General features: G+C 74.4%; 48 protein-coding genes (1 of these 48 running past the window's edge). 28 read left to right on the plus strand and 20 right to left on the minus strand.

Annotation, left to right across the window (positions count from 1 at the left end; all coding sequences use genetic code 11):
- Positions 1-111: 111 nt before the first annotated feature.
- The 4 genes from AB0398_RS28655 to AB0398_RS28670 all read right to left on the minus strand — a co-directional run bounded on the left by AB0398_RS28655 (position 112) and on the right by AB0398_RS28670 (position 7,205).
- Positions 112-3,999: a polymorphic toxin type 27 domain-containing protein gene (locus tag AB0398_RS28655; RefSeq protein ID WP_366378535.1), complete on the minus strand. Its 3,888-nt coding sequence runs from the start codon at positions 3,997-3,999 to the stop codon at positions 112-114.
- Between the two features lie 24 nt (positions 4,000-4,023).
- Positions 4,024-4,248: a hypothetical protein gene (locus AB0398_RS28660; protein ID WP_366378536.1), complete on the minus strand. Its 225-nt coding sequence runs from the start codon at positions 4,246-4,248 to the stop codon at positions 4,024-4,026.
- A gap of 222 nt (positions 4,249-4,470) precedes the next feature.
- On the minus strand, positions 4,471-5,610 hold the full coding sequence (locus tag AB0398_RS28665) for an ALF repeat-containing protein (RefSeq protein WP_366378537.1): 1,140 nt from the start codon (positions 5,608-5,610) through the stop codon (positions 4,471-4,473).
- Positions 5,607-7,205 carry an AbfB domain-containing protein gene (locus AB0398_RS28670; protein ID WP_366378538.1) on the minus strand — a complete coding sequence of 533 codons (1,599 nt, stop codon included), beginning with the start codon at positions 7,203-7,205 and terminating at the stop codon, positions 5,607-5,609. Before AB0398_RS28670 ends, AB0398_RS28665 begins: the two co-directional genes overlap by 4 nt.
- 616 nt (positions 7,206-7,821) lie before the next feature.
- Between AB0398_RS28670 and panD the strand changes: the two genes are divergently transcribed.
- The 3 genes from panD (at position 7,822) to AB0398_RS28685 (ending at position 10,605) form a co-directional block, all read left to right on the plus strand.
- Positions 7,822-8,247, plus strand: a complete 426-nt coding sequence (panD, locus tag AB0398_RS28675; RefSeq protein ID WP_366378539.1) for an aspartate 1-decarboxylase — start codon at positions 7,822-7,824, stop codon at positions 8,245-8,247.
- A 49-nt stretch (positions 8,248-8,296) separates the two neighbouring features.
- Positions 8,297-8,641, plus strand: a complete 345-nt coding sequence (locus AB0398_RS28680) for a GNAT family N-acetyltransferase (protein WP_366378540.1) — start codon at positions 8,297-8,299, stop codon at positions 8,639-8,641.
- A gap of 551 nt (positions 8,642-9,192) precedes the next feature.
- Positions 9,193-10,605, plus strand: coding sequence for a transglycosylase family protein (locus AB0398_RS28685; RefSeq protein WP_366378541.1), 1,413 nt, complete (start codon positions 9,193-9,195; stop codon positions 10,603-10,605).
- Here the strand turns inward: AB0398_RS28685 and AB0398_RS28690 are convergent.
- A complete protein-coding gene (locus AB0398_RS28690) occupies positions 10,486-11,487 on the minus strand; it encodes a DMT family transporter (protein WP_366378542.1) in 1,002 nt (333 codons plus the stop codon). The two genes, AB0398_RS28685 and AB0398_RS28690, sit on opposite strands and share 120 nt — an antisense overlap.
- Before the next feature lie 230 nt (positions 11,488-11,717).
- Here AB0398_RS28690 and AB0398_RS28695 point away from each other — a divergent pair, with 230 nt between their 5' ends.
- The 3 genes from AB0398_RS28695 (at position 11,718) to AB0398_RS28705 (ending at position 14,455) form a co-directional block, all read left to right on the plus strand.
- Positions 11,718-12,431, plus strand: coding sequence for a (2Fe-2S)-binding protein (locus AB0398_RS28695; protein ID WP_366378543.1), 714 nt, complete (start codon positions 11,718-11,720; stop codon positions 12,429-12,431).
- A 94-nt stretch (positions 12,432-12,525) separates the two neighbouring features.
- The gene (locus tag AB0398_RS28700) at positions 12,526-14,001 is read left to right on the plus strand and encodes an SDR family NAD(P)-dependent oxidoreductase (protein ID WP_366378544.1); all 1,476 of its coding nucleotides are present in this window, start codon (positions 12,526-12,528) and stop codon (positions 13,999-14,001) included.
- Between the two features lie 283 nt (positions 14,002-14,284).
- Positions 14,285-14,455 carry a hypothetical protein gene (locus tag AB0398_RS28705; RefSeq protein ID WP_366378545.1) on the plus strand — a complete coding sequence of 57 codons (171 nt, stop codon included), beginning with the start codon at positions 14,285-14,287 and terminating at the stop codon, positions 14,453-14,455.
- Between the two features lie 73 nt (positions 14,456-14,528).
- Here AB0398_RS28705 and AB0398_RS28710 read toward each other — a convergent pair whose 3' ends face one another.
- Genes AB0398_RS28710 through AB0398_RS28720 form a run of 3 tightly spaced genes read right to left on the minus strand, consistent with a single transcriptional unit; the run spans position 14,529 to position 17,405 of the window.
- Positions 14,529-15,953, minus strand: a complete 1,425-nt coding sequence (locus AB0398_RS28710; protein WP_366378546.1) for a lipase maturation factor family protein — start codon at positions 15,951-15,953, stop codon at positions 14,529-14,531.
- Positions 15,954-15,975: 22 nt separating this feature from the next.
- Positions 15,976-16,530 carry a DUF1990 domain-containing protein gene (locus AB0398_RS28715; protein ID WP_366378547.1) on the minus strand — a complete coding sequence of 185 codons (555 nt, stop codon included), beginning with the start codon at positions 16,528-16,530 and terminating at the stop codon, positions 15,976-15,978.
- On the minus strand, positions 16,527-17,405 hold the full coding sequence (locus AB0398_RS28720; protein WP_366378623.1) for a YndJ family protein: 879 nt from the start codon (positions 17,403-17,405) through the stop codon (positions 16,527-16,529). The genes AB0398_RS28715 and AB0398_RS28720 overlap by 4 nt, the downstream gene beginning before the upstream one ends.
- A gap of 207 nt (positions 17,406-17,612) precedes the next feature.
- On the opposite strand from AB0398_RS28720, the gene AB0398_RS28725 reads away from it, so the two are divergent.
- From AB0398_RS28725 to AB0398_RS28755, 7 genes are all read left to right on the plus strand, one after another.
- A complete protein-coding gene (locus tag AB0398_RS28725) occupies positions 17,613-18,854 on the plus strand; it encodes a DUF6777 domain-containing protein (protein ID WP_366378548.1) in 1,242 nt (413 codons plus the stop codon).
- A gap of 184 nt (positions 18,855-19,038) precedes the next feature.
- Complete coding sequence (locus AB0398_RS28730; RefSeq protein ID WP_366378624.1) at positions 19,039-21,048, plus strand: SpoIIE family protein phosphatase; 2,010 nt, start codon at positions 19,039-19,041, stop codon at positions 21,046-21,048.
- A gap of 127 nt (positions 21,049-21,175) precedes the next feature.
- Complete coding sequence (locus tag AB0398_RS28735; protein ID WP_366378549.1) at positions 21,176-22,549, plus strand: wax ester/triacylglycerol synthase family O-acyltransferase; 1,374 nt, start codon at positions 21,176-21,178, stop codon at positions 22,547-22,549.
- A 198-nt stretch (positions 22,550-22,747) separates the two neighbouring features.
- Positions 22,748-23,500, plus strand: coding sequence for a LytTR family DNA-binding domain-containing protein (locus AB0398_RS28740; RefSeq protein WP_366378550.1), 753 nt, complete (start codon positions 22,748-22,750; stop codon positions 23,498-23,500).
- A 140-nt stretch (positions 23,501-23,640) separates the two neighbouring features.
- Positions 23,641-24,027 (plus strand): hypothetical protein, encoded by a 387-nt coding sequence (locus tag AB0398_RS28745; protein WP_366378551.1) that lies wholly within the window; start codon positions 23,641-23,643, stop codon positions 24,025-24,027.
- A gap of 22 nt (positions 24,028-24,049) precedes the next feature.
- The gene (locus AB0398_RS28750; RefSeq protein ID WP_366378552.1) at positions 24,050-25,831 is read left to right on the plus strand and encodes a cation acetate symporter; all 1,782 of its coding nucleotides are present in this window, start codon (positions 24,050-24,052) and stop codon (positions 25,829-25,831) included.
- Positions 25,828-27,030 carry a histidine kinase gene (locus AB0398_RS28755; RefSeq protein ID WP_366378553.1) on the plus strand — a complete coding sequence of 401 codons (1,203 nt, stop codon included), beginning with the start codon at positions 25,828-25,830 and terminating at the stop codon, positions 27,028-27,030. Before AB0398_RS28750 ends, AB0398_RS28755 begins: the two co-directional genes overlap by 4 nt.
- A 20-nt stretch (positions 27,031-27,050) precedes the next feature.
- On the opposite strand, the gene AB0398_RS28760 is transcribed toward AB0398_RS28755, so the two are convergent.
- Together AB0398_RS28760 and AB0398_RS28765 are read right to left on the minus strand one after the other, a co-directional pair.
- Entirely contained in the window at positions 27,051-27,542 is a 492-nt protein-coding gene (locus AB0398_RS28760; RefSeq protein ID WP_366378554.1) for a hypothetical protein, read from the minus strand.
- Between the two features lie 222 nt (positions 27,543-27,764).
- Positions 27,765-28,310: a sigma-70 family RNA polymerase sigma factor gene (locus tag AB0398_RS28765; RefSeq protein WP_366378555.1), complete on the minus strand. Its 546-nt coding sequence runs from the start codon at positions 28,308-28,310 to the stop codon at positions 27,765-27,767.
- 259 nt (positions 28,311-28,569) lie between these two features.
- Between AB0398_RS28765 and AB0398_RS28770 the strand changes: the two genes are divergently transcribed.
- Together AB0398_RS28770 and AB0398_RS28775 are read left to right on the plus strand one after the other, a co-directional pair.
- Positions 28,570-29,805: a CapA family protein gene (locus AB0398_RS28770; protein ID WP_366378556.1), complete on the plus strand. Its 1,236-nt coding sequence runs from the start codon at positions 28,570-28,572 to the stop codon at positions 29,803-29,805.
- Between the two features lie 128 nt (positions 29,806-29,933).
- Positions 29,934-30,800, plus strand: coding sequence for a polysaccharide deacetylase family protein (locus tag AB0398_RS28775; protein ID WP_366378557.1), 867 nt, complete (start codon positions 29,934-29,936; stop codon positions 30,798-30,800).
- Positions 30,801-30,863: 63 nt separating this feature from the next.
- On the opposite strand, the gene AB0398_RS28780 is transcribed toward AB0398_RS28775, so the two are convergent.
- Positions 30,864-31,526 carry a class F sortase gene (locus tag AB0398_RS28780; RefSeq protein ID WP_366378558.1) on the minus strand — a complete coding sequence of 221 codons (663 nt, stop codon included), beginning with the start codon at positions 31,524-31,526 and terminating at the stop codon, positions 30,864-30,866.
- A 429-nt stretch (positions 31,527-31,955) separates the two neighbouring features.
- Between AB0398_RS28780 and AB0398_RS28785 the strand changes: the two genes are divergently transcribed.
- Positions 31,956-32,639 carry a hypothetical protein gene (locus AB0398_RS28785; protein WP_366378559.1) on the plus strand — a complete coding sequence of 228 codons (684 nt, stop codon included), beginning with the start codon at positions 31,956-31,958 and terminating at the stop codon, positions 32,637-32,639.
- Between the two features lie 133 nt (positions 32,640-32,772).
- On the opposite strand, the gene AB0398_RS28790 is transcribed toward AB0398_RS28785, so the two are convergent.
- The 3 genes from AB0398_RS28790 to AB0398_RS28800 form a co-directional block, all read right to left on the minus strand.
- Positions 32,773-33,339, minus strand: a complete 567-nt coding sequence (locus tag AB0398_RS28790; protein WP_366378560.1) for a hypothetical protein — start codon at positions 33,337-33,339, stop codon at positions 32,773-32,775.
- A gap of 166 nt (positions 33,340-33,505) precedes the next feature.
- Entirely contained in the window at positions 33,506-34,270 is a 765-nt protein-coding gene (locus AB0398_RS28795) for a hypothetical protein (protein ID WP_366378561.1), read from the minus strand.
- A gap of 61 nt (positions 34,271-34,331) precedes the next feature.
- Positions 34,332-35,045: a hypothetical protein gene (locus AB0398_RS28800; RefSeq protein ID WP_366378562.1), complete on the minus strand. Its 714-nt coding sequence runs from the start codon at positions 35,043-35,045 to the stop codon at positions 34,332-34,334.
- A 531-nt stretch (positions 35,046-35,576) separates the two neighbouring features.
- Here AB0398_RS28800 and AB0398_RS28805 point away from each other — a divergent pair.
- Positions 35,577-36,389 carry an SAM-dependent methyltransferase gene (locus AB0398_RS28805; protein ID WP_366378563.1) on the plus strand — a complete coding sequence of 271 codons (813 nt, stop codon included), beginning with the start codon at positions 35,577-35,579 and terminating at the stop codon, positions 36,387-36,389.
- Complete coding sequence (locus tag AB0398_RS28810; protein WP_366378564.1) at positions 36,386-38,551, plus strand: EAL domain-containing protein; 2,166 nt, start codon at positions 36,386-36,388, stop codon at positions 38,549-38,551. The genes AB0398_RS28805 and AB0398_RS28810 overlap by 4 nt, the downstream gene beginning before the upstream one ends.
- Positions 38,552-38,564: 13 nt before the next feature.
- Here the strand turns inward: AB0398_RS28810 and AB0398_RS28815 are convergent, their stop codons facing one another.
- Positions 38,565-39,482 carry a LysR substrate-binding domain-containing protein gene (locus tag AB0398_RS28815; RefSeq protein ID WP_366378565.1) on the minus strand — a complete coding sequence of 306 codons (918 nt, stop codon included), beginning with the start codon at positions 39,480-39,482 and terminating at the stop codon, positions 38,565-38,567.
- Between the two features lie 96 nt (positions 39,483-39,578).
- Here AB0398_RS28815 and AB0398_RS28820 point away from each other — a divergent pair, with 96 nt between their 5' ends.
- The 7 genes from AB0398_RS28820 (at position 39,579) to AB0398_RS28850 (ending at position 48,429) form a co-directional block, all read left to right on the plus strand.
- Complete coding sequence (locus AB0398_RS28820; protein WP_366378566.1) at positions 39,579-40,304, plus strand: succinate dehydrogenase; 726 nt, start codon at positions 39,579-39,581, stop codon at positions 40,302-40,304.
- Between the two features lie 2 nt (positions 40,305-40,306).
- On the plus strand, positions 40,307-42,253 hold the full coding sequence (locus tag AB0398_RS28825) for a fumarate reductase/succinate dehydrogenase flavoprotein subunit (RefSeq protein WP_366378567.1): 1,947 nt from the start codon (positions 40,307-40,309) through the stop codon (positions 42,251-42,253).
- On the plus strand, positions 42,250-42,999 hold the full coding sequence (locus AB0398_RS28830; RefSeq protein WP_366378568.1) for a succinate dehydrogenase/fumarate reductase iron-sulfur subunit: 750 nt from the start codon (positions 42,250-42,252) through the stop codon (positions 42,997-42,999). The genes AB0398_RS28825 and AB0398_RS28830 overlap by 4 nt, the downstream gene beginning before the upstream one ends.
- 292 nt (positions 43,000-43,291) lie before the next feature.
- Positions 43,292-43,681, plus strand: a complete 390-nt coding sequence (locus tag AB0398_RS28835; protein WP_366378569.1) for a tyrosinase cofactor — start codon at positions 43,292-43,294, stop codon at positions 43,679-43,681.
- Positions 43,682-43,704: 23 nt separating this feature from the next.
- A complete protein-coding gene (locus AB0398_RS28840) occupies positions 43,705-44,532 on the plus strand; it encodes a tyrosinase family protein (RefSeq protein ID WP_366378570.1) in 828 nt (275 codons plus the stop codon).
- A 198-nt stretch (positions 44,533-44,730) separates the two neighbouring features.
- Positions 44,731-46,239, plus strand: coding sequence for an MFS transporter (locus tag AB0398_RS28845; RefSeq protein WP_366378571.1), 1,509 nt, complete (start codon positions 44,731-44,733; stop codon positions 46,237-46,239).
- Positions 46,240-46,611: 372 nt separating this feature from the next.
- A complete protein-coding gene (locus tag AB0398_RS28850; protein WP_366378572.1) occupies positions 46,612-48,429 on the plus strand; it encodes a lysyl oxidase family protein in 1,818 nt (605 codons plus the stop codon).
- Between the two features lie 30 nt (positions 48,430-48,459).
- On the opposite strand, the gene AB0398_RS28855 is transcribed toward AB0398_RS28850, so the two are convergent.
- From AB0398_RS28855 to AB0398_RS28870, 4 genes are all read right to left on the minus strand, one after another.
- On the minus strand, positions 48,460-49,161 hold the full coding sequence (locus tag AB0398_RS28855) for a GNAT family N-acetyltransferase (RefSeq protein WP_366378573.1): 702 nt from the start codon (positions 49,159-49,161) through the stop codon (positions 48,460-48,462).
- A gap of 79 nt (positions 49,162-49,240) precedes the next feature.
- Positions 49,241-50,356: a M23 family metallopeptidase gene (locus tag AB0398_RS28860; RefSeq protein WP_366378574.1), complete on the minus strand. Its 1,116-nt coding sequence runs from the start codon at positions 50,354-50,356 to the stop codon at positions 49,241-49,243.
- A gap of 273 nt (positions 50,357-50,629) precedes the next feature.
- The gene (locus AB0398_RS28865) at positions 50,630-53,014 is read right to left on the minus strand and encodes an excinuclease ABC subunit UvrA (protein WP_366378575.1); all 2,385 of its coding nucleotides are present in this window, start codon (positions 53,012-53,014) and stop codon (positions 50,630-50,632) included.
- Between the two features lie 57 nt (positions 53,015-53,071).
- A complete protein-coding gene (locus AB0398_RS28870; protein WP_366378576.1) occupies positions 53,072-54,163 on the minus strand; it encodes an MsnO8 family LLM class oxidoreductase in 1,092 nt (363 codons plus the stop codon).
- Positions 54,164-54,372: 209 nt separating this feature from the next.
- On the opposite strand from AB0398_RS28870, the gene AB0398_RS28875 reads away from it, so the two are divergent.
- The gene (locus AB0398_RS28875; protein ID WP_366378577.1) at positions 54,373-54,861 is read left to right on the plus strand and encodes a hypothetical protein; all 489 of its coding nucleotides are present in this window, start codon (positions 54,373-54,375) and stop codon (positions 54,859-54,861) included.
- 98 nt (positions 54,862-54,959) lie between these two features.
- On the opposite strand, the gene AB0398_RS28880 is transcribed toward AB0398_RS28875, so the two are convergent.
- Positions 54,960-55,175: a dodecin gene (locus tag AB0398_RS28880; RefSeq protein ID WP_366378578.1), complete on the minus strand. Its 216-nt coding sequence runs from the start codon at positions 55,173-55,175 to the stop codon at positions 54,960-54,962.
- A 274-nt stretch (positions 55,176-55,449) separates the two neighbouring features.
- Between AB0398_RS28880 and AB0398_RS28885 the strand changes: the two genes are divergently transcribed.
- Positions 55,450-56,697, plus strand: coding sequence for an extracellular solute-binding protein (locus AB0398_RS28885; RefSeq protein WP_366378579.1), 1,248 nt, complete (start codon positions 55,450-55,452; stop codon positions 56,695-56,697).
- Positions 56,698-56,840: 143 nt separating this feature from the next.
- Positions 56,841-57,239 carry the 5' end (the start) of a GNAT family N-acyltransferase gene (locus tag AB0398_RS28890; RefSeq protein WP_366378580.1) on the plus strand. The gene runs 402 nt beyond the window's last position, so 399 of the gene's 801 nt are visible here — the first part of the coding sequence; the start codon lies at positions 56,841-56,843; its stop codon lies off the right edge, out of view.

Genomic DNA, 57,239 nt, shown 5'->3' on the forward strand with positions numbered 1-57,239 from the left:
GTGGGGGGGGGCTGGGGGGGCGGGGGGGGGGGGGGGGGCGGTCGGGGCGGGGCCCCCCCGGGGGGGGGCCCGGCCCCACCCCGCCCCGGCGGGAAGCGTGCCGGACGCCTCCTAGTCGATGCTGAAGGTCTCCCTCCAGTCGAACCGGGGAGGCGTGTCCATCTTCTTGCCGTTCCAGTACCAGGCGATGTCCTTGAGCTCGCGCGTCTCGTTCAGCACCACGCCCTTGACGACGGTCGCCAGTTCCCACGCGGTCTGGTTCCCCGGCTGCCGGACCGTCTTCGGGTCGGTGTAGGTCCTGCCTCGCGCCACCGTGTACCGCAGGGCCTCCTCGGCGGTCTCGAACTCGGTCCCGTCCGCCTTCCGCAGACCGTCCAGCGAGAACGTGACCTTCACCCCGGGCCTGCCCGCGGCCTCTTCCACCGCCACCATCCACAGCGGCTTGTTGGGGTCGGCCGTGCTCATCTGGCCCCACACGCCGCCGTTGAGGGTGAAGTACGGCTTGCCGTTCTCCTTCTTGAGGGCCTCGGCCAGGACGTCCCCGCTCATCAGGTCGCCCCCCTTGAGACCGTTGACGCCCAGGACGAGTTCGTCGCCGTCGGCGAGGAGACATCCCTCCTTCTTGCCGTCACGGGTCGCCGCCGCCGACACACCGGCGGGCACGGTGTACGCGCGCGGGTTGGTGACGGCGCGGGTGACGGCCTGCGGGGCCTTCCAGCCGCGGGCCTCGCCCGGTGCGGCGACGGCCCCGGCGCGCGAGGCTCCGGACCGCTGCGGCAGGACGAGCGAGACGCAGGAGGCGACGGTCTTGATCTTCTCCAGCGCGTCCTGGTACTTCTTCAGGTTCTTGCGGGCCGCCGCCGTCTTGTCGAGGAAGCCGTTGATCCCGGCGATGGCCTTCGCGATCCGCGGGATCTTGCCGGCGATCTTCAGCGCCTTGGCCGGACCGAGGTTCTGGACGATCGCCCACAGGCAGGTCGGGATGTCGGGGTCGTCGATGCAGGCCTTGATGTCCTCCAGGAACAGCTCGACGAGGATCTCGCCGCCGTTCTCCAGGAGGTAGTCGATGAGGTCCTTCCCGGCGAGCTCCAGCGCCTGCTGGTACTCCTCGGAGGAGAGCCCGGCCGCGGCGAGGGCCTTCTTCATCCGGTCGTCCAGGTCCGGGGTGGGCTGCCGGCTCCCGGCGGCTTCCTTCCGGTCCTCGCGTTGCAGCTCGCGCCGGTACTCCTCGGCCCGCTTGGCGGCGGCCTCGGCCTCGCGTGCGTGGCCCTGGGCGTTCGCGGCCGCCGCCTCCGCGGACTTGGCGTGCCGTTCCGCGGATTCGGCGAGCCTGGCGGCCTCGGCGGCGTCCTTCTCGGCCGAGGCGGCGGCCTGGGCGGTGCTCGCCTCCTTCTCCGCCCGGGTGGCGGCGGCCAGGGCGGCCGTCGCGTGGTTCTCCGCCTCGGTGGCGGCGGTACGGGCGCGCTGCGCCTCGCCCTCGGCCCGGGTGGCGGCGCTGCGGGCGGCCGCCGCGTCGGCGAACGCGGCGTTCGCGGCCTGGCGGGCCAGCCCGGCGTCGGCCTTGGCCTGGGCGTCCGCCTGGTTCGCGCGGGACGCGGCGGTGCGGGCCTTGGCCCCGTCCTGGGCGGCCTCGGCGGCCGAGACCATCGCGGCGGCCGAGGAATGCGCGGCGTCCGCGCTGGAACGGGCGGCGGCGGCCGCCTCCTTGAAGGCCGGGGCGACCTGGGCGTTGGCGCGCTTGGCGGCGGCCTCCGCCGCTTCGGCGGCCTTGAGGGCGTCCGCCGCCCTGGCCTGCGCCGAGGTGACCTGTTCCTGGCCCGTCTTCAGCGCGGCTTCGGCCACGGCGAGCGCGAAGTCCGCGCCGACGTCCGTTCCGGCGAACGGGGCGACCAGCGCGATGGCGGTGTTCGCGGGGTCGGCGATGCCCGCGGCCGTGGTACGGGCCGCGGCCGCGGCCTGGACCGCCGTGGTGGCCTGCAACTGGGCCATGGCGGCCTCACGGACGGCGCCGTCCGCTTCGTCACGGGTCCGGCCGGCGGCCTGGAAGGCCTGGTTGGCCCGGATCGCGGCGAGTCCGGCGAGCCGGGTGGCCTCGTGGGCGGCGATGCCCGCCCGGCCTTCCTGCGCGGTGGCCTCGGCGGCCTCGGTGTGGGCCCGCTGCGTGGCGGCCCGGGTCAGGGCGGCCTCGCGCTCGGCCTTGTTCGCCGCGGCGTTCGCCGCGTGAGCCGCGGCCTCCGCCTTGTTCGCGGCCGCGTCCGCCCGTGCGGCGTGCGCGGTGGCCTCGCCGGCCGCGGCCCTGGCGCGCGAAGCGGCGCCCGTGGCCTCGATGGCCGCGGACCGCGACCGCTGGGCGGCGGCCGACGACGCGTCGGCGGCGCTGCGGGAGGTCGCCGCGGCCCTGCCGGAGGCGTTCGCGTCCGACCTGGCCTGGTCGGCGGCCTGGCGGGCGAGCTGGGCGTCGGAGGCGCTGCCGGCCGCGGCGGCCAGGGCCTCGGTGGCCTTGGCCCGGGCCTCGTCGGCCCTGTGCTGACGCTCGGCCTCGGCCGCGGCGTCACGGGCCTGGCGGGCCTTGGCCTCCTCGCCCCGGGCGAGTCCGGCGAGCCGGGAGGACTCGCCTTCCTGGGCGGTGGCGCGGGCGCGCATCTCGGCCGCCGTGGCGGCGGCGGCCTGCGCGTCGGCCCGCCTGGCCGCAGCGGTACGCGCCTCCGCGTCGGCCCGGGCCCGGGCCTGGGCGGCCGCCTGGCTCTCCCGTTCGGCACGTTCACGGGCGGCGGCGGCCAGCTCGCGCTCGCGCTGGGCGACGGCCCGCTGCTCCGCCGCGACGCCCGCCTGGCGCTCGGCCTCCAGCCGGGCGTCGCGGGTCTTCTTCGCGTGCTCCCAGGCCGACTTCTCGGCCTGCTCGGCCTCGATGCGGGCCTGCCGGGTCTTCGCCGCGGCGTTCGCCGCGGTCTTCGCCTGCTTGTCGGCCTGGCGGGCCAGCTCGGCGGCGGCCTTGGCGTGCTCGGCGGCGTTGGCACGCCACGCCTTGGCCTGCTTCTCGTGCAGTTCCGCCTTGTTCTGGGCGTTGAGACCGGCCGCGTTCGCGGCGGTGGCGTCCACGGCGTGCCGGGCGGTCTGCGCGGCCCGGGAGGCGGCGTCGGCGGCGGCGGCGATGCCGGCGGCGACCTCGGCCCACTGGACTCCATGGGTCAGACCGGTCTCCACCAGCACCTCGGCCTGCACCTTGGCCTGCCCCGCGGCCACCTGCGCCTGCTTGGCGGCGGTGTCGGCGAAGCCCACCTGGAGGGCGACGGCCTTCTTCACCTCGGTGTAGTCCGACAGCCGCTTGCCCGCACGGTCCCCGGCCAGCATGCGGTCGGCGTCCCGCGCGGCGGCGGCCGCCAGGCTCATGGCGTTCGAAGAGTTCTTGAGGGCGCGGACCGCGTCGCCGTGTACGGCGATCAGCTTGGTACGGGCCTGGGCGGCACGGGCGGTGTTCTCGGCGAGCTTGCGCAGCCGCTCCGCCTCGGCCAGGGCCTCCTTCTGCGCCTTCTCGTGGGCGGCCCGGTCGTCGGCGTCCTGCTGGGCGGCGACCTGGTAGCCCTTCTCCAGGAACTCCGCGATCACCTTGTCGTCCTGGCTGGCCAGGGCGGCCTGCGCGGCCCGCTTGACCTCCGGACCGCCGACGGCCGCGAGCATCTCTACGCGCTTGCGGTTCTCGGCCGCGCGCTGCCGCTCGTTCTGCTCCGCGGCCTTGTCGCGCTGGCGGGCGATGTCCGCGCCGAAGGCCAGGAAGTCCGCCCGGTCCTGCGCGGTGCCGGCGAGCACCCGGACGACCTCGGCGTTGAAGAACGGTCCGCCGGTGCCCCGCAGGGCCTCGACGGTGCGCCGGTTCTCGGTGTCGGCCGCGTTCCGCTTGTCCTTCGCCCGCTTGCGGGCCTCGGCCTCGCCGCGCTCCAGGAACTCCCGGATCGCGTTCGGGTCGGTGCTCTCCAGAGCCTTGCGGGCGGCCTCGCGCACCTCCTCCTCGTCGTCGAACTCCGCTTAGTCCTCGACGAGTTGCCGGTCGCGCTCATCGCTGATCCGGTCCAGCTCGGTCCGGAGGGCCGGGGGCGGGGCGGGGTTGGCGCTCCCGCGCCGAACCAGCTCCGAAGTCCGGAGATCGAGGGCCGCGGGCCGCTCGGCTCCGGTGGCGGAGCCCTGTCCGACCAGGCCGGTCAGCAGGGCCACGGCCAGCGCCGTGGACACCGCCCGGGCGGCCGTTCGCACGCGGCGGGGCCGCCACCTTCCGGCCGGAGGCCGGAATGGGTCGTTCATCGTCAAGTCCCCCTGAGGAATCGAGTGTCGTCGGTTCGGGCTCGCCGTCGGGCGCGTGCCGAGCCGACGGTCGGCCCGCGCCTCACGGACGCGGCCGACCGTTGCTGTCGTCGGGTGCCGTCGGGGACCCGCCGACGCGGCGGGTCCCACGGCGGGCGAGGTGCCCCGGGGTGGTCAGTCCCCGGAGCGGGCCTCGCCCTGGAGGGCCTGGCGCAGGATCTCCTGCCAGAAGGCGGCGGCGTCGGCCGCCTCCTGTCCCTCCTTGCTCCAGGACTGCTCGTTGTCCCCGGCCGGAGCGGCGAGGCGCTTCCACATCTCCTCCGGAGCCGCCGAGGCGAGGACCCGGACGCCCTTCCAGGTGTCGGCCTGGCGGACGGCGTGGTCCCGCTCGGCCTGCCAGGCCGCGTCCGCCGCACGGGCCTGACCGGCCACGTCCTGCCAGGCGCGCCGGACCTCGGCCCGGGCGGCCGTGGGATCGGACGCGGTACGCAGCTCTTCCTCGGCCTCCGCCGCCGCCCCGACCAGCAGCGTCAGGCTCCGGTGGCGCAGCACTTCGGAGTCCGCGTTCCGCATCCGGTGGCCCTCCAGGTCGACGGCGGCGCCGGTCACCCAGCCGAAGCCGTAGAACTCCCGGACGTCCGCGTCGGTCGCCGCGGGCCGCAGGGCCCACTGCGCCGAGGCCCGGACCTGTTCCCCCGGATCCCGCTCGGCGACGGTGCGCACGAACTCCCGGTCCCGCTCCCGTACGGCCTGCTGCTCGGTGGCCGCCGTCTCACGCGCCGTCCGGTCGGCCAGCTGCGCCTGCGCGTAGCCGGTCTTGACGAAGGCCGCGCGGTCGGCGTCGGAGCCCTTGAGGGCCCGCTCGGCCGCGGCACGCGTGGCCGGCGCGAAGGACACGGGGTGGGTGCGTGCGACGCGTTCGCAGAACAGCCGGTTGCGGGTACGCGTGTCCCGCAGCCGCTGCTTGGCCGCTTCGTAGCCGCCGCCCGGGCCCATCCAGGTGGTGATCACCTCGTCGCCGCCGACCTGGCGCAGCGCGTGCCAGGCCGAGGTGCGCAGCTCCGCCGGGAGGCCCGACAGGGCGATCCGCCGTACCTCCTCCCTGGCCCGGGCCGCGGCGGCGGTGAGCACCGCCTCGGCCTCCCCGGTTCCGGCGGGTGCCGCGGGTGCGGCCGCGACCGGCCCCGGGGTGGCCTGGGCGTGGGCGGTGCCCGCGGCCAGGCCGCCGGGGGCCACCGCGGCGAGGACCGCGCACACGGCCAGTGCCCTCAGGCCCGCCCTTCCCGTCCGGGGCCGGGCCCCGTGGGCCCTCACGGCGCGAGGGGAGGGGTGACCTCCCAGGCCGGGTGGGCGTTCAGGAGGTCGCGCCACTCGCCGTACGCACCGCTGGTGAACAGTTCGTTCCGCTGGTTCACGTCGACCTGGAAGATGTTCGACTTGCCCCGCCACAGGAACCACGCGGCCGCCGGCTTCCCCGGGACGTAACCCTTCAGGTCGGGGCACCAGGTGGCGCTGTTCTTGAACGCCTGGGTGTTGTCGTTGGCGCCCAGGACGATCAGGCCCTGGTCGCCGGTGTTCTTCAGATAGTGGCCGGGCTTGCTCGCCGCCTCGAAGGAGAAGCAGCCGGCCGTGCCCGCCAGCGAGGGGAGCACGAGCCAGGTGGCGTTGTGTCGCAGCGGGACGGCCTGGGGAGAGATCGGGCCGACGGTGACGGCGGCCCCGTTCGCTCCGGAGTGACTGAGCGGCAGCCACTGGTCCGGGTTCTTCTTCACCCGCAGGGTCAGGGTCTGCTTGCGGGCCCGCTGCTGCCCCTTCTCCGAGAGGAACTCCGCGACGGCCGCGTCACCGGTCGCCAGGGCCTTCTCGGCGCTCGCGACCATGTTCGGGTTGAACCCGGTGGCCTTGGCGGCGGCCAGGATCTCCCGGGCCAGGAGCCGGTTGGCGGCCGCCAGCTTCTCCTGGCGCGCCGCGTCGTCCCGCTTGTAGGCCGCGTCGGCGCCGGTGTACAGGAAGTCGAGCCAGTCCGACGGCCTGCCGCTCAGCAGTGCGTTCTGGGCGGCCCGGAACAGCTCGGAGCCCTTGAGGTCCGAGGGCGCCAGGCGCAGCATCTCGCGGATGAAGTTGTCGTCGCCGACGTCCAGGAGCCCCGGGGACATCGGGACGCGGAAAAGCGCGGCGACGTTCTTGCGGGCGGCCTGGTTCCTGCGGAGTTCGGCCTCCTTGCGGTTCTTCTCCTCGAGCTCGGCCAGCTCCCGTGCGACGTCCCGCTTGTGGGCCTCGCGGGCGCCGTTGACGATGAACTCCCGCCAGGCCACGGCGTCTCCGGCCAGGGCCTGCGCGGCGGCGGTACGCACTTCGGGGCCCGAGGCGGGGTGCCGCATGACGGCCCGGACGAAGTTGTCGTCGCTCAGCTCCAGCATCTCGGGAGCGCCGATGATGCCGATGACCGTCATGGCCTGCTGCCGGGCCAGGCGCGCCACCCGCTCGGCCTCCGCCCTGTCCCGCTCGCGCTGCTGGTCCAGGCGGTACGCCTCGTGGACGCCGGTGGCGATGTACGCCACGTGGTCGGCGGCCAGGGTACTGGCCATGGCCTTCTCGGCGGCCGTGCGAACCGCCTCGTACTCCTCGCTGCCGTCCCGGGCCTTCTGCCACAGGGCGTGGACGAAGTCGTGGTCGCTGAGCAGCATCACGTCGGGCGTCGGGTCCAGCCGGACGACGGAGGCGGCGTCGACGCGCTGGGTCTCGGTGGTCCCGATGCCCACGGCCCGCACCAGCTGGTGCGGCGGCTCCGGCGCGGCGTGCGCCGCCGTGCCGGCGCCGAGTCCGAGGACGGCGGCGGTGGCGGTGGTGCCGATGACCGCGCGCCGGACTGCCCGACGGACGGCCGTCGGCTGGTTCGTCTCGTGCATGAAGGTGTGGATCCCCCGTGAGAAATGTTCCTGATGGTGGACCGCTGCGCAGCCCTGGAGGGACTGCCGGGGTCGGCGGGGGAAGGCACCGCGAGGCCGCCGTGCGCGGTGCGCACACGGCGGAACGGCCCCGTCCGCGCGACGCGGAGTCACGGAGAGGACGGGTGCGGCAAGGGACGCGCGAAGGACGTCCCTCCCTGGTGCGGGCTCCCCCGGAACCCGTGATCAACGGTGTGTTCGACGGTGTGACGTCGGATAACGCCCCACTGCGGATGGGCGGTTGGTCAGACCCCCCACCCGGACCATATCAACGCTCAGCGGGAACCGATGATCGATTTTCGGGCGCGGACCGCTTCCCGCGATCGTGGCCCGCGGCACGAAGCCCGTCACCCCCACCGAACCGACGAAGAGACCAGTGGCTCACGTGGCCCGCACACGCTTGACGTCGCGTCAGGCGAGTCGGCGTCGTCGGCGCGGAAGTCCACGGGGGAAGCGCTCTCTTTGGAGGGGAGCGATGTTCCTCACAGTCCTCGAGCCGGGTGCGTGCCGGTTGTAGAGTGAAGACCGCCCTTGACCTGCACAAAGCAGGCAGGGAGCTGTCTCAGAGGAGTCCACAGTGCTGCGCACTCTGTTCAAGTCCAAGATCCACCGCGCCACCGTCACCCAGGCCGACCTGCACTACGTCGGTTCGGTCACCGTCGACGCGGAGTTGATGGAGGCGGCCGACCTGCTTCCCGGCGAGTTGGTGCACATCGTCGACATCGACAACGGCGCCCGTCTGGAGACGTACGTCATCGAGGGCGAGCGGGGGTCCGGCGTCATCGGGATCAACGGCGCCGCCGCGCACCTCGTGCACCCCGGGGACCTCGTCATCCTCATCAGCTACGCGCAGATGGAGGACGCGGAGGCGCGGGCCTTCGTGCCGCGTGTCGTGCACGTCGACGGGGGCAACCGCATCGTGGAGCTGGGGAACGACGCGTCCGCGCCCGTCCCCGGCAGCGACACGGTGCGCCCCCCGCACGCCGTGCCCGCCCACGGCTGAGCACGGGCTCCCGCCGGGGCGGAGACGATCCGAGGAAGGACGACGGCGCATGACCGAACCGCTGATCCGCGACGACCGGGCGAACGGACGCCTGGAGGCGTTCGAGGAGGACGTCCCCGTCGGCGTCGTCGTCCACTTCGCCCTCGACGCCGAGCCCCACGCCCTGGTGGCGGTGCACACCGTCGTCGAGGAGGAGCACGAGGGGAAGGGGATCGCGGGGGCGCTCGTGCGCGAGCTCTACGCGATCGCCGCCCGCGAGGGCGTGCCCGTCGTGCCCCTCTGCTCGTACGCCGCGAAGTGGGCCGAGCGCCACCCGGACGAGGCCCCCGTGCCGCCGGACGAGGTGGTCCGCGCGGCGAAGGAGCAGCTCAGGGCCACACCGGAACTGTGGTGACCCCCGCCGGTGCCTTGGCCCCGCCGCACACCCCGCCGGTCCATGCCCCCGTCTTCGACGCCCTGCGCGACCGGCACCACCCCGGACTCGTCCCGCGCCACCCCGTCGGCGGGTAACCGCTCGTACGGGCCCGGGAGGCGGGCCCCGGGGCCGACCCGAAGGGCCGGTCCGACGGGCGCCGGGCGCCCCGTCGCGCCACCCTGGGAAGCGACGAAGCGACCGACCCGACGAGCGAAGAGGTCCGTGATGACCCACCCCCACCCCGACCCGCTGCCCCCATCGCCCATCCCTCCCCCCACGCCCGTCCCGAACCCCGTGCCCCCGCCGAACCCCAGCCCGGTCCCGGCCCCTCCGGACCCCGGTCCGAGCCCGGCCCCGCAGCCCGGCGGGCCCGTACCGGAACCCGAGCCCCAGCCCCAGCCGGGCCCCGCCGGACAAGGACCCGTGCCCGCGCGGAGGTGACGGAAGAGGGCCCGGATTCCGTGAACCGCTTGTCACGGAGCGTGCGCCACCCCTAACTTGGCGGCTGTCGCTGTGTTCTAGGGGGGCCCATGGCCGTACGCGGACGTCACCGCCGTCACCAGCCGAGCCGCGTCAACCGCGCCTCGCTCACCATCACGGCCGGAGGCGCCGGCATGGCGCTGCCGCTGATGGGCGCGGGCACGGTCCAGGCCGCCTCGCTGAACGTCTGGGAGAAGGTCGCGGCCTGCGAATCCTCCTCCAACTGGCACATCAACACGGGGAACGGCTACTTCGGCGGCCTCCAGTTCACCCAGTCCACCTGGGAGGAGTACGGCGGCACGCACTACGCGCCGCGCGCCGACCTCGCCTCCAAGGACCAGCAGGTCCTGATCGCCGAGCGCGTCCTGAAGGGGCAGGGCCCCGGCGCCTGGCCGTCCTGCGGGTCCCGCGCGGGCCTCGCCCGGGGCGGCGCGGCGCCCGAGGCCTCCACCCGGTCCGCCGGGGCGAAGGCGTCCGGCGGGAACCAGGTGCGCACGGCCTCCCTGCCCGGACAGCGCGCCTTACCGGAGCGTCCGGCGCGGAAGGCCGATCCGACCACCGTGCCTACCGTGCGCGAGATGTACACGGTGACGCCCGGCGACTCCCTTTCGAAGATCGCCGGCGAGAAGAACGTCCGCGGCGGCTGGCAGCGGCTGTACGAGGCGAACCGGCCCGTCGTCGGCGACGATCCCGACCTCATCCTCCCCGGCCAGCGCCTCACCCTGCGCATCACCGCGCCCAAGAAGCCCGGGCAGCCGAGCGCCGCCGGGCAGCCGGGCGGGGCGGGGCAGGGCGGAGGAAAGACGGGGGTGGCCGGGAAGGCGCCCGCTCCTGTCAGGACCGCCCCGCCGACGGCGACGCCTCCTCGGGCCACCGCCCCCCGGCCCGCCGTCAGGCCGACGACCGCACCCGTCGCGAAGCCCGTGGCCAAGACCGCCGTCAAGCCGGTCACCCGGCCGACCGCGAAACCGGCGGCCAAGCCGGCCGCCAAGCCCGCCGTCGCGAAGCCCGCGACCAGGCCCGCCGCCGTCAAGCCCCGTCCGGCCCCCGCGGCCGAGGTCCCCTACTCCGCCCCCGTCTCCGCGGGCATCGGCACCCGCTACGGCAAGCCCGGCTCCTCCTGGTCCAGCGGCTACCACACCGGCGTCGACTTCCCCGTCCCCACCGGCACCTCGGTCAAGGCCGTGGCCGGCGGCCGGATCGTCTCGGCCGGCTGGGCGGGCGCGTACGGCTACCAGATCGTGCTCCGCCACGACGACGGCCGCTACAGCCAGTACGCGCACCTCTCGGCGCTCACCGTCCGCGAGGGCCAGCGGGTGACCGCCGGGCAGCGCATCGCCCGCTCAGGGTCGACCGGCAACAGCTCGGGACCGCACCTGCACTTCGAGGTCCGCACGGGCCCCGGATACGGCTCCGACATCGACCCCCTGGCCTATCTCAGGGCCCGCGGCGTCTCCGTCTGACCCCCTCGGCCCCTTCCCGCGAACCGGCGCGGCGGGAGGGGCCGGGGCCTTCGGCGCGGGCGCCATCCGGTCGAGCGTCAGCTCCACCAGACCGCCCGCGGCGACCACGCCGCACAGCAGCGCGGCCACGGCTCCCGCCGCGCCGTAGCGGAAGCCCTCGCCGAACAGCGTCACGCCCACCGCCGCGGCGACCACCGGATTGACCACCGTGAGGGTGGCGAGCGGGGCGGCGAGCCCCGCGCCCCGGTACGAGGCCTGGGAGAGCAGCAGCCCGCCCACGGCGAACGCCGACAGGACCAGGAGCGCCGTCCACTCGGCCAGCGGCGCCTCCGGCGTCCACTCCTCGGACACCGCCTTGGTGAACACCGACGCGGCCCCGAAGGAGACGCCCGCCGCCGTCGCCAGGAGGACGCTCCGCAGCGCCGACCGGCCCACCAGGTGCGCGCACGCGAAGAGCAGGCCCACCGCGCCGAAGGCGGCGCCCGTGAGCAGCCACCGGTCCCCGTCGCCCAGGGACCGCGCGTCGGCGCCGGTCGTCAGGCTCAGCAGGCCCGCGAGGCCCGCCGTGGCCATGAGGGCGCCGTGCCAGGCCCGCCGCCCGGCCCCGCGGCCGACGAAGAGGGCCGCCATGGGCAGCGCGAACACGATCGTGAGCGCGCCCAGCGGCTGGACCAGGCTGAGCGGCCCGTACGCGAGGGCGGCGACGTGCAGCGCCGCCCCGACGCCGTTGAGCACCACGGCCCCCCACCAGGCCGGACGGCGCAGCGGTGCGTAGCGCGGGCCGGCGGCGGAGGCCGCGACCCGCTCCTGGACGATCGCCGCGGCCGCGTAGGCCACCGCGGAGACCAGGGCCAGGACGACGGACAGCGCGAGTGGACTCATGCCTTCCACGATCCTCCTTCCCGGCCGTTCGCGTCGTCGTACCGGAGGCCCTCTTCGCGCGTACCCCTTCCGCGGTACGGAGGGCCCGCGTACGTCCCGGGTTGTACGCCCACGGAGGTCGGAACCGGTGCGAAGCGGTCTTCCGGCCCCCGCCCGGGGCGCTACCGTGGGCGCCGGCCCGGAACCGGGCCCGGGGCGGACGACGGCACGGGACGGGAGCGTGGGGCCGGATGGACCTCGTCGAGAGCGGATCGGTGGGCGGGTTCTTCGCCCTGCGGACCGCCCCGCCGGAGACCGGCGGCGCCCATCTGCCGCTCGCCCGGATCTACGCGGGGGAGGACGGCCCCCTCACCGCGCGCGTGGACCGGGTCGCCGCCCGGCTCGGGGCCCCCGAGCGGCGGGTCGGCGCCTCCGTGGCCCACCTGGGGCTCGCGGCCCGGCTCTGGTCCACCGCCCTCGGCCCCGCCGCGCTGTACGGCCGCTTCCCGGACCTCGACCCCGCCGAGCTGTCCTGGGACGGGGCCCTGACCTCGCCCGACGACCTGTGGTGGGCCGGTTCCGCGACCCGCCCCGCCACCGCCGCCGACCTCCGCGCGGCCGTCCAGGAGACCCACCTCGTGCCGCTCCACGCGGCCCTGCGCCGCGACGGCCGCATATCGCCCCGGCTGCTCTGGGGCAACGCCGGCTCCGCCCTCGCCGGAGCCCTGCGCGAACTGACCCGCTGGGCCCGCGCCCACGGCAGGCCCGACGCGGCCGACCGGGCCGCCGCCCTGGTCGCGGAGCTCCTCGACCACCCCGACCTCGCCGGCACGGTCAGCGGCCCCCGGCTGCGCCGCGCGAGCTGCTGCCTCTACTACCGCTGCCCCGGCGGCGGACTGTGCGGCGACTGTGTCTTCGACCACGCCCCCCGAACGGGTTTGGAGGCGCGGCCCCCCGCTCCGTAAACTCGCCCTTTCGAAGGCCCGACGACGGCGAGAGCCCGAGCGCGGCGAAACTCCGAGAGCGGCGACGCATGAGCGAACGAGGAACCCGAAGGCCATGACGGTGACCGAAGAAACCCAGGACCACGGGCCGGGCATCGACCCCGAGCGCCTGGCCGTCTGCCTCGGCGTCCTCGACGAGCTCGACGAGCTGGAGATAGACCACCCGGACGCGATCCGCGTCCGGCGCGCCACCGCCGGGATCTACCGGACCGTGAAGCAGCGCCGCCGCCAGGAGCGCCGGGCCTCCAAGACCGCCAACGACAAGGCGGTCACCGAGGCCACGGCCACCGGCTCCGCGCAGCGCATCGACGACGAGACCGAAGGCATCCTGCCCACCTCCGTCACCGAGGAGGGCCGGATCGCGGGCATCCTCCAGCGCCCCCGCTCCTGCTACGTCTGCAAGACGCGGTTCGTCGAGGTCGACTACTTCTACCACCAGCTCTGCCAGCCGTGCGCCGCCCGGAACCGCGCCAAGCGGGAGGCCCGCGCGGACCTCACCGGCAAGCGCGCGCTGCTCACCGGCGGCCGGGCCAAGATCGGCATGTACATCGCGCTGCGGCTGCTGCGCGACGGCGCCCACACCACGATCACCACCCGCTTCCCCAAGGACGCCATCCGCCGCTTCAAGGCGATGGAGGACTCCGCGGACTGGCTGCACCGCCTGGAGGTCGTCGGCATCGACCTGCGCGACCCGGCCCAGGTCGTGGCCCTGGCCGACCGGATGACCGAGGCCGGTCGGCTGGACGTCCTCATCAACAACGCGACCCAGACCGTGCGCCGGCTGCCCTCCGCGTACGCCGCCCTGGTCGAGGGCGAGGGCGCCCCGCTGCCCGCCGGCGAGCTGCCCGCCCACGACGTCATCGGCGCCTTCAACTCGGGCGCGGTGGACGGCCTGGCCGCGCTGCCCGTCGGCACGAGCGGCCTGGAGGCCCAGAAGGTCGCGGACCTCGCCCTGGTCGCGGGCAACGCCAGCATCGCCCGGCACCTCGACGGCACCGCCATCGACGCGGGCGGCCTCCTGCCGGACGTCGTCGAGACCAACACCTGGGTGCAGAGCATCGAGCAGATCTCCCCGGTGGAGCTCCTGGAGACGCAGCTCTGCAACTACACGGCGCCGTTCATCCTGATCAGCAAGTTGCGGCCGGTGATGGCCGAGGCCGCGCGCGAGGCGGCCAGCGGGCGCGCCTACGTCGTGAACGTCTCCGCGATGGAGGGCGTCTTCAGCCGGGGCTACAAGGGCGCCGGGCACCCGAACACCAACGCGGCGAAGGCCGCGATGAACATGGTGACGCGGACCAGCGGCCAGGAGATGTTCCAGACCGACGGCATCCTCATGACCTCGGTCGACACCGGCTGGATCACCGACGAGCGTCCGCACTTCGACAAGCTGCGCCTCGCGGAGGAGGGCTTCCACGCCCCGCTCGACCTGGTCGACGGCGCGGCCCGGGTCTACGACCCGGTCGTGCGCGGCGAGGCGGGCGAGGACCTGTACGGCGTCTTCCTCAAGGACTACGCCCCCGCCAACTGGTAGTCACCACCCCTTTTCCGGCTTTTCGGCAAGAGCGCCCCACCGGCCAGGTGGGGCGCTCTTTCGGCTCGTTTCACCCGAACGCGTCACACTTCCGAGCCCGGTAGAGCGCGGACGCGCTCATTTGGTTAGTCTGATGTCCACGGTCGGCCACCGAGGAGACACACCTTCCCCACGGCCGGCCCGGGACTGGCCCGCCACCAAGGCCGCGGTCCCGCCCGACGAACGGCGCCACCGCGACCGCACGGCACTTGTCCCACAGGTACGCGACACGAAGGAGTGCGCGGTGACACCCGAACTGACCAAGCAGGAACCGCGACCGAACGAACCCACCGAGCGGCCGCGCCGGAAGGGCGAGCTGGGAAGCCTGGAAGTCTGGGCCCGCTCGGCCCCGATCCGGCTCGCGGGCTACGAGGAAGACCTCGCCGAGCCCCACATCCTGCCGGGCATCGACTGAGTCGGCGCCCCGGGACGATCCATCCGCCGCCCCGGCCGGACCCCCGGCCGGGGCGGCGGCACGTCCCGGAACCTCAGGAGCCGCCCGCGGGCTTCCGCAGCCGGGTCGGCGGCAGGTACTCCCGCAGCGGCGTCCGGTGCCACCACGCCCCGGTCGCGCGCAGTTCGCGCCAGGTCGTGTAGCGGTAGCGGTACAGCCGGGCCCGGACGTGGACCGGGGGCTCGTCCGGGAACGGGTTGTGGGCGAGCAGCCGCAGGGTGTCCCGGTCTCCGTCGAGCAGCCGCTCGACGAAGGGCCCGAACCACGCGCGCGCGTATCCGGGGGAGAGCGCCGCGAACCACATCAGCCAGTCGAGCCGCAGGTGGTACGGGGCGAACTGGCGCGGCAGCCGGCGCGGGTCGCCCGGCTTGCCCCGGAAGCCGTACTCCCGCCAGACGGTGCCCTCGTGCGGCGCCGGGTCGTCGGTGCCCTCGACCACGATCTCGTCCCGGACCCGGCCGACGGTGCCGAACGCGCCGTAGCTGTTGACCAGGTGGAACGGGTCGTACGAGCGGTTCATCGCCTGGTGCCGGGAGAGCAGGTTGCGCACCGGACGGTAGCTGCGGACCAGGACGAGGACGGTCAGCGCGACGACCAGGACGGCGTACCAGAGCGGCGGGTCCGGCCGCGGGTGGTCGCCGGTGAGCGGGGAGGCGTCCACGGCCGCGAGGGCCAGCACGATGGTGATCCAGTTCAGCCAGGCGAAGTTGCCCGAGAGCACCAGCCAGAGCTGGGTGACCACCATCAGACCGGCCGCCACCGTGGCCACCGGCTGCGGGGCGAAGAGGAAGAACGGCACGACGAGCTGGACGGCGTGGTTGGCCGCCGCCTCCGCCTTGTGCAGCGGGCGGGGGAGGTGGTGGAAGAACCAGCTCAGCGGGCCGGGCATCGGCTGGGTCTCGTGGTGGTGGCAGAGGCAGGTCAGGTCCCGCCAGCAGCGGTCGCCGCGGATCTTGATGAGCCCGGCCCCGAACTCCACCCGGAAGAGCAGCCAGCGCAGCAGCAGGAGCACCAGGAGGGGCGGGGCCGTGTCGTCGTTGCCGAGGAACACCGCCAGGAACCCGGCCTCCAGGAGCAGCGACTCCCACCCGAAGGCGTACCAGGTCTGGCCGACGTTCACGATCGACAGGTAGAGCGCCCAGAGCACCAGCCACAGGAGCATCGAGACCGGCAGCGGCACGGCGTCCCCGGCGCCCGCCACCAGCGCGAGCGCCAGGGCCGCGCCGCTCCAGGAGACCGTCGCGAACAGGCGGTCGGAGTAGCGCCAGTGGAAGAGCGAGGGCGTGTGGCGCGGCCGGGTCCGGCGCACGTACTCCGGCACCGGGAGCATGCCGCGCTCCCCGATCAGCGCCCGGAACTGGAGGGCGGCCGACAGGAACGCCACGAAGTACAGCCCGGCCAGGCCGCGCTGGAAGACGATCCGGGCCGTCCAGAGGTCGGGCGCCGTGAACCACTCCATCGCATCCAGTATCGGCCCGGGGTCACGTCCTGACGAGACGCCGCAGGGTCCGGGCGAGTCGACGGGCGTACGCGCGCTGGAGGAGGGGGACCAGGGGCCCGGCGAGCCGGGTGTACCAGACGGCGGGACGGCTGAAGGCGGTGACCGTGAACCGGACGGCGCCGTCGGGTTCGAGCGTCACGAGGAAGGACTCCTCGCCGCACTCCGGATGGCCGGCGAGGGTGCCGTACGCGAAGCCGGTGCGGTCCTTCTCGTACGCCGTCCAGATCACCGCGCAGGGGACGGCGATCCGGAGCCGGCCGACGCCCGCCGACACCTCCACGCGGACGCCGGGACCCGCGCGGTCGGCGTCGGCCACGAGGCCCGCGCCGGAGCGGCGGTGCATCCGCCAGGCGGTGACGGCGGTGCCCGCCGCCGCGAAGGCGGCCGGGCCGTGGCCGACGACCGCGCTGTAGCGCAGGTGGTGGTAGCCCTCGGGGAGCGCTTCGGGGGTGCGGGTGGCGCCGACCTCGCGGTAGGTCGGGCCGCCTTCGCGGCGGCGGTCGGGCCGGGAGAGGTCCTTCAGGAGGCGGGTCATGCCGGGGTCTCCGTTCGCGGGTGGGCGGGGGTGGCCGGTACGGCGGGGGCACGGTCGGCGTGCAGACGGCGGCGGGCGAGCAGGGCGCAGACGGCGAAGCCGAGGGCGTTGCCCAGGCCGTGGGTCGCTGCCATCCAGGTCAGGTCGAGGTGCGGCAGGCCGGTGGCCTCGCCGAGCGCCCAGTTCAGGGCGAGCAGCATGGTGGCGGCGAGGACCAGGGCCGAGACGGCGAGCAGGGCGCGGGTGGGGCCGTCGGCCGCGAGGGCGCGGCGCTCGCGCAGGGTCAGGACGGAGACCGCCGTCATGCCGGCGGTGAGGACGACGGCGCCGGCCAGCTCGGCCCAGTCGTCGACGAAGTAGCCGATCAGGACGAGCAGGGTGCCGGCGGGGACGCTGAGCGCGGCGAAGCGGGCGGTGGGGCCGTCCTCGGAGGCGCGGCAGACGAGCCCGGCGACCAGGGCGGCGGCGAAGCCCGCGAAGTGGAAGTGCGGGACGGTGAGCGCGAGGATGTCCAGGTCGAAGCCGAAGAGCGGGTACGAGGCCCGCTCCGCGACGAGCGCGAGGCCGGCGACCGAGGGCGCGGCCAGGGCGGTGAGGACGGCGACCTCCCTCGGCCGGAGCGAGCGGGTCAGCATCAGCCGGGCCAGCGCCTGGCACGCGAGGGCCAGGGTGGCGAGCGCGTAGACGGCGGCGAGGCCGGCCGAGAGGCCGGAGCGGGGCAGCCAGAGGGAGAGCGCCCCGGGGACGGCGAGCAGCGGCCAGGCGCGCCGGAGCCGGTCCCAGCCGGGCGGTCTCGGGCCGTCGAGGAGCGCGAGACCCGTCGGGACCACCCAGAACATCCCGATCATCACGACCGGGGCCACCAGGATCGACAGCGCGGTCATGTCACCACCCCCATTTGAACGCGTTCAACCTTCGTGTCGAGCCTAGGGCTTTTCTTGAACGCGTTCAAGTCCCTCTCCCCGGTGGGGTGACCCGGTCGGTCCCCCTCGGCTTGCGGGTGCCCGCGCGCTGCGACAGACATGAGGGACTGGCCGGAACCGGGCCCCGGGCCCGGGGGAGAGAAAGTCGGGAGAACCCAGGTGCGCTCACCCCTTCGCCGGACGCGGCGAACCCCCACCGCTCCCCGCGACGGCGCGACCGTTTTCCGCGGCGGCGGGGCCGCTCCTCGCGGCGGCGCGACCGTTCCGCGCGACACCACGACCCCTGCCCGCGACGCCGCGACCGCTCCCCGCGACGGCGCGCGTCTCGCCGGGACCGCGCTCGTCTCGGTCCTGCTGCTCGCCGGCTGCTCCTCCGGCGGGACCGGCGCCGGGGGCGCGGGGCTGCCCGTCGCCGCCCCCGCCCAGGACGTCCTCCTCCAGCCGGCCGCCGCCGCGGGACCCGACCCCTTCACCGCCTCCACCGTCCGCAACACCCTCCGCCCCTCCGCCCCGCCCCCGGCCATCGGGGAACGGCAGACCCGCGAGGTCACCGGCTCCACCCCCGGCCTCTACGGCGGCACCCGCGCCGTCGGCAGCTGCGACGTCGAACGGCAGGCCTCCCTCCTCACCGGGGACGCGAAGAAGGCGCGGGCCTTCGCCGATGCCGCCGGCGTCCCCGAGGCCGGCGTCGCCGACTGGCTGCGCGGCCTCACCCCGGTCGCCCTGCGCGTGGACGCCCGCGTCACCGGCCACGGCTACCGCGGCGGCCGGGCCGCCGCCCACCAGGCCGTCCTGGAGACCGGTACGGCCGTCCTCGTCGACCAGTACGGCGCCCCGCGCGTCCGCTGCGCCGGCGGCAACCCGCTCCGCGCCCCCGGCCCGGACCGGGGCGGCGTCTACGCGGGCGTCCCCTGGGACGCCTTCGACCCCGACCACGTGGTCGTCGTCCGCCCGACCGGAGCCGTCGTCACCGGCCTGGTCATCGTGAACGCCACCGACCGCACCTGGATCGAGCGCCGGACGGGCAGCGACGGCGAGGAGGACCGCAAGCCCGCCATGGAACCCTCCTGCGACCCGGACGCGTGCCTCCTGGAAGGCTCCGGCACGCCCGACCCGGACGCCTCCGGCCCGGCCACGCCCAGCTCGCCCGACCGCTCCACTTCGCCGGAGCACGTACCCCCGCCGCAGGACCCGCAGGACCCGCCGGTCCCCGACGGCCCGACGGACCCCGCCCCTGAGATCCCCGACCCGTACGCGGAACCGGACCCCAGCACCGAACCCCTCCCCGACCCGTTCGAGGAGCCGCCCGCCCCGCCGGACGGGGAGCTGCCGCCCGAGGAGATGCTCCCGCCCGAGGTGGTGCCGGACCAGCCCGAGACCTACGAGGCCTTCGAGGGGTGAGTCCGGAGGGACGGATTCGACGGATGGAGCGGATCTTCGTGGTGCGCGCGGCCGGGGCTGCGCCTAGCGTGGCCCCATGAGCGCGGGCGACGGGGGCGGGGAGGCGGGCGGCCCGGTCCGCCGTGCGCCGGAGGGGCCGCCGGACGGGACCCCGATCCTGTCCGAGTACGGCTTCGCCTTCCGGATGGGCGGCTTCGACTGGGACCTGCTCGCCGGGACGATGGAGATGGACGACGCCGCCCTCGCCGTCTTCGACATGGACCGCGAGGAGTACGACGGGCGCCCCGTGTCCCTGAACCCGCGGGTGCTCCCGGACGAGGGCAGCCGCCTCGACGCCCTGGTGGCGCAGGCGCTCAAGGACGGCAGCGACCAGTACGGCGCGTACTTCCGCATCCGCCGCCGCGACGGCGCCCACCAGTGGACCCACACCCAGGGGATCGTCCAGCGCGACGACACCGGCCGGCCCGTGCGCATCATCGGCGTCCTGCGCGACGCCACCCACGAACTCACCGAGTCCGCCGCCCGGCTCGGCCTCGACGAGGGGCGCCGCAAGCGCGCCGGCGTCGTCGAGGGCACCACCGCCGCCCTCGCCCACGCCCGGACCGTGAAGGACGTCATCGACCTCCTCAACGACTCCCACGCCCTCGAACACTTCGGCGCCGCCAGCCTCGTCATGGGCCTCCTGGAGGCGGGCCGCATCCACCTGGTCGCCGAGGGCCCCGAGGGCGCCTTCGTGCCCGGCACCCGCTTCACCCGGGTGGACGAGCCGTACCCGATGAGCGAGGTCATCCGCACCCTGCGCCCCCGGTTCATCGACTCGCCGCGCGACTTCTCCGAGTCCTACCCGGTGCTCTGGCCGCACATCAGCGGCCTCGGCGTCACCGCCGCCGCCTACCTCCCGCTCATCGCCCAGGCCCGCCCGATCGGCGCGCTCGGACTGCTCTACAGCGACCGGAGCGGCTTCAGCGAGGACGAGCGGACCCTGCTCGTCGCCCTCGGCAGCAGCATCGCCCAGAGCCTCCAGCGGGCCATGCTGTACGAGCAGGAGCACGACCTCGCCGAAGGGCTCCAGCAGGCCATGCTGCCGCGCCGGATCCCGGAGGTGCCCGGCGCCCAGACGGCCGTCCGCTACCGCTCCGCCCGGCTCGGCCGGGACATCGGCGGCGACTGGTACGACGTCATCGCGCTGCCCGGCGGGCGGGTCGGCGCCGTCATCGGCGACGTGCAGGGCCACGACACCCACGCCGCGGCCGTCATGGGGCAGCTGCGGATCGTGCTGCGCGCCTACGCCGCCGAGGGCCACACCCCGGCCACCGTGATGGCGCGGGCCTCCGTCTTCCTGCACGAGCTCGACACCGAACGCTTCGCCACCTGCACGTACGCCGAGGTCGACCTGCGCACCGGAGTCGTCCAGCTGGTCCGCGCCGGCCACGTCGACCCGCTGATCAGGGAGTCCGACGGCCGCTGCCGCAGGCTGCCGGTGGAGGGCGGCCTGCCGCTCGGGCTCTCCGCGGAGTTCGGCCGCCTCGACTACCCGGTCACCACCCTCGAACTCGACCCCGGGCAGACCCTGCTGCTCTACACCGACGGCCTCGTGGAGAAGCCGGGCGCCGACCTCGACGAGGGCCTCCAGTGGCTCTCCTCGCTCGTCCGGCGCGGCCCCGCCGACCTCCAGGAGCTCGCCGACCACCTGTGCGACGTGGTCGCCGAGCGGGGCGGCGAGGACGACGTCGCGATCCTGCTGCTGCGCCGCCACGGCACGTACGCGGCCCCCGGCGCCGGCCGGTTCCAGCAGCACGTGGCCCAGAGCGACCCGGAGGCGCTCAGCTCGGCCCGCCACATGATCAGGGCCGCGGTCCGGGCCTGGGGCGCGGGGGAGCGGGCGGACGAGATCGAGCTGGTCGCCGACGAACTGATGACCAACGCCCTGATGCACACCGACGGCGGGGCGATCGTGACCCTGCGGGTCCTGCCCGGGCCCACGCGGCGGCTGCGGGTGGAGGTCGAGGACCGCTCCAGCGCCCTGCCCCGGCGCCGCGAGGCCGGCGAGGCGGGCGTGTCCGGCCGGGGGCTGCTCCTGGTCGACCAGCTCTCCGACGCGTGGGGAGTGGAGTCGCGGGGCGGCGGCAAGTGCGTGTGGTGCGAGTTCGTCGTGGAGAACGTCTCGGCGGAGGACCTGCCCCCGGAGGGTTGAGGGCGCTCCCGTGGAGACAGTTGACCAAGGGTCTTTACGGAGCGTTAACCGACCGTACTTGACCGTAACTGTTGGTGCGCGATTGACTGCGGTCTTCCACCCCTCCGCGCAGGACGTGAGGACACCCGTGACCACCGAGCTCCTGGCCCCGCTGGACCTGGCCTTCTGGCACCTGGAATCCACCGCCCACCCCCTGCACCTCGGTGCCCTCGCCCACTTCGGCCCCGTCCCCGCGCCCCCCGGCGGCGAACCGGCCGACGTCCTGGAACTGCTCGCCCGCCGCGCCGCCGCCGTCCCCCGGCTCCGGATGCGCGTCCGCGACGTCCTGCTCCCCGTCGGCGGCGCCGCCTGGAGCGCCGACCCCGACTTCGACGTGCGCCGCCACGTCCGCGAGATCACCCTCCCCGGCGCCGACTTCGCCGCCGAGACCACCCGGCTCGCCGCCGAACTCATGGAGCGCCCCGTCGAGCGGGGCCTGCCGCCCTGGGAGATGTACCTGCTCAGCGGCGCCCCCGACGGCTCCTTCGCCGTCCTCGTCAAGCTCCACCACGCCCTCGCCGACGGCATGCGGGCCGTCGCCATCGGCGCCGGGATCTTCGACGAGATCGCCGCCGGACACCGCCCCGCGCGCCGCTCCCGCCCCGTGCCCCCGCGCCCCCCGTTCTCCGGGTTCCCCGGGCTTCCCGACCCCGGGCGCCTCCTCGGCATCGCCCGGGACCGCCTCGGCGACCTCGGCCGGGCCGTCGAGGTCGGCGCCTCCGTCGTCCGCGCCAGCCGCCTCGACGGACGCCCCACCGCCGCCCTCGCCGCCCACTCCAGCGGCACCCGCCGGATCGCCACCGCGACCCTCCCCCTCGACCGCGTCCACCGCGTCCGCCGCGCCACCGGCGGCACCGCCAACGACGTCCTCCTGGCCGTCGTCGCCGGAGCCCTGCGCCGCTGGTTCGACGAGCGGGGCCTGCCGCTGCCCGGCGCCGACCCCCGGGCCCTCGTCCCCGTCTCGCGCCGCCGCCCCGGAGCCCCGCCCGGCCCCGGCAACAGCCTCTCCGGCTACCTCCTCGACCTGCCCGTCACCGAACCCGACCCGGCCGCCCGGCTCGCCGCCGTCCGGTGCGCCATGGACCGCAACAAGGCGGCGGGCCCCTTCCGCGGCGCCGGGGCCGTCGCCCTCCTCGCCGACCGGCTCCCCCCGCTCGCCCACCGCTTCGGCGCCCCCTTCGCCTCCGGCGCCGCCCGCCTCCTCTTCGACCTCCTGGTCACCCAGGTCCCGCTGCCCCGCTCCGCGCTCTCCCTCGGCGGAGCCCCGCTGCGCGCGCTCTTCCCCATGGCGCCGCTCGCCCGGGGCCAGTCCCTCGCCGTCGCCATGTCCCCCTACGACGGCCGGGTCCACATCGGCCTCGTCGCCGACGGCGCGGCGGTCCCCGACCTCGACGCCCTCGCCGCCGCCCTCACCACCGAACTCGACCTCCTGGACCCGCCGGGGGACGAGACGAGGGCATGACGCCCCTCGCGGGACACCCCCTAGGGGGTGTCTGCCACATGCCCGCGGCGTCACGGCGGCCGGCGCGCGCCCTCGCCGCGTTGCCGAACCGCCCACGTGGCTCCGCCGCGAGGGCACTCCGGCGCCTTGCGATCGCACGCACCGGCCGCCGCTCCTTCTCCCGCGCTCATGTGCCAGACACCCCCTAGACTCCGCCGCATGCTGCGCGTACTGGCCGTCGACGACGAGGAGCCCGCCCTCGGGGAGCTGCTCTACCTGCTGCGCGCCGACCCGCGCGTCCGCACCGCCGAGGGCGCGGGCGACGCGACCGCGGCGCTGCGCAGGATCGGCCGCGCCCTGGAGTCGGGGCCCGACGGCGAGGACGCCGTCGACGTCGTCTTCCTCGACATCCACATGCCCGGCCTCACCGGCCTCGACGTCGCCCGGCTGCTCGCCGGCTTCGCCCGGCCCCCGCTCGTCGTCTTCGTCACCGCGCACGAGGGCTTCGCCCTCCAGGCCTTCGACCTGAAGGCCGTCGACTACGTCCTCAAGCCGGTGCGCCGCGAGCGCCTCGCCGAGGCCGTCCGCCGCGTCCACGAACTGGTCCACGCCACCGCGGCGCCCATCCCCGCCGCCGCGCCCGAGCAGATCCCCGTGGAACTCGGCGGCGTCACCCGGTTCGTCCCTGTCGACGACATCGCCTACGTCGAGGCCCACGGCGACTACGCCCGCCTCCACACCGACCAGGGCAGCCACCTCGTCCGCATCCCGCTCTCCGCCCTGGAGGAGCGCTGGGCGGACCGGGGCTTCGTCCGCATCCACCGCAGCCACCTCGTCGCCCTCGCCCGGATCGACGAACTGCGGCTCGACGGCGGCGCCACCTCGGTCCGGGTCGGCGACACCGACCTCGCCGTCAGCCGCCGCCACGCCCGCCCGCTCCGGGACCTGCTGATGCGCCGGGCCGGCGGCTGACCCCGTACCCCCGTACCTTCCCGCCCCGTACCTCCGTCGCCGCAGGTCTACCGCTGTCCGACCCCGCTGCGTAGACTCCACGCGTCCCGGGCCGCGCCGCCCGCACCACCCGAAGCCCAGAGATGCCGGAGCGGACGCCGATGTCCGAGCACCACCCGCCGCGCAGACCCCGGCGCGAGACCGTCACCCACGCCTCCGCCCACGGCGTCGCGGGCGCCCCCCGCCCCGCCGGACGGCGCCCCGCCCATCCGCCGGCCCGCTCCGAGATCGACGAGCAGACCACCCTCGGACACACCTACGTCCGCTCCCTGATGCGCAGCCAGCTCCGCGCCGCCCTCACCGCCCTCGGCGCGCTCGCCCTGCTCGTCGGCTCCCTCCCGCTCGTCCTCGCGCTGCCCGCCCCCGAGGCCCTGGTCTGGCTCGCCCTCGGCGTCGGCGTGTACCCGGTCGTCTGGGTCATCGCCCACTGGTACGTCCGCCGCGCCGAGCGCAACGAACGCGACTTCACCGGCCTCGTCGAACGATGAGCCCCTCCGCGCGGACGCCCGCGTGAACCAGACCCACGCGGTCGTCGCCGTCACCGCCGTCGTCCTCGCCACCGTCCTCATCGGCGCCCTCGGCCTGCGGATCTCCCGCACCACCTCCGACTTCTACGTCGCCTCCCGCACCGTCCGGCCGGGCCTCAACGCCGCCGCCATCAGCGGCGAGTACCTCTCCGCCGCCTCCTTCCTCGGCATCGCCGGACTCGTCCTCGTCCAGGGCCCCGCCATGCTCTGGTACCCGGTCGGCTACACCGCCGGCTACCTCGTCCTGCTCGTCCTCGTCGCCGCCCCGCTGCGCCGCTCCGGCGCGTACACGCTCTCCGACTTCGCCGAGGCCCGCCTCGAATCCCGGCGGGCCCGGCGGCTCGCCAGCCTCTTCGTCGTCGGCATCGGCTGGCTGTACCTGCTGCCGCAGCTCCAGGGCGCCGGGCTCACCCTGGAGATCCTCACCGGCGCCCCCGACTGGGTCGGCGGCCTGCTCGTCGCCCTCGTCGTCACCGGCACCGTCGCGGCGGGCGGCATGCGCAGCATCACCTTCGTCCAGGCCTTCCAGTACTGGCTGAAGCTGACCGCCCTGCTCGTCCCCGCCCTCTTCCTGCTCGCCGCCTGGTACGGGGACGGGGCGCCCCGCGCCCGCTTCGACGCCCCCGCCGTGCTGCGCGGCCACACCGTCGTCCGGGTCGCCGACACGGTACGGATCGGGCTCGACGCCCCGCTGACCGTCACCGTCACCGGCCGCGTCGACTCCGTCCCGTACACCGGACGGACCGTCACCCTCGGCCCCGGCACCCACCACGTCCTCGGCGGCACCACGCTCGCCTTCGCACCGGGCGCGGACCTCCCCGAGCGGGTGGCCGGCGGCGCCGACCCCCTCGGATGGTCCCAGCCGCTGGCCGGCGGACGCGACGGGCACCAGCTCTACGCCACGTACGGACTGATCCTCGCGACCTTCCTCGGCACCATGGGCCTGCCGCACGTCGCCGTCCGCTTCTACACCAGCCCGCACGGCCGCGCCGCCCGCCGCACCACCCTCGTCGTCCTCGGGCTCGTCGGCGCCTTCTACCTCCTGCCGCCGCTCTACGGCTTCCTCGGCCGGATCTACGCCCCCGAACTCGCCCTCACCGGCTCCGCCGACGCCGCCGTCCTCGTCCTGCCCGACCGGATCCTCGGCGGGCTCCCCGGCGACCTGCTCGGGGCGCTCCTCGCGGGCGGCGCCTTCGCCGCCTTCCTCTCCACCGCCTCCGGACTCACCATGTCCGTCGCCGGGGTCCTCACCCAGGACGTGCTGCCCTCCCGGGGCGTCCGGCACTTCCGGCTCGCGACCCTGCTCGCCACCGCCGTCCCGCTCGGCGTCGGGGTGGTCGCCTCCAAGGTGCCGGTCGCCGACGCCGTCGGCCTCGCCTTCGCGGTCTCCGCCTCCTCCTTCTGCCCGCTGCTCGTCCTCGGCATCTGGTGGCGGCGGCTCACCCCGCCCGGCGCCATGGCCGGGCTTCTGCTCGGCGGCGGCTCGGCCCTCGCCGCCGTCATGGCCACCCGCGCCGGACTCGCGCCCGGCGGCTGGCCGCACACCCTGATGGCCTGGCCCGCCGTCTGGTCGGTCCCGCTCGGCTTCCTCACCATGGTCCTCGTCTCCCTCGCCACCCCCCGCCGGATCCCGCCCGGCACCCCGGCGCTCCTCGCCCGCCTCCACCTCCCGGAGGAGATCGCCGCAGCCGTACCCGCCCAGGAGACCCGCCCGGACTCCCTTCCAGGGGCCCGCCCCGACTCCCGCCCCGGAGCGCGCCGATGAGCGGCATCGCCCTGGCCGCCGCGGTCGCCGTCGGGGCCGTACTGCTCGCCGCGGGCTTCGTCCTGGGCCGGTTCGCGGCCCGGCGCGAGGGTCGGGACGCCGACCTCGGCACGCCCGTCGAGCGGGCCACCTTCCACACCCTGCACACCGCCTCGCTCGCCGCGCCCCCGCTGCGCGCCGGGCTCACCGAGGAGACCGCCCGCCGGGCCGCCCGCACGCTCCGCTCGCTGCTCGGCACCGAGGCGCTCTGCCTCACCGACCGGGGCGCGGTCCTCGCCTGGGACGGACCCGGCGAGGACCACCACCGCGCGCACGTCCCCGCCCAGGCCGCCGAGACCCTGGAGACCGGCCGCAGCCGCTCCGCCGACTCCGGCTGCGCCGACCCGGCCTGCCCGCTGCGCTGGGCGGTGATCGCCCCGCTGACCGGCGAGGACGGGGTCCTCGGCGCGCTCGTCGCCTACGGCTCGCGGGAGTCGGCCGTCCTGGTGCGGGCCGCGACCGAGGTGGCCCGCTGGGTCTCCGTCCAGCTCGAACTGGCCGAGCTCGACCGCTCGCGCACCCGGATGGTGGAGGCCGAGATCAAGGCCCTGCGCGCCCAGATCTCCCCGCACTTCATCTTCAACTCCCTCGCCGCCATCGCCTCGTTCGTCCGCACCGACCCCGAGCGGGCCAGGGAACTCCTGCTGGAGTTCGCGGACTTCACCCGCTACTCCTTCCGCAGGCACGGCGAGTTCGCCCAGCTCGCCGACGAACTGCGCTCCGTCGAGCAGTACCTCGCGCTCGCCGGGGCGCGCTTCGGCGACCGGCTGAAGGTGACCCTCCGGATAGCGCCCGAGGTGCTGCCGGTGACCCTGCCGTTCCTCTGCCTCCAGCCGCTGGTGGAGAACGCGGTCAAGCACGGCCTCCAGGACCGCGAGAAGGGCTGCCGGGTCGTCATCGCCGCCCGGGACGAGGGCGCCGAGGCCGTGGTGACCGTCGAGGACGACGGCATCGGCATGGATCCGGAGCTGCTGCGCGCCGTCCTGCGCGGGGAGCACCCGGCGGGCTCCGGCATCGGCCTCTCCAACGTGGACGAGCGGCTGCGCCAGGTGTACGGGACGGAGTACGGCCTCGTCATCGAGACGGGCGTCGGCGCCGGGATGAAGGTGACGGTACGGGTCCCCAAGTACCGCCCCGGGGTGCACCCCTCGGCCCCGTGAGATCCGGCCGGGCGTCCCGGTCAGCGCAGGTGGAGCGAGAGGTGCGCGAGCGGCAGGCCCAGCTTCCAGGCGGGCAGCCAGACCTGCTCGGCCCCGTCTGCCGGACGGCCCGGATCGGCGTCCGTCCGGCCGTCGAGGTCGTCGGCCCGGATCCAGGTGTCCCGCAGCCGCCGCCACGCGGTCTCCGCGAGCGCCAGGTCGGGCCCCTCGCCGCCGCCCGCCCGCCGCCCGGCGAGCCGCTCCTCGACCCAGGGCGGCCAGGGGCGGTCGTACGCCGTGTGCCGCAGCCACTCGTCGATCCGGCCGGCGGGCGGCCGGTCCGGGTCCTCCGTGAGGTGGACGGTGAGGGCCAGGGCCTGGAGGCCGGCCCGGTACTCCAGCGAGCCGGGCGCCACGAGCGCGGCGGCCCGCAGCACCTCGTCGGCCAGGTACTCGGCGCACAGCCAGGACATCGGGACGGCGAGACCGCCGCCGCTCGTGCCGCCGGCGCCGTTCGTGCTCTCGGGCAGCAACGCTCCCACCTTCTCCCGGACATGACCGCGCGTGAGGGGCCGTGTGAGGGGCCCTGACAACGGGGCCCGGGGAGAGCCTCCTCCGTACGGGGCGCCCGCGGGTCCCGCTTTGCTCAACTCGCCCGAGTGGTTTCGGATACGTTCTCCGGCCGGATCGGTACGGGTGGGATTCCGGTCGCCGGAGGTGACGCGAGGGGCGCCGGGGGCGGACCGGGGCCCGGATCAGCGTCCCGACGCCGACGCGAGGCTCCGGCGCGGCCGGTAGCCGGGCAGCGACCGGCCGAGCTGCCGCAGGGCGTAGTGGGAGCGGGACTTGACGGTTCCGGCGGGGATGCCGAGCTCCACGGCGGCCTCGTTGACGGTGAGGCCGTGGAAGTAGAGCCGGACGAGCACCGCCCGGTGCTCGGGGCTCAGCTCCCGGACGGCCGCCCGCACGTCGAGCGCGGCGTCGGCGGACGCGGTGGCGTCGGCGGGGTCGGGCGTCACGGCCAGGACGCCGTCGCCGACCTCGGCGGGCCGGGCGAGGCGCGAGCGGCGCGCGTCGATGGCGAGGCGGCGGGCCACGGTGAAGAGCCAGGGGCGCATGGAGGCGTAGGGGCCGTCGAAGGCCTCCGGGTGCTGCCAGGCCCGTACGAGGGTCTCCTGCACGAGGTCCTCGGCCCGCTGCCGGTCCCCGTAGGTGAGGCCGAGCAGGAAGGAGAGCAGCGCGGGGCCGTGGTCCCGCTGCAACTCCTCCAGGGTCCGTTCGTCGGTCGTCGCCGTCGTCATGCTGCCCACCTCTCCCGCGGCTCGTCGTCGGCCCGTATACGAACGCATCCGGACGGCGGGGGACAGGGAACGGACAGCGGTCTGCGACGAACGGTCGCACCGAGCGGCGAATGGTACGGCGAACGGTCGTACGGAGTCGCCGCGTCCGTTTCGGTGGGGTTCGTGTCCGTGTACGGCCTCGACCCTTGACTGCGGCTTCTGCGCGATATCTGTTCATCGGAACAGATGCTTGTCATACGACCCGGGTGGAGTGCCGCACATGACCTCACGCACCAGGCCCGCGGGGGTGGCGGCGCTCGCCGCCGTCCTGCTCGCGGCGGCGACCGGCTGCACCGGCGGAATCGGCGCAGGCGGCGGGAGCGGTCCGGCCGCCGGCGACGCCACCCCGAAGGCCACCGCCCCGGGAGCCGCCGGACGGCCCACCGGCCCCTCCGCCGCCCCCGGCGCGGCCTCCGCACCCGCCGGATTCACCCTCGTGGCCTCCGGGGACGTCCTCCCGCACGACTCCGTCATCCGCAAGGCGGCCGAGGACTCCGCCGCCGGCGGCGGCTACGACTTCCCCCCCATGCTCGCCGGGGTGAAGTCCGTCGTCTCCGGCGCCGACCTCGCCATCTGCCACATGGAGACCGTGTACGGGAAGAAGGGCGGGCCCTACACCGGCTATCCCGCCTTCAAGTCCCCGCCCGAGGTCGCCGCCGGACTCAAGGCGACCGGGTACGACTCCTGCTCCACCGCCTCCAACCACACCCTCGACGACGGCGCCGCGGGCCTCGGCCGGACCCTCGACGTCCTCGACGCGGCCGGCATCCGCCACGCCGGATCTGCCCGCACCGCCGAGGAGGCGGCCCGGCCCACCCTGATGAAGGCGGGCGGCGCCACCGTCGCCCAGCTCGCCTACACCTACGACACCAACGGCTACCCGCTGCCCCAGGGACAGCCCTGGGCGGTCGCGCTGCTCGACGAGCGGCGGGTGATCACCGACGCGCGCGCGGCCCGCGCGGCCGGTGCCGACGTGGTCGTGGTCAGCGTCCACTGGGGCACCGAGTGGCAGACCGAGCCGGACGAGCGGCAGCTCTCCCTCGCCCGGACGCTGACCGCCTCGCGGACCGGCGGCCGCCCGGACGTCGACCTGATCCTCGGCACCCACGCCCACGTCCCGCAGGCCTACGAGAAGGTCAACGGCACCTGGGTGGTCTACGGGATGGGCGACCAGATCGCCGGCGACATGATCAACCACCAGGGCGTCCACGACCCGCGCGGCAACCAGGGCAGCATCGGCCGCTTCACCTTCGCCCCGCCCCGGACCCCCGGTGGGCGCTGGGAGGTCACCCGGGCCGAGTTCGTCCCCCAGTGGTTCGACACCGGGCGCGGCCGGGTGGTCAACCTCGGCGCCGACACCGGCGGGGACCCGCGCCTGGCCGCGATCCGCGACACGATCCGGCGGGTGGTCCTCGGCCGGGGCGCCGCCGGGGACGGCCTCGTGATGGGCAGGTAGGGCGGAGCAGGGGCTTCGACCACCCTTCGGAGCCATCCGCCCAACGGGTGTTTTCGGGCGGGCGGCCGGTGTCGGTGGGCCGCGCGGGACCTCATCCGTACGAACCATTGGTCATGAAAAAGGATCAGATGACTGGCGGGCGCCGAACGGTGCTGCGCCTCGCCGCCGCGCTCGGCGCCACCGCCACCGTCGGGGTCTTCGCTGCGGACCGGCTCACCGCGCCCGACCGGGCCACCGGCGCCGCGCCCCGGCACACCCCGGGGGCCGGGACCACCCCGGGGGCCGCGGGCCCGGCCGCCGGACCGGGGGCGGAGACCGCCCGGCTGAACCCGAACGCGTACCGCCTCCGGCCGATGACCGCCTACGCGCCCCCGGTGTACCGGCGCGCGCTGCCGCCCGTGCGGCAGCGGCCCTTCCTCAGCGTGGCCGGCGCCGGCCGCTCGATGGTGCTGACCTTCGACGACGGCCCCGACCCCCGCTACACCCCCGGCATCCTCGACGTCCTGCGCCGCCACGACTGCCGCGCGATGTTCTTCGTCTGCGGCGAGATGGCCGTCGAGAACCAGGACCTGCTGCGGCGGATGGCGGCGGAGGGGCACGTCGTCGGCAACCACTCCTGGTCCCACCCGCTGATCCCCAAGCTGCGGCCCTCCCGCATCCGCGACGAGCTGGGCTCCACCAGCGAGGTCGTCGAGCGGGCCCTCGGCACGGCCCCGCTCTGGTACCGCGCGCCCTACGGGGCCTGGAACCGGCACTCCTTCGAGATCGGCGCCGAACTCGGCATGGAGCCGCTCGCCTGGACCGTCGACACCCTCGACTGGAAGGAGCCCGGCACCGACTCCATCGTCCGCCGCGTCCTCGACGGAGCGGCCCCCGGCGTCGTCGTCCTCAACCACGACGCGGGCGGCGACCGCTCCCAGAGCGTGGCCGCGCTCCGCCGCTACCTGCCCGAACTCCTCGACGCCGGGTACCACATCACCGTTCCCCGGCGCTGACCGCCCGCGCGAGGAGGAGGGCCCGGCACCCCAGGTGCCGGGCCCTCCTCCGGTGACGCCGGGTCAGCGGGAGCCGACCATCCGGGCGTAGACGACGACGTTCCCGTCGTAGCCACGCGCGCGCGTGTACCCGCCGCCGCAGGTGATGACCCGCAGCTCCGGCGCGCCCGTGTCGGCGTAGACGTGCACGCCGGGGAAGTCGTCCTTCGCGTACACCTCGACGCCGTAGATCTCGAAGACCGCCACCCGGCCGTCGTACCGCTCGACCTCGACGTGCTGGCCCTTCTCCAGGGAGCCGAGGCCGTAGAAGACCGCCGGGCCCTGGGTGTTGTCGACGTGGCCGACGACGACGGCGGTCCCCCGCTGGCCGGGGGAGATGCCGTTCTGGTACCAGCCGGCGAGGTTGGCGTCCTGGGGCGGGGGCGCCGCCACCCAGCCGTCCGCGTCCAGGCCCACGTCCATGATCGGGGCCGCGACCCGGATCGCCGGGATCTTGATCCGGGAGGCCGGGGCGAAGGGCAGCGGCTCCAGACCGGTGGCCGAGGAGGGGGTCGCCGGGGCGGTCGGGAGCGCCGCCGGCCGGGCCGCCGCGGCGGGCTGCGGCGGCCCGGAGGCGGCGTCCACGCCGTTGCGCATCATCGCGAGCCCGGACAGCATGGCGAGGGCCAGGACACCCCAGGGTTGGAGTCTCCTGCGCTCGGAGACGCGGAAGTCCTTCGGGGGCATGGTTCTCCCTTCGTGGCGTCGTCAGAACGGTAAGGGCGCTTCCCCGGTCCGTCGCGCCGGACGGTCCGAACGGGTGGGGGCACGCCTCCGGGCGGGTGCCGGGGCGCGGGACGGCGGGCCCACGGCCGACGGAGGGCGCGGGACCGCCGGGCGGGCGGAGAACGGGGCCGCCGTGCGGGTGAGGGACGACCGCCCGGCGGGTGACGCCGGGCTGACCCATCCGAGTAATCGTCAGATAAGCGACCCGGAAGTCTCTGACCTGCGTGTACGACGCGTCCGACCCCTTCCGCCCCGGCGTGTCGCCTCACCGGAGTGGACCAGTGCCGACATGCGTGCTCCATCACGAATGGTGATGGTTCGTCATGGAAGGCGTACTCGTCGAAACTCCCGGAGCACCGCTTTGGGGCGTCTTCCACTGGAGGTTCAACCATGCGTGCTGCACGCACTCTGGCGGTGACCGCCACCGCGATCGCGGCGGTCGGCCTCGCGGCCCCCCTCGCCGCCGCCACCAACAGCCCGGGCAACGTCGTGCACGGTGGCTCGAACGGCCCGAACGACGGCCAGGGCGGTGGGAACGGCAACAACAACGGCGGCCAGGGCGGCGGGAACGGCAACAACGGCGGCCAAGGTGGTGGCAACGGCAACAACGGCGGCCAGGGCGGTGGCAACGGCAACCACGGCGGTCAGGGCGGTGGGAACGGCAACAACAACGGTCCCAGCAACGTCACCGTCAACCCCTTCGACGTCCACCCCGGCTCGACGCTCACCATCACCGCGCGCGGCTGCAACCGCGGCGGCACCGTGACGTCCAACGCCTTCCCGGAGACCACCCTCTCGGGCAACAACAACGGCGTCTCCACCGCCGTCGCCCGCGTCTACAACCACGCCACCCCGGGCAACTACAACCTGGCCGTCCGCTGCAACGGCAACTCCTCCGTCGTCACGCAGTCGTTCCGGGTCCTCCCGGGCCGCGGCGCACAGGGCGGCCTCGGCGGCTCGCTGGCCCCCAGCTCCACCGAGATGGCCCTCGGCGGCAGCCTCGTCGCCGCGGCCGCGCTCGGCGGCGGCCTCTTCGTCGCCCGCCGTCGCCGTGTGACCGGCGCGGGGATCTGACGGACGAACCTCCCGGCCGGCCCATCGCGCCCGTCGCCCCCGGGTCCTGACGAGGACCCGGGGGCGACGGGCGTTCGGGAGGGCGGAGAAGGGAACGCCCGCGTGTCGCCGCGATCCGCGCCACGCCGCCGCCTCAGTGGCGTCGGGACTCGGCGGTGCGGCGGCGCACCACGTAGAAGACGCCGCCCGCGGCGGCCAGGACGAGAGCCCCGCCCGCGGCCAGTTCGACGGGGCCGACCCCGTCGTCCACCGAGCCGCCGAGACCGCCCTGGACACCCCGCGGGGTGGTGAGGATCGTGGAGCGGATCGTCGGGGTGGCGGTGGCCGTGGCACCGCCGGCGATCGTCAGGTCGACGGTGTCCTGGACGCCGCCCGTGCAGTTGAACGCGACCGTGTAGACGCTGCCGGGCCGCACGTCCAGGTCCACGGTGGCGGTCGCCGTCGACCCGGGGGCGATGACGGCGGTGTCGAAGACGCCGGCCGCGGCCGTCGCCGTGCTGGCGCAGCCGGGGGCGCTCAGGGTCACCCGGCCGCCGGGGGAGACGACCGAGGGCGAGACGACGAAATCGCCCGGGGCCTTGGCGCCCCGTGCTCGCGGGTTGGGTGCCGGGGCACCCTCCGTCGCGACGGCGAAGGGGGCGGCCAGGGCGAAGGCGGCCACCCCCAGCAGGGCAGTGGATGCGGCACGTATCGCGCGCATGGTGAATCCTCCGGGTCCCGAGGGGCAGCCGCGGGAGGGGGTTCCCGCGAAGGGCCTGCGTGCACCTCGATGCCCGAAACGCTAGGAGCGCGTCACCGGGCCCGCGATCCCAGAGGTGCGAACGGGTCACGCGTGTCCCCCGTGCGGCCCACCCGGGTGGCGCTCCTCACCCGTCGAGCCGCGGGAACAGGTCGGTGAACGGCGTGGCGGTGGCCGACATGCCCCGGCCGTACGGCGCGTCGAAGTCCCAGATGAGGAACAGCAGGAAGGCGATGAGGACGCTGAAGAGCCCGGCCAGCAGCAGTTCCCGCCCGGTCCTGCGGATCTGGAGCGTGAAGATCAGGCCGACGGTCACCAGGGCGCCGACGATCAGACCGAACCACACGACCCCGGGCATGGTCTCGCCCGCGTTCTGCCCGCGCGCGTTCCGGGCGTCGTCGGCGGCGGCCACCTGGTCCACCAGCGGCTGGTACGCCTGCCCCTCGAAGTCGTTCGCCGGTTGGTAGTCGGTGACGCTCCGCCGCACCTTCTCCAGGAGCGCGGTGCCCTCGTCGCTCAGCTCCCCGGTCTCGGACATGTGCTTCCACTCGTCGTCGACCACGTGGGAGACGTACGCGTCGACGTCGGCGCGGATGCGGTCGCGGACCTCCCGCGGATACACCTCGGCGCGGGCCGAGATCTCGTGCAGCGCCTGGGCCTCCTGCCGCACGGTCTCCTGGGCGGCCCCCCGCGCCTCCCAGACGCCGGCGATGGCCAGGCCGAGGACGATGGCGTAGATCACGCCGATCATCATCGTCATGTACTCGATGACGTCCGGGGTCTCGCTGGGATCGTCGTCCTCGGGGATCCGGCGGTGGTTGATGACGACGATGGTGAGCACGACGGCGCAGGCCGCCGCCATCGCGAGGGACAGGACAAGCCATTCGGACACGGATTCCTCCGGTGGGATCGGTGGGATCGGCGGTTCGCCGAGCGGGGCGCGATCGGTGGGATCAGCGGGATCGGGAGCGCAGGATCGCGGTCGCCAGGACCGCCGGGGCGATGATCACCAGCGTCGTGGTGAGGACGGACGTGCCGCTCTTCGGCCGGGGCCGCGTGGCGGGGCGGTAGTGGGGGAGCGCGACGGGGGCGGCGGACGGGGGCTCCGGCCGCGCGGAGGGCGGGGGAGCGGCGGCGGACGTCGGCACGGGCTCCGGCGCCTCCGCGGCGGGCGGAGCGGGACGCGGTGCCGGCGGGGTGGTGCGCGGAACCGGCGTCCGTACGGGCGGTGGTGTCGTCCGTACGGGAGGCGGGGGCTGGGGCGGGGACGGGGTGGGCCGTACGGGAGGAGGCGGCGTCGGTACGGGCGGCGGCACCGTCGGGACGGGCTTCGGCGGCTTCGTGGTGGGCGGGAGCGTGGGGGTCGGCGTCGGAGTCGGGGTGGGGGTCGGAGTGGGCGTGGGCGACGGGCACGAGGGCGGCGGTGTGTGGGTGTGCGTCGGCGTGGGTGTCGGCTTGGGTTCGTGCGGGTGCGGGTGCGGGTGCGGGTGCGGGTGCGGGTGCGGGCACGCGTCCGACCCGGTGGACGCGACCGCGGTGTGCGTACCGCCGGGGCCGGTCACGGCGTGGGCGCAGGCGTCGGCGGAGGCGGGCGCGGGGGCGGCGAGCAGCCACACCAGCGCCAGGGCCGCCAGCGGCCGCGCGAGGAGTGATCCGTACAGAGACACGCCGTCGAGCTTGGTCGCGGGCGGCGTGCGCCGGGGCGGAATCCCGGCGGATTCGCCGGATGGAGGGGATCTCCCGAGGCGCGGACTTGACGTTCTATCGGACAGTAGGCGGATTCGGCGCAATGACCGGGTATCTCCGCGCACCGCGATTCACGAGGCGAACCGTTCTGGCCTTCGGAAGAAGAACTGTCCGGTTGTCGCCCTGTCGGACAGCGCGGTCGACGGGGCATCCTGCACCGGCGACAGGGCCCCGATCGCGGCAACACCCCAGCCAGGAAAGGGCTCTGAGTCCCGCACCGGGCGAAACGGGAACCGCGACCGGAGTCGGCGCACGATCATCTGCACGTGAATGTGCACGGTCCGAAGGCGTGAAGTCGGCGTTCCGCACGCACGTGCCAATGGCGTGTGACCAAGAACGGACCGCGAATTTCCGTTTCCACTCGCCCTCTTGGCGGGCGATCAGTAGCCTCACCTCGAACACCGGCCGCGAACACATGGCCGCATCCCCACGGCGACTTGTTGGAGACATTGATGGAGCGTCCCGCCTGGGCTCCGCCGGGTATCGACATTTCGGTGCCGAGCGTGTCCCGAATGTACGACTTCTACCTGGGCGGCTCGCACAATTTCGAGGTCGACCGGGAAGCGGCCCGCAAGGCGATGGAGTTCATGCCCGGCCTGCCCAAGATCATGCAGGCGAACCGGGCGTTCATGCGGCGCGCCGTCCGCCACGCCGTTGACAACGACGTCACCCAGTTCCTGGACATCGGCTCCGGCATACCCACCTTCGGCAACGTGCACGAGGTCGCCCGCGCCGCCGACCCGGCCGCGCGGATCGTCTACGTCGACCACGACCCGGTCGCCGTCGCCCACAGCCGCGCCGTCCTGGAGGGCGTCGAGAACACCGCCGTCGTCTCCGCCGACCTGCGCAAGCCGGCCGACATCCTGCGCAGCCCCGAGGTGGCCCGGCTCCTCGACCTGGAGCGGCCGGTGGCCCTCCTCCTCGTCGCCGTCCTCCACTTCCTGGAGGACCACGACCGCCCGTACGAGGCCGTCGCCGAGCTGATCGACGCCCTCGCGCCCGGCAGCCTCATGGTCCTCACCCACGCCTCGTACGAGGGCATCCCGTTCCTGGAGGAGCAGGCCGGCGGCACCGTCGGGGTCTACCGGAACATCCGCAACCCCCTGGTGATGCGGTCGGGCGCGGAGGTCGCCCGCTTCTTCGAGGGCACCGAGCTGATCGAGCCCGGCCTCGTCCCGCTGCCCGTCTGGCGACCGGAGAGTCCGGTCGAGGAGGAGGATCCCCATACCTTCTCCGGCCTCGCAGGGGTGGGGCGCAAGGCGTGAAGGTCCCGTCCCGGCCGGCCGGATCCGGCGCCGAGGCCGACGGCCCGGAGGACAGACTCAGGCGGTTCGTCACCATATGGAGCCGTGCGATCTTCCCGGTGACCGCCACGTCGCTCACCCGGACCGAGTTCGAGGGGCACCTGCTGCCGTTGGCCCGCACCCTGTGCGACGCCCTGCACGCCCGGCCCTTCGACACGGCACCGGCCCAGGGCGCCGGCGCGGCCCTGGTCGCCGCCCACTGCACCGACCCGGACGCGCTCGGCCGCAGCCTCGGCGTCGTCGACTCGTACCTGGTGCTCTACTGCGGTACGGAGTCGGACCTGCCGACCGAGGAGCTCCGGGCCCGCTGCGCCCGGCTCCAGCACGCCATGGCCGCCGGCTACGCCCAGGCACTGCGCGAGCGGACCCTCGCCGAGCAGGAGGCCATCGCCCGCTCCGCGCTCGCCGCCCGCACCGCCGCCGAGATCGCCCTGCACGCCACCGAGAGCCGCTTCCGCGCGGTCTTCGACGGGGCGGCCATCGGCATCGGCATCGCCGACCTCGACGGCAACCTCCTGGAGGTCAACGAGACCCTCACCCGCATGTTCGGCGGGATGGAGGGCCGGCTGCGCAGCCGCAAGGTCAGCGAATGGGTCCACCCGGAGGACGGACCGCACGTCTGGAAGCTGTACGAGGAGCTGGTCCGCGGCGAGCGGGAGCACTACCGGGTCGAGAAGCCGTACTACCGGGGTGACGGAACGGTTCTGTGGACCAACCTCACCGTCTCGCTCCTCCGGGACGCCGACGGCTGCCCCCAGTACCAGCTGGCCCTCCTGGAGGACACCACCGAGCGGCGCCTGCTCCATCTGCGCCTGCGGTACGAGGCCACCCACGACGCCCTCACCGGACTGCCCAACCGGACCCTGTTCTTCGAGCGCCTGGAGAAGGTGCTCGCCCCCGGCGACAACGCCCGCTTCGGCCTCTGCTACCTCGACCTCGACGGCTTCAAGGTCATCAACGACAGCCTCGGCCACTCCACCGGCGACCGGCTCCTCGTCGAGGTCGCGGACCGGCTGCAGAGCTGCGTCACCGGGGCCAACGAGATGGTCGCCCGGCTCGGCGGGGACGAGTTCGTCGCCCTCACCACCGGCGCCGGCGGCGAGCGCGACGTCACCGACCTCGCCGACCGCATCCTCGCCGCGCTCGCCACCCCGCTCCGCATCGACGGCCGCGAGCTGACCGTGCGCGGCAGCCTCGGCGTCGTCGAGGGGCCGGCGGGGGAACGGACCCCGGCCGAGGTGCTGCGCAGCGCCGACATCACCATGTACCGGGCCAAGTCGGCGGGCGGCAACCGCTTCGAGCTCGCCGACCCCGAGGCCGACGCCCGGGCCATCACCCGGCACGGGCTCACCACGGCCCTGCCGGCCGCCCTGGAGCGCGGCGAGTTCTTCATCGAGTACCAGCCGCTCGTCCACCTCGGCGACGGCAGCGTGCACGGCGCGGAGGCGCTCGTCCGCTGGTGCCACCCGCAGCACGGGGTGCTCGGACCCGACCGCTTCATCCCGCTCGCCGAGGACACCGGCCTCATCGTGCCGCTCGGCCGCTGGGTGCTCCAGGAGGCCGTGCGCCAGGCCCGCTTCTGGCAGATCCGGCACGCCGACGGCGGCCCGCTGCGCATCAACGTCAACCTCTCCCCGACGCAGCTCCACCACCCGCGCCTGGTCGCCGACACCGTCGACGTCCTGGAGCGGTCCGGGCTCGAACCGGGCGCACTCTGCCTGGAGGTGACCGAGTCGGCCCTGATCGGCGCCGACGAGGGCCTTCTGAAGCCGCTGCGGCAGCTCGCCGAGATGGGCGTCGACATAGCGCTCGACGACTTCGGCACCGGCTACTCGAACCTGGCCAACCTGCGGCGGCTCCCGGTGAGCGTCCTCAAGCTGGACCGTTCCTTCACCCGGGGCATGCAGCAGCACCCGGTGGACCCGGTCGACCTGAAGATCGTCGAGGGGATCGTCTCGCTCGCCCACAGCCTGGAGCTGGCGGTCACCGTCGAGGGCGTGGAGACGGGCGCGCAGGCGCGCCAGCTCCGGGAGCTCGGCTGCGACACGGCGCAGGGCTGGTACTACGCCCGCCCCGGCGCCCCGGACCGCATCCACTCCCTGCTCCTGGCGGACGCGGTGTGACGGGGGCGTAGGGTCAGGCGGGCGCGCGCCCCGGTCCGGCCCCCGGCCGTACCTTCCGGGAGGTCAGCAGGATCCGCTGGAGCTCCCGCGCGGCCCTCGGCGGCGCCACGTCGCTGCGGTGCGCCAGCGCGATGGTGCGGCGCAGGCCCGGCCGGGCGAGGGCCGTCACCCGCAGGTCGCGGCCGGCCCGCGCGGCGACCATCGCCGGGACCACCGCGAGCCCGAGTCCGGCCCGTACGAAACCGAGCACCGCGTCCAGCTCGCCGCCCTCGACGGTGAACGAGGGCTCGAAGCCCTCCGCCCGGCAGGCCGCCACCGTCAGCTCCCGCAGGTCGTAGCCGTGCCGGAACATCACGAGCGGCTGGTCGCGCAGGTCCGTGATCCGCACCGGACGCCGGGGCGCCGGCTCCGAGGCGGCCGAGACCACCACCAGGTCCTCCCGGAGCAGCTCGACCGTGGTCAGGGCGGGCGACGGGGTCGGCAGCGGCAGCACCACGAGGGCCAGGTCGAGCGCCCCGCGCGCCAGCTCCCGCACGAGGTCGTGCGAGCCGCCCTCCTCGATCAGGAGCTCGATCCCCGGGTGCAGGTCGTGGAAGGCCCGCAGCACGTCCGGCAGGAGCCCCGTGCACAGGCTCGGGGTCGCGCCGAGCCGCACCCGGCCCCGCTTGAGCTGGGCCAGCTCCTGCACCTCCAGACGGGCCGTCTCCGTGTCGGCGAGGATCCGGCGGGCCAGCGGCAGCAGGGCCTCCCCGGCGTCGGTGAGCGTGATGTTCCCCCGGGCCCGGCTGAACAGCTCCGCGCCCAGCTCCTGCTCCAGGGCCTTGATCTGCTGGGAGAGCGAGGGCTGCGAGACGTGGACCCGCTCGGCGGCCCGGGTGAAGTGCCGGGTCTCGGCCACGGCGACGAAGTAGAGGAGCTGCTGGAACTGCATGGTCCCAGCGTAGGCGATACGAATAGGGAGAGCCTATCGAGATCAGCCGGACCATGTCTTGGACCTCTCGGGGTCTCCGGCCTTAGCGTCATGAACATGGCTCTGGCACCCACGGGGAACCGGACGAAGGACCGCCCGCCGTCCCCCACACCGTCCCGCGGATTCCTCTCCTCGACCCTCGGCAAGAAGACGGTCATGGCCGTCAGCGGGCTGATCATGCTCGGCTACCTCGTCGCCCACGTCGCCGGAAACCTCAAGGTCTTCTTCGGCCCCGAGGAGTTCAACGAGTACGCCCACTGGCTGCGCGTCATGGGTGCCCCGCTCCTGCACCACGAGTGGGCCCTCTGGGCCGTCCGGATCGTGCTCGTCGCCGCCGTCGTCGCCCACGCCGTCTCCGCGTACCAGCTCAGCCGCCGCGACATCGGGGCCCGCCCCGTCGGCTACGTCCACCGCCGCAGGCGGGCCTCGTACGCCACCCGCACCATGCGCTGGGGCGGGATCATCCTCGCCCTCTTCATCGTCTGGCACGTCCTCGACCTGACCACCGGCACCGTCCACACCGGCGGCTTCGAGGAGGGCAAGCCCTACCAGAACGTCGTCGACACCTTCTCCACCTGGTACGGCAACGTCATCTACATCGTCGCCATGCTCGCCGTCGGCCTCCACGTCCGCCACGGCTTCTGGAGCGCCGCCCAGACCCTGGGCGTCGGCAACGCCCGCCGCGAACGCCTCCTCAGGACCCTGGCCAACGGCCTCGCGCTCGTCCTGACCGCGGCCTTCGTCTCCATCCCCGTCGCCGTCATGACCGGAGTCGTGAGCTGACCATGAGCTTTGTCGATTACGCCGTCGGCGAGCCGATCGCCGACACCAAGGCCCCCGCCGGACCCGTCGCCGAACGCTGGGACACCCGGCGCTTCGAGGCGAAGCTGGTCAACCCCGCCAACCGCCGCAAGCACCGGATCATCGTCGTCGGCACCGGCCTGGCCGGCGGCTCCGCCGGCGCCACCCTGGCCGAGCAGGGCTACCACGTCGTCCAGTTCTGCTACCAGGACTCCCCGCGCCGCGCCCACTCCATCGCCGCCCAGGGCGGCATCAACGCCGCCAAGAACTACCGCAACGACGGCGACTCGGTGCACCGCCTCTTCTACGACACCGTCAAGGGCGGCGACTTCCGGGCCCGCGAGTCCAACGTCCACCGCCTCGCCCAGATCTCCGTCGAGATCATCGACCAGTGCGTCGCCCAGGGCGTCCCCTTCGCCCGCGAGTACGGCGGCCTCCTCGACACCCGCTCCTTCGGCGGCGTCCAGGTCTCCCGCACCTTCTACGCCCGCGGCCAGACCGGACAGCAGCTCCTCCTCGGCGCCTACCAGGCGCTCTCCCGGCAGATCGCCGCCGGACACGTCGAGATGCACCCCCGTACGGAGATGCTCGACCTGATCGTCGTCGACGGGCGGGCCCGGGGCATCGTCGCCCGCGACCTGATCACCGGCGAGATCTCCACCCACTACGCCGACGCCGTCGTCCTGGCCTCCGGCGGCTACGGGAACGTCTTCTACCTGTCGACGAACGCGATGAACTCTAACGCCACCGCCGTCTGGCGGGCCCACCGGCGCGGCGCGTACTTCGCCAACCCCTGCTTCACCCAGATCCACCCCACCTGCATCCCGCGCACCGGCGACCACCAGTCGAAGCTGACCCTGATGAGCGAGTCGCTGCGCAACGACGGACGCATCTGGGTGCCCAAGGCCGAGGGCGACACCCGCCCGGCCGCCGAGATCCCCGAGGACGAGCGCGACTACTACCTGGAGCGCATCTACCCCTCCTTCGGCAACCTCGTCCCCCGCGACATCGCCTCCCGCGCCGCCAAGAACGTCTGCGACGAGGGACGCGGCGTCGGCCCCGGCGGCCAGGGCGTCTACCTGGACTTCGCCGACGCCATCCGGCGGATGGGCCGCAAGGCCGTCGAGGAGAAGTACGGCAACCTCTTCGACATGTACGAGCGGATCACCGCGGAGAACCCGTACGAGGTCCCCATGCGGATCTACCCCGCCGTGCACTACACGATGGGCGGGCTCTGGGTCGACTACGACCTCCAGACCACCGTCCCCGGCCTCTTCGCGATCGGCGAGGCCAACTTCTCCGACCACGGGGCCAACCGGCTCGGCGCCTCCGCCCTCATGCAGGGCCTGGCCGACGGCTACTTCGTGCTGCCCGCCACCATCAACGACTACCTCGCCCGCCACCCGCACGCCGAACAGGTCACCGACGACCACCCGGCCGTCCGCGAGGTCCTCGCCGAGACCGGCGACCGGCTGAACCTGCTGCTCTCCGTCGACGGCGACCGCACTCCCGACTCCTTCCACCGCGAGCTCGGCGAGCTCATGTGGGAGCACTGCGGCATGGCCCGCACCGACGAGGGGCTGCGCAAGGCCCTCGCCCGCATCCCCGAGATCCGAGAGGAGTTCTGGCGCCGGATCAAGGTCCCCGGCACCGGCGAGGAGTTCAACCAGTCCCTGGAGCGGGCCAACCGGATCGTCGACTACCTGGAGCTCGCCGAGCTGATGTGCCTCGACGCGCTCCACCGCGCCGAGTCCTGCGGCGGCCACTTCCGCGCGGAGTCCCAGACCCCCGACGGCGAGGCCGCCCGCCGCGACGAGGAGTTCGCCTACGCGGCGGCCTGGGAGTTCACCGCCCCGGACCGCGCCCCCGTCCTCCACAAGGAGGAACTGGCCTTCGAGTACGTCCACCCCACCCAGCGGAGCTACGCATGAAGCTCAACCTGCGCGTCTGGCGCCAGCGGAACGCCGACGCCGACGGCGCCATGGCCACCTACGAGGTGGACGGCATCTCCCCCGACATGTCGTTCCTGGAGATGCTCGACACCCTCAACGAGGAACTCACCCTGCGCGGCGAGGACCCGGTGGCCTTCGACCACGACTGCCGCGAGGGCATCTGCGGCGCGTGCAGCCTCGTCATCAACGGCGACGCCCACGGCCCCGAGCGCACCACGACCTGCCAGCTCCACATGCGCTCCTTCCGCGACGGCGACACCATCGACGTCGAGCCCTGGCGCGCCTCCGCCTTCCCCGTGGTCAAGGACCTGGTGGTCGACCGCTCCGCCTTCGACCGCGTCATCCAGGCCGGCGGCTACATCACCGTCCCCACGGGCTCGGCGCCCGACGCCCACGCCACGCCGGTCCCCAAGGCCGACGCGGACTCCGCCTTCGAGCACGCCGAGTGCATCGGCTGCGGCGCGTGCGTGGCGGCCTGCCCCAACGGCTCGGCCATGCTCTTCACCTCGGCCAAGGTCAACCACCTCAACGTGCTGCCGCAGGGCTCCCCGGAGCGCGAGACGCGGGTCCTCGACATGGTGGCCCAGATGGACGCGGAGGGCTTCGGCGGCTGCACCCTGACGGGCGAGTGCGCGACGGCCTGCCCGAAGGGGATCCCGCTGCCGTCGATCTCGGCGATGAACCGGGAGTGGCTGCGGGCCCGGCGCAAGGCGGGCCGCGGCTGAGGCGGGATCCGGACAAACCAGGGGCGTGGGCTCCGCCACACGTCGCACCCCGGCGCGAAAGATCATTCACGGAAAGATCACTTTCTCCGTAAGATCTTCGCTCCGGGGTGCTTTCGCGTGCGCGAACAGCAAGATCAACTCCGTTCAAATCTGTACTTTACGTGGCAAGTTGACCACTTCGCGGCCAACCGCCCCACGGTGATTTCCGCCGCGCCGACATCCCCGGGTACTGATGACCCCTGCCGGGGGCATATGACCAACCCCCCGGTCGCACAGACCACTTGGGGGTTCCATGTCCAGCATCACCCGCCGCCGCGCCCTCGGCGTCGCGGCAGGCGCCGCGAGCGCCGTCGCCGTCCTTGCCCAGGCGGGCCCGGCCGCCGCCGCGCCCCGCGCCGCCGCCCCGGCGGCCGGCCCCGACCCCGCCTCCTTCGACGAGGTCTACCAGGGCCGCCGCATACGGGGCGGCCCCGCGCACGGCGGCGGCCACCACGGGGGACACCACGGCGGCGGCTACACCGTCACCGTCGACGGCCGGGAACTGCACGTCATGCGGAACGCCGACGGCACCTGGATCAGCGTGATCCACCACTACGAGCCCGTCGCCACGCCCAGGGAACTGGCCCGCGCGGCCGTCCGCGAACTCCGCGGCGCCCCGCTCGTACCCCTCACCCTCGGCTGACCGATCCAGGAGCAGGCACCACCATGACCGTACGCAAGAACCAGGCCGCCCTCACCGCCGACGAGAAGCGGCGCCTCGTCGACGCCCTCCTGGAGCTCAAGCGCTCCGGGCGCTACGACGCCTTCGTCACCACGCACAACGCCTTCATCATGGGCGACACCGACGACGGCGACCGCGTCGGCCACCGCTCGCCGTCCTTCCTGCCCTGGCACCGCCGCTTCCTCCTGGAGTTCGAGGCGGCCCTGAAGTCCGTCGACGCGACCGTCACCCTGCCCTACTGGGACTGGACCGCCGACCGCACCTCCCGCTCCTCGCTGTGGGCGCCCGACTTCCTCGGCGGCACCGGCCGCGCCCGCGACGGCCAGGTCACCGACGGCCCCTTCGCCCGGACCGGCGACCGCTGGCCGATCACCGTCCGCGTCGACGGGCGCGACTTCCTCCGGCGCGACCTCGGCGCCGGCGGCCGACAGCTCCCCACCCGCGCCGAGGTGGACTCCGTCCTCGCCATGGAGACCTACGACACCGCCCCCTGGAACAGCGCCTCCGACGGCTTCCGCAACCACCTGGAGGGCTGGCGCGGGGTGAACCTCCACAACCGCGTCCACGTCTGGGTCGGCGGCCAGATGGCCACCGGCGTCTCGCCTAACGACCCCGTCTTCTGGCTGCACCACGCCTTCGTCGACAAGCTGTGGGCCGACTGGCAGGCCCGCCACCCCGGCTCGCCCTACCTGCCGGCCGCGGGCACCCGGAACGTCGTGGACCTCCGCGACACCATGCGCCCGTGGAACGACGTGACCCCGGCGGACATGCTGGACCACACGCCCCACTACACCTTCGACACGGCGGCCTGACGGCCCCGGACCGCCTCCCCGGCCCGGGTGTCCCGCACGGGCACCCGGGCATTTGCCCACATCAACGGATGATCGAGGGGAAAAGGAGGAATCGGGAGGCTGCGCTCCGGGTACCCGGGTCTTCGCAGGCCGGGAGGCGCGCACGACCCGTGTCGCGCGCCGTCCACCGGGCCGCACCCGAGGGAACCAGGAGGACACGTGACCCGGCAAGAGGCGGCGCAGACCCCGTACGGGCAGCAGGACGAACCGGACCCGAACCGGTGGAAGGCGCTCGGCGTCTGCCTCGTGGCGGGGTTCATGACCCTGCTCGACGTGTCGATCGTGAACGTCGCGCTGCCCTCCATCCGCACCGGCCTCGACACCCCGGAGTCGGACCTCCAGTGGGTGCTCTCCGGGTACGCGCTCGCCTTCGGGCTCTTCCTCATCCCGGCCGGACGCCTCGGCGACGCGCGCGGCCGGCGCAGCGTCTTCATCGTCGGCCTCGCCCTCTTCACGCTGGCCTCCGCCTCCTGCGGGGCGGCCCAGACGAGCATGTGGCTGGTGATCTCGCGGCTGGCGCAGGGCGTGGCGGGAGGCCTCGTCTCGCCCCAGATCTCCGCGCTCATCCAGCAGATGTTCCGGGGCTCCGAGCGCGGCCGGGCCTTCGGCATGTTCGGCACCGTCGTCGGCATCTCCACCGCCGTCGGCCCCCTCCTCGGGGGCCTCCTGATCCAGGCGGCGGGCCCCGAGGAGGGCTGGCGCTGGGTCTTCTACGTCAACCTCCCGATCGGGATCGTCTGCCTGCTGCTCGCCCGGCGGCTGCTGCCCGACACGCCGGACGCCAAGCCGGTACGGCTCCGCCGCCTCGACCCGGTCGGCGTGGTGCTCCTCGGCGCGGCCGTGCTCGCCCTGCTGCTGCCCTTCGTCCAGTCCCAGCAGTGGCCCGGGAACGGCAAGTACCTGCTCGTCCCCGTCTCCGCCCTGCTCCTCGCGGTCTTCGTGTGGTGGGAGCGCCGCTGCGCCCGCTCGGGCAACGAACCCCTCATCGAACTGGAACTCTTCCGGGTCCGGTCCTACTGGCTCGGCTCGCTCCTCATCCTGCTCTACTTCGCGGGCTTCACCTCGATCTTCTTCGTCAGCACGCTCTACCTCCAGAGCGGACTGCACTACACCGCGCTCCAGGCCGGGCTCACCATCACCCCCTTCGCCCTGGGCTCGGGGATCGCGGCCGGGATCGGCGGCCGGCTCGTGGACCGCTTCGGCCGGCCACTGGTGGTGGTGGGCCTGGCGATGGTGGCGATCGGCCTCGCCGGGACGGCGTTCGCCGTGCACCAGGTGCCCGGCAGGGGAGCGGGCTGGGCCATGCTCGCCCCGCTGCTCCTCGCGGGGCTCGGCAGCGGCCTGGTGATCGCCCCGAACCAGACCCTCACCCTCTCCGAGGTGCCGGTGCGCCGCGCGGGCAGCGCCGGCGGAGCCCTCCAGACCGGCCAGCGGGTCGGCTCGGCGGTCGGCATCGCCGCGGTCGGCGCCGTCTTCTTCGGTCAGGTCGCCCAGGAGGGCTGGGCCACCGCCTACGACCACGGCCTCCTCGTCTCGATCGCCTTCGTCGGGGCCGCGCTCGCCGTCGCCGTCGCCGACGTGGTGGCGGGCCGCCGGGCCGCGGCGCGGGACGAAGCCGCCCCGCACGACGAGCCCGCTTCCCGCGGCGGGGCCGCCCCGCGCCGCTGAGACGGGCGACCGGGCGCGAACAGGCTGTTCCGTACGACCCGGCCGGCCCGTTCCGCCCGACCCGACCCGACCCGACCCGACCCGACCCGACCCGACCCGACCCGACCCGACCGGATCCGTTCCGTACGGCCCGGCCCGGCCCTCCCGTACGACCCGGCCGCCCCGCGCCGCCGCCCCTTCCGCCTTTCCCGTAGCGGCACTATTCGGCCAACATCCTGACGATTTCGGTACCCCGGACAACCGGGCGCCGGATCCCCTCCTCTCACCGCACGGACGCAGCGAGCGCCTCCCGCCGCGCCGGACGGACCTCCCGTCCCGCCGGACCGGGGCCCGCCGTCCGCCCCTTCCCACAGCGTCGAGAACGAGGGACCGATGACCACTACGCGCACCACCCGGCTGCGGCGGCCGCTGCTCGCCGGCACCACGGCCGTCGCCGCCATGGCCGTGACGGCCGGCTTCATGGCCGCCTCGCCGGAGCAGGCGACGGCCGCGACCGGGCCGAAGCTGAGCCTCGTCGCGGCGACCGGCTCGGTCACGCTCACCTCCTGGAAGGAGGAGCCGGGCGTCTACCTGGACCTGGGCACCTACCTGACCGCGGAGGGGACGCCGCTGGAGCTCAAGGTGACCCGGAAGTCCTACAAGGACCCGGTCGTCGTCACCCAGACCGTGTACGAGGGCGGCAAGGCCAAGGCGAAGGTGCTGCCCCAGGGCACCGTGAAGGACTTCTCCGGGCTGCCCGGCTTCGCCGAGATCACCCTCACCGACAAGGCGGGCAAGAAGGTCGTCAGCCGTACGGAGAGCTTCTGCCCGAACAACGCCAGCGGACGGATCCGGCCCGACGCGCCCTCCACCTCGAAGTATCCGGAGAGCTGCCCCACCAACCCCTTCACCCTCGGCTCCGTGTGGGGCGTCGAGAAGGGGTGGGCCTCCAACACCTACGCCGGTTCCTACACCCAGCCGGTGAAGCTCGCCGCCGGCACGTACACGGCCAAGGTCGGGGTCGCCAAGAAGTACCGGGACCTCTTCGGCATCGCCGACAAGCCCGCGACGGTGAAGGTCACCGTCCAGGAGCGCAGCTGGGAGGAGGGCAACGGACTCGCCGCCGCCCGCTCGGCCGCCGCCGGGGAGCACGCCGGACACGGTACGGCCGGAGGACACGCCGGGCACGGCACGGCCGGGGAGCACGCCGGGCACGGCGCCGCCCACCAGGCCCCCGCCGGGCACGCGCACGGACCGGTGAAGCCCGTCCAGGCCGGCGCGCCGGAGACCAGCGGCGCCACCCCCTCGTACAACGTGGGCCACGGACCGCTGAAGGCCGCGCCCCCGGCCCTGCCGTGGGCGCTGAAGAAGCAGCAGGCCGCCCTCGCCGGGGCGCAGGGCGCCGACGCGGCCGGGGCGCGGACCGGCGACGCGACCGGGCAGACCGACGGCTCGCGCAAGGCTCCCGCCCTCGTGCCGGCCGCCAAGCGGCCCACCGGCAAGGCCTCCGTCCCGGACGTCCCCAAGCCCGACCTGCGGTCCCTGCCGGCGTACGGCATCACCATCAGCGACGGCACGGAGAACATCCCCGGCAAGGACTACCTGGCCTTCAGCGCCAACGTCTGGAACGCCGGACCGGCCCAGCTCGTGGTGGACGGCTTCCGCTCGCCCGGCAAGGCCAAGATGGACGCCTACCAGTACTTCTACGACGCCAAGGGCAAGCAGGTCGGCTACACCCCGACCGGCACCATGGAGTGGGACCCGCGCCCCGGCCACGTCCACTGGCACTTCACCGACTTCGCCAGCTACCGGCTCCTGAAGGCCGACAAGAAGGAGGCGGTCCGCAGCGGCAAGGAGGCCTTCTGCCTGGCCAACACCGACGCCGTCGACTACACCGTGAAGAACGCCAACTGGCACCCGTTCAACACCGACCTGGCCACCGCCTGCGGCCAGGAGAACTCGATCTCCGTCCGCGAGGTCCTCGACGTCGGCTCCGGCGACACCTACACCCAGGACCTGCCGGGCCAGTCCTTCGACATCACGGACGTGCCCAACGGCACCTACTACATCCAGGTCCTGGCCAACCCGGCCAAGCGGCTGAAGGAGACCAACCTCGACAACAACAGCGCCCTGCGCAAGGTCGTCCTCGGCGGCAAGCCGGGGAAGCGGACCGTGACGGTCCCGGCGCACGACCTGGTGAACGCGAACTGACCGCGGGCACCGTGCACGCCGGGGGAGCGGTCACGGGGTGCGGAAGCCCTGGAAGGTCACGTGCTTCCGGGTGGTGAAGCCGAGCCGCTCGTAGAGCGCGATCGCCGCCGTGTTCTTCTCGGCGACGTGCAGGAAGGGGCGCTCGCCCCGGGCCAGGACCCGGTCGGCGAGCGCGTCCACCAGGCGGGCGGCGTACCCCCGTCCGCGTACCTCGGGATCCGTGCAGACGGCGCTGATCTCGGTCCAGCCCGGCGGCCGGAGCCGTTCGCCCGCCATGGCCACCAGCCGGCCGCCGTCGCGGATCCCGAGGTAGGTGCCGAGTTCGCGGGTGCGCGGCCAGAACGGCCCCGGCCGGGTGCGCGCGATCAGGTCGAGCATCTCGGGCACGTCGGCCGGGCCGAGTTCGACCACACCGGCGTCGTCGGCGCCGGAGGCCCCGCCGCCGGACCGGAGCATCTGCCGGCCTTCGAGCACGAAGACCGGCTCCCAGTCCGGCGGCGGGACGGCCGGGCAGCTGAACATGTCGGCGAAGGCGTCGCGCCCGAGGAGCCGCGCGAGGTCGGCCCAGTCCGCCGCGTCCGCGTCGGCGGGTATCGCCGAGAAGGTCGCGACCTCCGACAGGTAGGTGGCGGCCCGGCCGTGCCGGCGGCCGAGCTCCGCGTGACGGCCGCGCAGCGACTCGCCCACCGGGTCGTCGAGCACCGCGAGGCCGTCGCCCCCGTCGTTCGTCATCGTGTGTCGCCTTTCCTCGGAACCGCCCGCCACTGTTCCACAGGGCCCGGGGAGCGCCGCCGAGGGGTCCGGGATCCGGTCAGCCGGTGCGGTTGTAGAGCGCCGTGCCGGGGCAGGCGGTGACGCCCAGGCGGGCGCCGCAGCCGGAGTACTGGGCGGAGCCGTTCCACCACGTCCAGCCGCCGATGGTGCGGCCGTTGAGCCAGGTGTACTGGCCGACGTAGTTGGCGTCGTAGGTGCGCAGGCTCCAGTGCACGTGGGCCCCGGTCGCGGAACCGCCGGCGCAGGTGTCGGTGCCGATGCTGCCGAGCCGGGCGCTGCGGGCGATCGACGTGCCGTTGTAGTAGGTCGTGTTCCGCATGTGGTAGTAGTCCGTGGAGAAGCCGCCGGGGTGGATCACCCGGGTCCAGCCGCCGCCGGCGCCGCACATCGAGGTCGCCGTGCCCTCGCGGGAGGAGCGGACCAGGCCGCTGGCGTTGCCGCCGGCGAAGTCGAGGGCGCTCCAGTACCCGGACCCGCTGTCGTGGGCGTGCGGGCCGCCGGTCAGGGTCATGTAGTAGTCCGGCATCCAGGGCAGCAGCAGTCCGTTGACGTTGGCCTGGGCCCCGGCGGGCGAGACCTGTTCCGGATGCGCGTCCAGGGGGCGCGTCCGGGGCGCCGCCGCGCGCTCGGCGTACGCCGTCATGGTCCGCCGTTCCGCCGCGCCGACCAGCGGGGACTCGGCCACCTGGTCGGCGAACTCGCGGTCGCCCTCCAGGCCCGGGACCCATCGCCCGTTCTCGCGGTGGGCGAGGTAGAGCCAGCCCTCCGGCGCGCCGTGCCGCGCGCGCGAGGCCTCGACGTAGGCGACGCCGCGGGCCCAGTCGCGCGAGACGGCGCGCACGTCGACGACCACCTTGCGGCCCTCGGCGGCGAGCTTGCCGACGGCGGTCGCCGGGGCGAGGCCCTCGGCGTCGTGGGACCGGGAGAGGACGTCGGCGGAGACGGCGTCCACCAGCGCCGCGCGGTCGGCGCCGAGGCGGTCGGCGAGGGCGGCCGGCATCTTCACGGTGACGCCGGCGGACGGCGACCCGGCGGCGGTCGCGGAGGCCGCGGCCGGGGCCGAGGGGGGCGTCGGCGCCGAAGGGGCGGCGGCCAGCAGGCCGGTGACGGCGAGGGCGGTGACGGCGATTCTCACGGGGAGGCCGGAGAGCACGGGCGGTGTTCCTTTCACGGAGGAGAAGGGCCCGCCGGGAGACGGGCGCCGGTGCGGTGCGGTGCCGGAGGGAGCGGGAACGAGTGGGAACCCGGGGGAGGCGAGAGCGCGAAGCGCGTCCGCGCACGACATGACCCCCCGTCATTTTGTCGTGTACCTGCCCGAGTCTGGCGTCCCTTGTCAACGCGCGTCAACCGTGTCAAGGCGTCGTCATTGATCGGCCCAATGACGGTGGTCGGTCCGGTGGCGGCGGCGGCACGGCGGTCGGCCGCCTCAGGCGCGGTGCGGGGCTCCCCCGGAGAGGGCCCGGGCCAGATACGGCGCGGTGCGGCTGTCCGCCGCCCCCGCCACCCGCTCCGGAGGACCCTCGGCCACGATCCGGCCGCCCCGGTCGCCGCCGTCCGGGCCCATGTCGATCACCCAGTCCGCGGTGGCGACCACGTCCATGTCGTGCTCGACGACGACCACCGAGTGCCCGGCGTCCACCAGCCCGTGGAGCTGGCGCATCAGGACCTCGACGTCGGCCGGGTGGAGCCCGGTGGTCGGCTCGTCGAGGACGTACAGGGTGGGGGAGCGGTGCGGCCGCTGGAGCTCCGAGGCGAGCTTGATGCGCTGGGCCTCGCCGCCGGAGAGCTCCGTGGCGGGCTGGCCGAGCCGCAGATGGCCGAGGCCCACGTCGAGGAGGGTGCGCAGGCTCCGGGCGGCGGCCGGGACGTCCGCGAGGAAGGCGGCGGCGGACTCCACGGTCAGGTCCAGGACCTCCGCGACCGTGCGGCCGCGCAGCCGCACCCGGAGGGTCTCGGGGTTGTAGCGGGCGCCGTGGCAGTCGGGGCAGGGCGCGTACGTGCTGGGCAGGAAGAGCAGCTCGACCGAGACGAACCCCTCGCCCTGACAGGTCTCGCAGCGCCCGCCGGGCACGTTGAAGGAGAAGCGCCCCGCCTTGTACCCGTGCGCCTTGGCCTCCTCGGTCTCCGCGAACAGCCTGCGGACGACGTCGAACAGGCCGGTGTACGTGGCGAGGTTGGAGCGCGGGGTGCGGCCGATGGGCCGCTGGTCCACCGTCACCAGACGCCCGGCGCCCTCCCCCTGCCCGGTGAACGCGTCCACGAGCGCGTCCACGAGGGTGGACTTGCCGGAGCCGGAGACGCCCGTGACGGCGGTGAACACCCCGAGCGGGAAGGCCGCGTCCACCTCCCGCAGGTTGTGCCGGGTGACCGGACCCGTCCGCAGCAGGCCCGTCGGTTCGCGTACGGTCCGCGCGGGCGCGGGCTCCCGGTCGAAGAGGAAGCGGCGGGTCACGGACTCCCCGACGCCGGCCAGTTCGCGCGGCGGCCCGCTGTGCAGCACCCGCCCGCCGTGCACCCCGGCCCCCGGGCCGACGTCCACCAGCCAGTCGGCGTGCCGGACGACGTCGAGGTGGTGCTCGACGACGAAGACCGAGTTGCCCGCCGCCCTGAGCCGGTCGAGGACCACGAGCAGGGCCTCCGTGTCGGCCGGGTGCAGCCCCGCCGACGGCTCGTCGAGGACGTACACCACGCCGAAGAGCCCCGAGCGCAGCTGGGTGGCGAGCCGCAGCCGCTGGAGCTCGCCGTTGGAGAGGGTGGGGGTGGCGCGGTCCAGGCTCAGATAGCCGAGGCCGAGTTCGGTCACCGTCCCGATCCGGGCGACGAGGTCCTCGGTGAGCACCCGCGCGGTCTCCGTCGCGTCCGCCCCTGCCGCCGCCGTGGCGAGGACCCCGGCCAGGGCCGTCAGCGGCAGCGCGGCCAGCTCCGCGACGTTCCGGCCCGCGAAGGTGACCGCGAGCGCCTCGGGCCGCAGCCGTCCGCCGCCGCACACCGGGCAGGGCGCGCTGGTGAGGAAGCGTTCCGCCTTGGCGCGCAGGGCCGGGCTCCTGGAGTCGGAGAAGGTGCGCAGGACGAGCCGCCGGGCGCTCGTGTACGTGCCCTGGTACGGGCGCTGGATCCGCCCCGCCTCCCGTACCGGGTGCACCGTGACGACCGGCTGCTCGTCCGTGAACAGGATCCACTCCCGGTCCTTCGCGTCCAGCTCCCGCCACGGCCGGTCGACGTCGTACCCCAGGGCGTCGAGGACGTCCCGCAGGTTCTTCCCCTGCCACGCGCCGGGCCAGGCGGCGACGGCCCCCTGACGGATCGACAGGTCCGGATCGGGGACGAGGAGTTCCTCGCTGGTCTCGTGGATCCGCCCGAGCCCTTGGCACGAAGGGCAGGCGCCCGCCGCCGTGTTGGGGGAGAAGGCGTCGGAGTCCAGTCGCCCGGCCCCCTCCGGGTAGCGGCCGGCCCGCGAGAGCAGCATCCGCAGCGAGTTGGACAGGGTGGTGACGGTGCCGACGGAGGAGCGGGTGTTCGGCGACGACCGCCGCTGCTCCAGGGAGACCGCCGGCGGCAGTCCGGTGATCTCGCCGACCGAGGGCGCCCCCACCTGGTGGATCAGCCGCCGCGCGTACGGCGCCACCGACTCGAAGTAGCGCCGCTGCGCCTCGGCGTAGACCGTGCCGAAGGCGAGCGACGACTTGCCGGAGCCGGAGACCCCGGTGAAGACGACGAGCGCGTCCCGGGGGATGTCGACGTCGACCCCCGCGAGATTGTGCTCACGGGCACCGCGGACGCGGACGTACGGATCGTGGGGGCTGTCGTGCATGATCCGATTTTATGCGCTATCCGGTGGTTGCTCCGGTCGGGTGCGGCCGGACGGGCCTTACGGGAGGGCGTGGGCCGGGCCTTCCGGGAGGACGCGGCCGGGTGGGCGGGACTCTCGGCGCATCCCCTGGGGGAGGGCCCGGGGCGCCAGCCCCACCGCCCGCGCCAGCCGCCGGTACGACGTGCTCAGCGCCTCCCGGTCGTACGTGCTCGTGGTCACCAGGACCTCCTGCGCCCCGGTCTCCCCGACCGCCCGCTCCAGGGCCTCGGCCACCTGCTCCTCCGTGCCGTGCACGTGCCCCCGGAGCCCCGCCTCGTAGAAGCCGCGCTGCTTCTCCGTCATCGCCGACGCCTCGATCCGCTCCGGCGCGTCGAGCGGCGGGAAGACGCCCCGGGTGCGCGAGTACGCCATCGCCCACGCCTCCGGGACGAGCAGTCGCCGGGCCTCCTCCTCGGTGGCGGCCACCACGACCGTCCCGGCGACGACCACGTACGGCTCGGCGGCCCACCGGGACGGGCGGAAGCCGGTCCGGTAGGCGTCGACGGCGGCCAGCAGCCGGTCCCGGCCGCGCAGGTCGCCGACGACCAGCGGCAGACCGGCCGCCGCCGCGATCGCCGCGCCCTCGCCGGTCGCGAGGACGAAGGGCGGGACCCGCAGGCCCTCGGCGGGCCGCGCGTGCACCTGGGGGTGGGCCGTCCGCTCGCCGGTGAACCAGCCGAGGAGCTCGGAGAGCTGCTCCCCGAACCGGTCGGCGTCGTCCTTGTCCCGGCCCAGGGCCCGGCGGACGCCGTCGGTGAAGCCCACCGAGCGGCCGACGCCCATGTCGATCCGGCCGGGGAACAGGGACTCCAGGACGCCGAACTGCTCGGCCACGACCAGGGGGCGGTGGTTCGGGAGCATCACCCCGCCCGTGCCGACGCGGACGGCGGAGGTCGCGGCGGCGACGGCCGCGGCGAGGACCGTGGGCGCCGATCCCGCGACCCCGGGCACCCCGTGGTGCTCCGACACCCAGAAACGGTGGTAGCCGAGGGCCTCGACCTCCCGGGCGAGGCGCACGGTCTCGCGCAGCGCGTGGGAGGCGTCCTCGCCCTCCCGGGTGCGGGAGCGGTCGAGGACGGAGAAGCGGACGTCGCCGGGGAAGCTGCTCACGGTGGGTTCAACGCCGTGGAGTGCGAGGGATTCCCGGCCCGTCCGCAGGCAGGCCCCGCCCCCGGTCCTCGCCCGCCGCCCCGGAGGGGACTCCGCCCTCGGTTCTCGCTTGTCGCCCCGGACAGGGCTCCGCCCGCCGCCCCGGAGGGGACTCCCGCCGTTCCCCGCCCGCCCCTCCCGGCGAGTGCCCCGCCTCCTACCCTGGCCCCGTGACACAGGACAACAGACCCCTCGCCGTCTTCGACCTCGACAACACCCTCGCCGCGACCGCGCACCGCCAGCACTTCCTGGAGCGGAGGCCCAAGGACTGGAGCGCGTTCTTCGCGGCGGCGCCCGACGACCCGCCGCTGGAGGAGGGCGTCGCGCTGTGCCGCGAGGCGGCCGGGGAGTGCGAGGTCGTCTACCTCACCGGGCGGCCGGAGCGGTGCCGCCGCGCGACCGTGGACTGGCTGGCGGAGCAGGGGCTGCCCGCCGGGCCGGTCCACATGCGGCGCGACCGCGACTTCCGGCCGGCCCGGGTGACCAAGGTGGAGGTCCTGCGCCGGCTCGCCGCCGACCGGGCGGTGCGGATGCTGGTCGACGACGACGCGCAGGTCTGCGACGCGGCGGAGGCCGCCGGGTTCACCGTCGTACGGGCCCGCTGGGCCACCCCCTCCGAGGCGCTGAGGGAGGCGCAGGAGGAGGAGGGCCGGACCTGACGCCGCCGCGACGGAGCCGGGCCCGGGGTCTTACGGCCTTCCGGGCCCGTCGGGTTCCGGAGACCGTCAGGTCCGGAAGGCCGTAAGGCCCCGGAGAGTCAGTTCTCGTCCTCCAGGCGGAAGCCGACCTTCAGGCCGACCTGGTAGTGCTCGATCGTGCCGTCGACGAGGTGGCCGCGCACCTGCGTCACCTCGAACCAGTCAAGGCCCCTCAGGGTCTGCGAGGCGCGTTCGATGCCGTTGCGGATGGCCTGGTCGACTCCCTCGGTGGAGGTGCCGACGATCTCGGTGACGCGGTAGGTGTGGTTCGACATGGGGGACGGACTCCTCTCGGTGCGTTCCCTCCACCGTGCCCCAGGGCGCGCCGGGGCGCGACACGACGACCTCCCGGCGGGCCACGGGAATTACCGGTGGTAACGGAACAGACCGTCCCTCCGGGGGGCGGAACGGGATGGTCAAGGACTTGACCATCCCGTTGGTCCAGACCAGAATCCAGGCCACATACCCGCGCGAACACCCCGTTCGGTCCCCCCATGCCGGGTCAGCCCCTACGCACGACCCTGTGCTGAACCGCAGAAGGTGACCCACGTGAAGAACCGACGTCTCGTCTGTCCCCTGGCAGCCGCCACCGCGCTCGCCCTCTCGGGCTGCGGGATGCTGCCGGGCGGCGAGGGCACGAAGACCGTCAACATCTGGCTGATGCGGGACAGCGCCAGCGAGGACTACATCGAGCGCTTCAAGAAGGCGTACGAGGAGGAGCACGGCGGGATCGAACTCCAGTTCACCATCCAGGAGTGGACCGGCATCGGCAAGAAGGTCACCGAGGCGATCGAGGGCGCCGGCGGACCCGACGTCATCGAGGTCGGCAACACCCAGGTCGCCCAGTACGCCGACACCGAGAAGCTGTTCGACCTCACCCTGGAGTCGGTCCGCGACCTCGGCAGCGAGGACTGGCTGCCCGGTCTCGCCGAGCCCGGAAACATCTCCGGCTCCCAGTACGGCATCCCCTGGTACGCCGCCAACCGGATCGTCATCTACAACAAGGACCTGTTCCGGGGCGCCGGCATCGACAAGCCGCCGGCCACCCGCGCCCAGTGGCTCGCCGACACCGAGAAGCTCAACAAGAACGGCTCCCAGGGCATCTACCTCGCCGGCCAGGACTGGTACACCCTCGCCGGCTTCGTCTGGGACGAGGGCGGCGAACTGGCCGTCGAGAGGGGCGGCCAGTGGACCGGCGTCCTCGACAGCCCGGAGGCCCAGCGCGGCATGGCGTTCTACAAGGAACTCCAGTCCCTCGGCGCCGGCCCCAAGAACGCCGACGAGCAGAACCCGCCGCAGGCCGACGTCTTCGCCAAGGGCGACGTGGCCCAGCTCATCGCCACCCCCAGCGCCGTCGCCGCGATCCTCAAGGCCGACCCGGGGCTCAAGGACAAGCTCGGCTACTTCCCGATACCCGGCAAGAAGGCCGACCAGCCCTGCGCCGTCTTCACAGGCGGCTCCGACCTCGTCATCCCGGAGAACGCGCCCCAGCGCGGCGCCGCCCTCGACGTCGTCAAGGCGATGGCCGGCGAGAAGTGGCAGACCGAACTCGCCCGCGCCATGGGCTACGTCCCCAACAAGAAGGGACTCGCCTCCGTCGTCGCCGGCCAGGAGGCCACCGCCGTCATGGCCCGGGGCGCCGCGCGCGGCCGGGCCACCCCCAACTCCCCGCAGTGGGCGAACGTGGAGGGGGACAACCCGATCAAGCCCTACATGACCGCCGTCCTCCAGGGCGAGGACCCGATCAAGGCGGCCCGGAAGGCCTCCGACACGATCACCGACACCCTCGCCGAATAGCATTCAGCGTCCGCACACCCGCGAGCCCCCGGACGGTCACGTCGAATCCAGCCGGTCACGGAAGAAGTGAGGAAGCAAGGAGCCGGGCCACCGCGCGAGCGGCCCCGGCCCCGCCCCTTCCCTTCCGTCCGGAGGCGCCCGCCATGTCCGCACCGACGCACACGCTCGCCGTCCCCGCACAGCCCCGGGCCCGGACCCGGGCCGAGCAGCCCACGCCCCGGTACGCCGTCGGCCTCGCCCGCCACCAGGAGGACGTGCGCGCCGCCCAGCGGCTGCGCCACCAGGTCTTCGCCGGCGAGATGGGGGCCCGGCTCGACGGGCCCGAGCCCGGCCTCGACTCCGACGCCTTCGACGCGTACTGCGACCACCTCCTCGTACGGGAGGAGACCACCGGCGAGGTCGTCGGCACCTACCGGCTCCTGCCGCCCGAGCGGGCCGCCGTCGCCGGACGCCTCTACTCCGAGGGCGAGTTCGACCTCACCCGGCTCGCCCCCGTCCGGCACGACATGGTGGAGGCCGGCCGCTCCTGCGTCCACCCCGCC

Source organism: Streptomyces sp. NPDC086147 (assembly GCF_040702165.1).
GTDB lineage: Bacteria > Actinomycetota > Actinomycetes > Streptomycetales > Streptomycetaceae > Streptomyces.

Excerpts from the sequence above, each read along its gene's own strand:
- AB0398_RS28855 (WP_366378573.1), bottom strand. The coding sequence starts at position 49,161 with ATGACGAACGACGGGGGCGACGGCCTCGCGGTGCTCGACGACCCGGTG.
- AB0398_RS28670 (WP_366378538.1), bottom strand. The coding sequence starts at position 7,205 with ATGCACGAGACGAACCAGCCGACGGCCGTCCGTCGGGCAGTCCGGCGC.
- AB0398_RS28825 (WP_366378567.1), top strand. The coding sequence starts at position 40,307 with ATGAGCTTTGTCGATTACGCCGTCGGCGAGCCGATCGCCGACACCAAG.
- AB0398_RS28695 (WP_366378543.1), top strand. The coding sequence starts at position 11,718 with ATGGACCTCGTCGAGAGCGGATCGGTGGGCGGGTTCTTCGCCCTGCGG.
- AB0398_RS28680 (WP_366378540.1), top strand. The coding sequence starts at position 8,297 with ATGACCGAACCGCTGATCCGCGACGACCGGGCGAACGGACGCCTGGAG.
- AB0398_RS28690 (WP_366378542.1), bottom strand. The coding sequence starts at position 11,487 with ATGAGTCCACTCGCGCTGTCCGTCGTCCTGGCCCTGGTCTCCGCGGTG.
- AB0398_RS28785 (WP_366378559.1), top strand. The coding sequence starts at position 31,956 with ATGCGTGCTGCACGCACTCTGGCGGTGACCGCCACCGCGATCGCGGCG.
- AB0398_RS28710 (WP_366378546.1), bottom strand. The coding sequence starts at position 15,953 with ATGGAGTGGTTCACGGCGCCCGACCTCTGGACGGCCCGGATCGTCTTC.
- AB0398_RS28880 (WP_366378578.1), bottom strand. The coding sequence starts at position 55,175 with ATGTCGAACCACACCTACCGCGTCACCGAGATCGTCGGCACCTCCACC.
- AB0398_RS28685 (WP_366378541.1), top strand. The coding sequence starts at position 9,193 with ATGGCCGTACGCGGACGTCACCGCCGTCACCAGCCGAGCCGCGTCAAC.
- AB0398_RS28805 (WP_366378563.1), top strand. The coding sequence starts at position 35,577 with ATGGAGCGTCCCGCCTGGGCTCCGCCGGGTATCGACATTTCGGTGCCG.
- AB0398_RS28700 (WP_366378544.1), top strand. The coding sequence starts at position 12,526 with ATGACGGTGACCGAAGAAACCCAGGACCACGGGCCGGGCATCGACCCC.
- AB0398_RS28840 (WP_366378570.1), top strand. The coding sequence starts at position 43,705 with ATGACCGTACGCAAGAACCAGGCCGCCCTCACCGCCGACGAGAAGCGG.
- AB0398_RS28835 (WP_366378569.1), top strand. The coding sequence starts at position 43,292 with ATGTCCAGCATCACCCGCCGCCGCGCCCTCGGCGTCGCGGCAGGCGCC.
- AB0398_RS28745 (WP_366378551.1), top strand. The coding sequence starts at position 23,641 with ATGTCCGAGCACCACCCGCCGCGCAGACCCCGGCGCGAGACCGTCACC.
- AB0398_RS28775 (WP_366378557.1), top strand. The coding sequence starts at position 29,934 with ATGACTGGCGGGCGCCGAACGGTGCTGCGCCTCGCCGCCGCGCTCGGC.
- AB0398_RS28850 (WP_366378572.1), top strand. The coding sequence starts at position 46,612 with ATGACCACTACGCGCACCACCCGGCTGCGGCGGCCGCTGCTCGCCGGC.
- AB0398_RS28715 (WP_366378547.1), bottom strand. The coding sequence starts at position 16,530 with ATGACCCGCCTCCTGAAGGACCTCTCCCGGCCCGACCGCCGCCGCGAA.
- AB0398_RS28865 (WP_366378575.1), bottom strand. The coding sequence starts at position 53,014 with ATGCACGACAGCCCCCACGATCCGTACGTCCGCGTCCGCGGTGCCCGT.
- AB0398_RS28820 (WP_366378566.1), top strand. The coding sequence starts at position 39,579 with ATGGCTCTGGCACCCACGGGGAACCGGACGAAGGACCGCCCGCCGTCC.
- AB0398_RS28755 (WP_366378553.1), top strand. The coding sequence starts at position 25,828 with ATGAGCGGCATCGCCCTGGCCGCCGCGGTCGCCGTCGGGGCCGTACTG.
- AB0398_RS28815 (WP_366378565.1), bottom strand. The coding sequence starts at position 39,482 with ATGCAGTTCCAGCAGCTCCTCTACTTCGTCGCCGTGGCCGAGACCCGG.
- AB0398_RS28730 (WP_366378624.1), top strand. The coding sequence starts at position 19,039 with ATGGGCGGCTTCGACTGGGACCTGCTCGCCGGGACGATGGAGATGGAC.
- AB0398_RS28780 (WP_366378558.1), bottom strand. The coding sequence starts at position 31,526 with ATGCCCCCGAAGGACTTCCGCGTCTCCGAGCGCAGGAGACTCCAACCC.
- AB0398_RS28790 (WP_366378560.1), bottom strand. The coding sequence starts at position 33,339 with ATGCGCGCGATACGTGCCGCATCCACTGCCCTGCTGGGGGTGGCCGCC.
- AB0398_RS28770 (WP_366378556.1), top strand. The coding sequence starts at position 28,570 with ATGACCTCACGCACCAGGCCCGCGGGGGTGGCGGCGCTCGCCGCCGTC.
- AB0398_RS28830 (WP_366378568.1), top strand. The coding sequence starts at position 42,250 with ATGAAGCTCAACCTGCGCGTCTGGCGCCAGCGGAACGCCGACGCCGAC.
- AB0398_RS28765 (WP_366378555.1), bottom strand. The coding sequence starts at position 28,310 with ATGACGACGGCGACGACCGACGAACGGACCCTGGAGGAGTTGCAGCGG.
- AB0398_RS28740 (WP_366378550.1), top strand. The coding sequence starts at position 22,748 with ATGCTGCGCGTACTGGCCGTCGACGACGAGGAGCCCGCCCTCGGGGAG.